Annotated in this window: 38 protein-coding genes, 3 tRNA genes and 1 pseudogene; 19 read left to right on the top strand and 23 right to left on the bottom strand. The window is 63.4% G+C overall.

Going from position 1 to position 46454, the window contains the following annotated elements; genetic code table 11:
• Positions 1-70: 70 nt before the first annotated feature.
• From plsY to B2J89_RS05985, 7 genes are all read right to left on the bottom strand, one after another.
• Positions 71-745, bottom strand: coding sequence for a glycerol-3-phosphate 1-O-acyltransferase PlsY (gene plsY, locus B2J89_RS06015; protein ID WP_169168311.1), 675 nt, complete (start codon positions 743-745; stop codon positions 71-73).
• A gap of 81 nt (positions 746-826) precedes the next feature.
• Positions 827-1330: an aminoacyl-tRNA deacylase gene (locus tag B2J89_RS06010; RefSeq protein WP_169168310.1), complete on the bottom strand. Its 504-nt coding sequence runs from the start codon at positions 1328-1330 to the stop codon at positions 827-829.
• A gap of 71 nt (positions 1331-1401) precedes the next feature.
• Positions 1402-2463 carry an aldo/keto reductase gene (locus B2J89_RS06005; RefSeq protein ID WP_169168309.1) on the bottom strand — a complete coding sequence of 354 codons (1062 nt, stop codon included), beginning with the start codon at positions 2461-2463 and terminating at the stop codon, positions 1402-1404.
• Between the two features lie 226 nt (positions 2464-2689).
• Entirely contained in the window at positions 2690-3574 is an 885-nt protein-coding gene (locus tag B2J89_RS06000) for a LysR family transcriptional regulator (RefSeq protein ID WP_169168308.1), read from the bottom strand.
• A gap of 29 nt (positions 3575-3603) precedes the next feature.
• Complete coding sequence (locus tag B2J89_RS05995) at positions 3604-4689, bottom strand: ABC transporter ATP-binding protein (RefSeq protein ID WP_173025246.1); 1086 nt, start codon at positions 4687-4689, stop codon at positions 3604-3606.
• 28 nt (positions 4690-4717) lie between these two features.
• Positions 4718-6463 (bottom strand): iron ABC transporter permease, encoded by a 1746-nt coding sequence (locus tag B2J89_RS05990; protein WP_206042551.1) that lies wholly within the window; start codon positions 6461-6463, stop codon positions 4718-4720.
• A 94-nt stretch (positions 6464-6557) separates the two neighbouring features.
• Complete coding sequence (locus B2J89_RS05985) at positions 6558-7904, bottom strand: ABC transporter substrate-binding protein (RefSeq protein ID WP_169168306.1); 1347 nt, start codon at positions 7902-7904, stop codon at positions 6558-6560.
• A gap of 193 nt (positions 7905-8097) precedes the next feature.
• Here B2J89_RS05985 and B2J89_RS05980 point away from each other — a divergent pair, with 193 nt between their 5' ends.
• The 10 genes from B2J89_RS05980 (at position 8098) to B2J89_RS05935 (ending at position 23373) form a co-directional block, all read left to right on the top strand.
• Complete coding sequence (locus B2J89_RS05980; RefSeq protein WP_169168305.1) at positions 8098-9015, top strand: alpha/beta fold hydrolase; 918 nt, start codon at positions 8098-8100, stop codon at positions 9013-9015.
• A 193-nt stretch (positions 9016-9208) separates the two neighbouring features.
• A protein-coding gene (gene prfB / locus B2J89_RS05975; RefSeq protein ID WP_169168304.1) for a peptide chain release factor 2 occupies positions 9209-10313 on the top strand; the annotation gives its coding sequence in 2 pieces (ribosomal slippage) (positions 9209-9289 and positions 9291-10313; 1104 coding nt in all).
• A gap of 17 nt (positions 10314-10330) precedes the next feature.
• A complete protein-coding gene (gene pepN, locus B2J89_RS05970; protein ID WP_169168321.1) occupies positions 10331-13045 on the top strand; it encodes an aminopeptidase N in 2715 nt (904 codons plus the stop codon).
• 18 nt (positions 13046-13063) lie between these two features.
• Positions 13064-14071 (top strand): class 1 fructose-bisphosphatase, encoded by a 1008-nt coding sequence (locus B2J89_RS05965; RefSeq protein WP_169168303.1) that lies wholly within the window; start codon positions 13064-13066, stop codon positions 14069-14071.
• An 11-nt stretch (positions 14072-14082) separates the two neighbouring features.
• Positions 14083-14158, top strand: a tRNA-Thr gene (locus B2J89_RS05960).
• Positions 14159-14272: 114 nt separating this feature from the next.
• Positions 14273-15625: a tyrosine-type recombinase/integrase gene (locus tag B2J89_RS05955; RefSeq protein ID WP_169168302.1), complete on the top strand. Its 1353-nt coding sequence runs from the start codon at positions 14273-14275 to the stop codon at positions 15623-15625.
• 498 nt (positions 15626-16123) lie between these two features.
• Positions 16124-19801: an Eco57I restriction-modification methylase domain-containing protein gene (locus B2J89_RS05950; protein ID WP_169168301.1), complete on the top strand. Its 3678-nt coding sequence runs from the start codon at positions 16124-16126 to the stop codon at positions 19799-19801.
• Between the two features lie 829 nt (positions 19802-20630).
• Entirely contained in the window at positions 20631-21263 is a 633-nt protein-coding gene (locus B2J89_RS05945) for a recombinase family protein (RefSeq protein WP_169168300.1), read from the top strand.
• 188 nt (positions 21264-21451) lie between these two features.
• Positions 21452-21649: a hypothetical protein gene (locus B2J89_RS05940; protein WP_169168299.1), complete on the top strand. Its 198-nt coding sequence runs from the start codon at positions 21452-21454 to the stop codon at positions 21647-21649.
• Positions 21646-23373, top strand: coding sequence for a DEAD/DEAH box helicase (locus tag B2J89_RS05935; RefSeq protein WP_169168298.1), 1728 nt, complete (start codon positions 21646-21648; stop codon positions 23371-23373). Before B2J89_RS05940 ends, B2J89_RS05935 begins: the two co-directional genes overlap by 4 nt.
• Positions 23374-23896: 523 nt before the next feature.
• Here the strand turns inward: B2J89_RS05935 and B2J89_RS05930 are convergent.
• The 3 genes from B2J89_RS05930 to B2J89_RS05920 all read right to left on the bottom strand — a co-directional run bounded on the left by B2J89_RS05930 (position 23897) and on the right by B2J89_RS05920 (position 26403).
• Positions 23897-24811 (bottom strand): hypothetical protein, encoded by a 915-nt coding sequence (locus B2J89_RS05930; RefSeq protein ID WP_169168297.1) that lies wholly within the window; start codon positions 24809-24811, stop codon positions 23897-23899.
• The gene (locus B2J89_RS05925; RefSeq protein ID WP_169168296.1) at positions 24808-25278 is read right to left on the bottom strand and encodes a hypothetical protein; all 471 of its coding nucleotides are present in this window, start codon (positions 25276-25278) and stop codon (positions 24808-24810) included. The genes B2J89_RS05930 and B2J89_RS05925 overlap by 4 nt, the downstream gene beginning before the upstream one ends.
• 699 nt (positions 25279-25977) lie before the next feature.
• Positions 25978-26403 carry a hypothetical protein gene (locus B2J89_RS05920; protein WP_169168295.1) on the bottom strand — a complete coding sequence of 142 codons (426 nt, stop codon included), beginning with the start codon at positions 26401-26403 and terminating at the stop codon, positions 25978-25980.
• A gap of 304 nt (positions 26404-26707) precedes the next feature.
• On the opposite strand from B2J89_RS05920, the gene B2J89_RS05915 reads away from it, so the two are divergent.
• Positions 26708-26998 carry a hypothetical protein gene (locus B2J89_RS05915; protein WP_169168294.1) on the top strand — a complete coding sequence of 97 codons (291 nt, stop codon included), beginning with the start codon at positions 26708-26710 and terminating at the stop codon, positions 26996-26998.
• Positions 26999-27376: 378 nt separating this feature from the next.
• Positions 27377-27733, top strand: coding sequence for a single-stranded DNA-binding protein (locus B2J89_RS05910; RefSeq protein WP_169168293.1), 357 nt, complete (start codon positions 27377-27379; stop codon positions 27731-27733).
• 497 nt (positions 27734-28230) lie between these two features.
• Here the strand turns inward: B2J89_RS05910 and B2J89_RS05905 are convergent, their stop codons facing one another.
• Together B2J89_RS05905 and B2J89_RS05900 are read right to left on the bottom strand one after the other, a co-directional pair.
• Positions 28231-29340, bottom strand: coding sequence for an NADH:flavin oxidoreductase/NADH oxidase (locus tag B2J89_RS05905; RefSeq protein WP_169168292.1), 1110 nt, complete (start codon positions 29338-29340; stop codon positions 28231-28233).
• An 83-nt stretch (positions 29341-29423) separates the two neighbouring features.
• Positions 29424-30212, bottom strand: coding sequence for an SDR family NAD(P)-dependent oxidoreductase (locus tag B2J89_RS05900; RefSeq protein ID WP_169168320.1), 789 nt, complete (start codon positions 30210-30212; stop codon positions 29424-29426).
• Positions 30213-30320: 108 nt separating this feature from the next.
• Between B2J89_RS05900 and B2J89_RS05895 the strand changes: the two genes are divergently transcribed.
• From B2J89_RS05895 to B2J89_RS05880, 4 genes are all read left to right on the top strand, one after another.
• Positions 30321-31211, top strand: coding sequence for a LysR family transcriptional regulator (locus tag B2J89_RS05895; RefSeq protein ID WP_169168291.1), 891 nt, complete (start codon positions 30321-30323; stop codon positions 31209-31211).
• Between the two features lie 28 nt (positions 31212-31239).
• On the top strand, positions 31240-31392 hold the full coding sequence (locus tag B2J89_RS05890; protein WP_169168290.1) for a hypothetical protein: 153 nt from the start codon (positions 31240-31242) through the stop codon (positions 31390-31392).
• A gap of 180 nt (positions 31393-31572) precedes the next feature.
• Positions 31573-31755: a dodecin gene (locus tag B2J89_RS05885; protein ID WP_240964758.1), complete on the top strand. Its 183-nt coding sequence runs from the start codon at positions 31573-31575 to the stop codon at positions 31753-31755.
• Between the two features lie 220 nt (positions 31756-31975).
• Positions 31976-32227: an integrase gene (locus tag B2J89_RS05880; protein ID WP_205763724.1), complete on the top strand. Its 252-nt coding sequence runs from the start codon at positions 31976-31978 to the stop codon at positions 32225-32227.
• Positions 32228-32301: 74 nt separating this feature from the next.
• Here the strand turns inward: B2J89_RS05880 and B2J89_RS05875 are convergent.
• From B2J89_RS05875 to B2J89_RS05830, 10 genes and pseudogenes are all read right to left on the bottom strand, one after another.
• Positions 32302-32377, bottom strand: a tRNA-His gene (locus B2J89_RS05875).
• Between the two features lie 49 nt (positions 32378-32426).
• The gene (locus tag B2J89_RS05870) at positions 32427-34352 is read right to left on the bottom strand and encodes a SurA N-terminal domain-containing protein (RefSeq protein WP_169168287.1); all 1926 of its coding nucleotides are present in this window, start codon (positions 34350-34352) and stop codon (positions 32427-32429) included.
• Positions 34353-34412: 60 nt separating this feature from the next.
• Positions 34413-34488: transfer RNA gene (locus B2J89_RS05865), tRNA-Val, on the bottom strand.
• 15 nt (positions 34489-34503) lie between these two features.
• Positions 34504-34776, bottom strand: a complete 273-nt coding sequence (locus B2J89_RS05860) for an HU family DNA-binding protein (RefSeq protein ID WP_024815362.1) — start codon at positions 34774-34776, stop codon at positions 34504-34506.
• Between the two features lie 503 nt (positions 34777-35279).
• Positions 35280-35718, bottom strand: a pseudogene (locus tag B2J89_RS22700) (isocitrate/isopropylmalate family dehydrogenase); the annotation flags it as partial.
• A gap of 67 nt (positions 35719-35785) precedes the next feature.
• Positions 35786-36355: a CDP-diacylglycerol--glycerol-3-phosphate 3-phosphatidyltransferase gene (gene pgsA / locus B2J89_RS05850; RefSeq protein WP_169168285.1), complete on the bottom strand. Its 570-nt coding sequence runs from the start codon at positions 36353-36355 to the stop codon at positions 35786-35788.
• 44 nt (positions 36356-36399) lie between these two features.
• A complete protein-coding gene (gene uvrC, locus B2J89_RS05845; RefSeq protein WP_169168284.1) occupies positions 36400-38364 on the bottom strand; it encodes an excinuclease ABC subunit UvrC in 1965 nt (654 codons plus the stop codon).
• Between the two features lie 126 nt (positions 38365-38490).
• Complete coding sequence (locus B2J89_RS05840; RefSeq protein WP_169168283.1) at positions 38491-39486, bottom strand: tripartite tricarboxylate transporter substrate binding protein; 996 nt, start codon at positions 39484-39486, stop codon at positions 38491-38493.
• 28 nt (positions 39487-39514) lie between these two features.
• On the bottom strand, positions 39515-40501 hold the full coding sequence (locus B2J89_RS05835; protein WP_169168282.1) for a hydroxymethylglutaryl-CoA lyase: 987 nt from the start codon (positions 40499-40501) through the stop codon (positions 39515-39517).
• Positions 40498-41724 carry a CaiB/BaiF CoA-transferase family protein gene (locus B2J89_RS05830; RefSeq protein ID WP_169168281.1) on the bottom strand — a complete coding sequence of 409 codons (1227 nt, stop codon included), beginning with the start codon at positions 41722-41724 and terminating at the stop codon, positions 40498-40500. The genes B2J89_RS05835 and B2J89_RS05830 overlap by 4 nt, the downstream gene beginning before the upstream one ends.
• 145 nt (positions 41725-41869) lie before the next feature.
• Between B2J89_RS05830 and B2J89_RS05825 the strand changes: the two genes are divergently transcribed.
• The 3 genes from B2J89_RS05825 (at position 41870) to efp (ending at position 44597) form a co-directional block, all read left to right on the top strand.
• On the top strand, positions 41870-42769 hold the full coding sequence (locus tag B2J89_RS05825; protein ID WP_169168319.1) for a LysR family transcriptional regulator: 900 nt from the start codon (positions 41870-41872) through the stop codon (positions 42767-42769).
• Positions 42766-43902: an elongation factor P maturation arginine rhamnosyltransferase EarP gene (gene earP / locus B2J89_RS05820; protein ID WP_169168280.1), complete on the top strand. Its 1137-nt coding sequence runs from the start codon at positions 42766-42768 to the stop codon at positions 43900-43902. The genes B2J89_RS05825 and earP overlap by 4 nt, the downstream gene beginning before the upstream one ends.
• Positions 43903-44042: 140 nt before the next feature.
• On the top strand, positions 44043-44597 hold the full coding sequence (gene efp / locus B2J89_RS05815; protein WP_169168279.1) for an elongation factor P: 555 nt from the start codon (positions 44043-44045) through the stop codon (positions 44595-44597).
• Between the two features lie 77 nt (positions 44598-44674).
• On the opposite strand, the gene B2J89_RS05810 is transcribed toward efp, so the two are convergent.
• Positions 44675-46454: NADPH-dependent 2,4-dienoyl-CoA reductase (locus B2J89_RS05810; protein WP_240964753.1), on the bottom strand; the 1780-nt coding region annotated here is incomplete at its 5' end.

Genomic DNA, 46454 nt, shown 5'->3' with positions numbered 1-46454 from the left:
CTCGTCAACTTCTTCTCAAAAAGCCTGCCGGACACAATGCCCGGCAGGCTTTTTTATGGGCGCCCCGGCCTCAGTGGCGGCCACGGGGCTTCTTGGGATCTGCAGCGTCCCCGCTTTTGGCTTTGCCCTGCCCCAGGCGCGATTCCGTGCCTTGGATCAGCCGTCCGATATTTTCTCTGTGGCGCCAGGCCAGCAGGGCCGACATGGCGACGATGGCCGCGGCGATGCTGCGCTCGGCGTCCCAGACCACGCCGCCGCCGAGCAGGTAGAACATCGGCGCAAACACCGCTGATGCGAGCGAGGCCAGCGACGAATAGCGCAAGAAGAACGCCACAATCACCCAGGTGGCCAGCGTGGCCAGCCCCAGCCAGCCGCTGAAGCCCAGCAGCACGCCCAGCGCCGTGGCCACGCCCTTGCCGCCCTGGAAGCGGAAGAACACCGGCCACAGGTGGCCGAGGAAGGCCGCGAGCCCGACCAAGGCCTGCGTGCCCTCTTCGAGCCCGTACGGCGCGCCGAACCAGCGCACCAGCACCACCGGCAGCCAGCCCTTGGCCGCGTCGAGCAGCAAGGTCACCACGGCGGCCGCCTTGCTGCCCGATCGCAGCACGTTGGTGGCGCCGGGGTTCTTGCTGCCGAAGGTGCGCGGGTCGCTCAGGCCCATGGCCCGGCTCACGATCACGGCAAACGACAGCGAGCCGAGCAAATAGGCGGCAATGACCGCCAGGGCGGAATAAACGATGGGCACGGGTGACTCTCCTTGTTTTTTGATTCGGGCAGCGGCTGCCGCTGCAGCGCGGCGCCATTCTGCCAGCCGGCCCGGCCTGCGCTAGTCGGCCAGGGCACAGGCCACGGGCTTGGCGCCCAGCAGCTGCACGCAGACCTGCGGGTCGATCTGCACCAGATAGCCGCGCCGCCCGCCGTTGATGGCGATGCGCGGCAGCGCCAGGATGCTCTCTTCGATGTACACCGGCATGGCGCGGCGCGTGCCAAACGGCGAGGTGCCGCCCACCAGGTACCCGCTGTGGCGGTTCGCCACCTCGGGCGTGCAGGGCTCGACGCTCTTGGCGCCGATCTGGCGCGCCAGGTTCTTGGTCGACACCTTGCGGTTGCCGTGCATCAGCATCAGCAGCGGCTTGGCGTCCTGGTCCTGCATGACCAGGGTCTTGACGACGCAGAACGGGTCCAGGCCCAGCACCTCGGCGCTGTGCAGCGCGCCGCCGTGCTCCAGGTATTCATACGGGTGGCCGGTGAAATCCACCCGGTGCGCCTTGAGCAGTTGCGTCGCGGGCGTCTCGCTCACATGCCCGGCCTTGGGGTCTTTTTTTGCCATGTTCTTAAAAAGGATAGCTGCCAGCGCAGGCGGGGCCTGCGCTGGAGGCCGATGGGACCGCTGTGGGCGGCTCAGATCGCCGGGTCATGCATCTCCGCGCGGAGCGCGTCGATGGCCGCCAGCAGGTCAGGCGCCAGCGTAGTGCCCCAGGCGTCGAGGTCTTCGTCGAGCTGTGCCAGCGAGGTCACGCCGATGATGGTGCTGGCCACCTGCCACTTGGTGTAGCAGAACGCCAGGGCCATCTGCGTCGGCGTGAGGCCGTGTTCGCGTGCCAGCGCGTTGTAGCGGCGCGCGGCCGCCAGCGCCTCGGGCCGGCCCCAGCGCTGCTTGCGCACCGATTCGTAGCGCGCCATGCGTGCACCCTTCGGCGCATCCGGGCCGGTGGTGCCGCTGGCGTCGAACTTGCCCGTGAGCAGGCCGAAGGCCAGCGGCGAATAGGCGAGCAGCGACACGCCCAGGCGGTGGCAGGTCTCGTCGAGCGCGTTCTCGTAACTGCGGTTGAGCAGGCAGTACGGGTTTTGCACCGAGGCGACGCGCGGCAGGCCATGCTGCTCGGCCAGGCGCACGAACTCGTGCACGCCGTAGGGCGTCTCGTTCGACAGGCCGATGGCGCGGACCTTGCCCGCCTTGACCAGCCCCGCCAGCGCGTCGAGCTGGTCGTGGATCGGCGTTTGCGAAGTCTCCTTGGCAGGGTCGTAGTACTTGGCGCCGAAGGCCGGCACATGGCGCTCGGGCCAGTGGATCTGGTAGAGGTCGATCACCTCGGTCTGCAGCCGGCGCAGGCTGGCGTCGCACGAGGCGACGATGTCGGCCGCTGTCATGCCGCTGCCTTCGCGGATCCACGGCATGCCGCGCGACGGCCCGGCCACCTTACTCGCGACCACCAGCTTCTGGCGTGCGCCAGGGTTCTTGGCAAACCAGTTGCCGATGATGGTCTCGGTCGCGCCATAGGTCTCGGCACGGGCGGGCACGGCGTACATCTCGGCCGTGTCGATGAAGTTCACGCCGCGTTCGAGCGCGCGCGCCAGGATGGCGTGGGCATCGGCTTCGCTCACCTGTTCACCAAAAGTCATGGTGCCCAGGCAGATGGGGGTGACGTGCAGGTCGCTCTGTCCGAGCCGGGTGGTGTGCATGCTGAGGTTGCCTCCGTTTTGAAGCGGGCCAGTTTACGGGCGCAGGCGCATTCCTGCCGGCGCCCGCGCCGCTTGGCAGACCGGCGGGGTGGATTGATTGCTATCGAAAGGAGAGCTGCAGGCGCAGACCCCTTCTACACTTCATACACCAAATCGCCCCGAAACCCAACAAATTCCAGCGCTGACTGCTCATGTTTCCGTAGCACAGCGCGGCGCCCGCGGCGCCTCAGGGCGCCAGGCCCCACACCGTGCGCAGCGCCGACAGCGTGGCCACGGTGGCCGGGTCGTGCTCGGCGGCGCGCGGGTAGATGAAGCTCAGCAGCGCACCCACGCGGGCATGCGGCCAGATCACGATCTCGCCGCGCTCGCTGGCCGGCAGCGCCACGTCCTCGCGCAGCAGCGACAGGCCGACACCGGCGCGCACCAGGCTTTGCGGCAGCGACACCTCGTCCGACTCGATCACCTGGCGCGGCGTAAAGCCCTGGCGCGCAAACAGGTCCTTGAGCAGAGTTTGCACATGGTGCTGCACGGGCGCGCCGATCCAGGGCATGGCGGCAATGTCGCGCCAGCCCGCATGCAGCAGCTTCTGGCGAAAGCTGAACGGCCCGGCGATGCGGTACTGCAGCGTCTGCAGCGCCAGGCCCGCCACCTCGCGCGGAATGTGCGGGCCGATGTAGAACGCGCCCTGCAGCGCGCCGGCCGCCACCTGCTCGCGCAGCGCCTCGGCCGGGGCGTTGCGCGTCCGGATGTCCAGCAGCGGCAGGCTGCGCACCAGCGTGCCCAGCAGCGAGCCCAGGCGCAGCGAATCGGGGTCGGCCACGGTGCCCAGCGTCAGCGTGCCGGTCACCTCGCCCTGCAGGTCGCGCGCCTTGCCCAGCAGGTGGCCGGCGGCCGTGAGCACCTGCTCGGCCTCGGGCAGCAGCGCCTCGCCCGCGCGCGTGAGGCTGATGCGCCCGGGGCGCCGGTCGAACAGCGCCACCCCGAGCTCTTCCTCCAGCGCCTTGATCTGCGCGCTGATGGCCGGCTGCGTCAGGTGCAGCGCCTCGGCCGTGCGCGTGATGTGGCCGAGCTGGGCGGCGGTGACGAAGGCACGTAGCTGGTAGATCTCCATGGGGGCGCAGCGTAACGCGGACGGGCGGCTCAGCTGCCCAGAAAGCGCACCTGCGTCGGCTCGATGCCCAGCTGCACCTGCGCGCCCGGCGGAAACATCGCCAGGCCCGCGTAGTGCGGCTGGTCGGTGATCAGCGCCAGCTCGCCCACGCGCACGCGGTAGCGCGAGAACTCGCCCAGGAATTCGGCGCTCTCGACCTGGCCGTCGAGCCACAGGCGCGAGGCATCGACCTGCTCGTCGCGCACGCAGATGTGGACCTGGTGCGGGCGAAACGCCAGCGCCGCCGCACCGACGGCGGGCGCTTCCTGCGGGCGCGGCAGGCGCAGCGTGCCCAGGCCCTGCACGTCGAAGCTCACGGTCTCGCCGCTCACGGCCGTGACGCGGCCTTCGAGCACGTTGGCGGTGCCGACGAAGCCGGCCACGAAGCGGTTGTGCGGAAAGTCGTAGAGCCCGGCCGCCGAGCCGATCTGCTGCAGGATGCCCTTGTCGAGCACGGCCATGCGGTCGGCCGTGGTCATGGCCTCTTCCTGGTCGTGCGTGACGAAGATGGTCGTCAGGCCCAGCTTGCGCTGCAGGTTCTTGAGCTCCTCGCGCATCTGCACGCGCAGCTGCTTGTCGAGGTTGGACAGCGGCTCGTCGAGCAGCAGCAGCTTGGGCTCGATGACCACGGTGCGCGCCAGCGCCACGCGCTGCTGCTGGCCGCCCGAGAGCTGGCCAGGGCGGCGCTTGGCGTACTGCGACAGGCCGACGAGCTCGAGCACGGCGCCGACCTTGCGGCGGATCGCATCGCGGCTCTCGCGCCGCTCGACCAGGCCGAAGGCGACGTTGTCCCAGACGGTCATGTGCGGCCACAGCGCGTAGTTCTGGAACACCATGCCGATGTTGCGCGCGTGCGGCGGCGTGCCGGTGATGTCCTGGCCATCGACCAGCAGCTCGCCGCGCTGGTGCTGGTTGAAGCCGGCAATCAGCCGCAGCAGCGTCGACTTGCCCGAGCCCGAGGGCCCGAGCAGCGCGAAGAATTCGCCCGGCTCGATTGTCAAAGTGACGTCGCGCAGCACTTCGGTCGTGCCATAGCTCAGGCTGATGTGGCGGGCTTCGAGGGAGACTTGGTTCAGTTGCATGGGAAGACCTTTGTGTCCTTGGTCAGGCCTGCGCGGCCTGCACCGTGGCGCGCGAGCGCTCGACGAAGCGGTGCGAAAAATACGTGCCCAGGCCGACCACGACCACGGCCAGCACGCCGAGCGCGGCGCCCGGCCCGCGGCCCGAGATGCTTTGCATGTAGAGGTAGATGCCATAGCTCATCGGCGCCTGGCTCTGCGCCGAGGCCAGCAGGATGGTGGCCGACAGTTCGACGGCGGCCGTGATGAAACTCGTGACGAAGCCGGCCAGGATGCCGCCCGCCATCAGCGGCACCATCACGCGCCGGATGGTGCTGGCGCGCGTGGCGCCCAGGCTCTGCGCGGCCTCTTCGAGCGAGACATGCACCTGCTGCAGCGCCGCCATGCACGAGCGCAGCGCGTACGGCAGGCGCCGCACCGCATAGGCCAGCATGATCAGCACCGCCGTGGTGACGACCGGCGTGTCGGTGAACGGCAGGTTCACGCCCTTGAACATGCGCAGGTAGCCAATCGCCAGCACCAGGCCCGGAATGGCCAGCGCGGCCGACGCCAGGTAGTCGAGCCACTGGCGCGCCGGCAGCGTGGTGCGCAGGATCAGGTAGGCGATCGCGGTGCCGATGACGACGTCCAGGCCCGCCGAGGTCAGGCAGTACAAAAGCGTGTTGCCGATCATTCCGCCCGCGTCGGTGAACACCGTGGCGTAGTGCTCGAGCGTGTAGGCGTCGGGCAGCACCGAGAAGCTCCAGACCTTGGAAAAAGACATCAGCAGGATGCCGATGTGCGGCGCCAGCGTGATGAGCAGCACGAAGCCGATCCAGCCATAGGCCAGCAGCGACTCCCAGCCCGAGAGGCGGCGCTTTTGCAGCGCGCTGCCGCCCTTTTGCAGCGTCGCGTAGTCCTTGCCCTTCATCACGCGCGCGGCCATCCACAGCGCCAGGATCGAGAACACGATCATGATCACGCTGATGACGTAGCCCAGCGGGTCGTCGATGCCCACGGACGTGATGCGCAGGTAGGCCTGCGGCGCGAGCATGTTGGTCACGCCCATCACCAGCGGCGTGCCCAAGTCGTCGAACACCTTGACAAAGACCAGCGCCGCGCCTGCGAGATACCCGGGCATCGCGAGCGGAAAGATCACGCGCCGGAACAGCCGCCAGCCGCGCGCGCCCAGGTTCAGCGCCGACTCCTCCATCGCGCCGTCGATGTTGCGCATCGCCGCGACCAGGTTCAGCAGGATGAACGGGAAGTAGTGGATGCTCTCGACAAAAGTCACGCCGACGAGCCCGTCCATGATCGGCACCGTGAAGCCGAAGGCGTCGTTCAAGAGCAGGTTCACCGAGCCGTTGCGGCCGAAGATCAGCTGCAGCGCCACCGCGCCGACGAACGGCGGCATGATCAGCGGCAGCACGCCCAGCGTCTGGATCAGCAGCGCGCCGCGGAACTCGAAGCGCACCGTGAGGTAGGCCAGCGGCACCGCGATCAGGCTGGCAAAGAACACGCTGGCCAGCGACACGCACAGGCTGTTGAAGAACGACTCGCGGAACACGTCTTGCGCGAAGAAATTGCCGAAGTGCCCGAGCGTGAGGCCGCCGGTCTCGTTGATGAACGCGGTGTAGACCACCAGGCCCACCGGCACGACCAGGAACAGCAGCAGAAACGCCAGGATCAGCGCGAAGGCCAGCCACGGCCCGGCACTGGCGGCCAGGCGCCACGGGCGCGGCGCCGCGGTGGGGCGCCCCGGCAGGCGGGGCTCCGAAAGAACAGCAGTCATGGGTCAGGCTTTCATCAAGGCGCACTCGGCCGCGCCGAGCCACGCCACAGCGGTCGGCCACGGCAGCGCAGGGCGAGGCCAGTGGCCGGCGGACTTACTTGGCCAGCGCGCGCGCGTCGCTGGCGAGCTTGGTGGCGCGCTCGTAGTTGTCGCGCGCCTTGGTGGCCCAGAGCTGCTCGAGCCCAGTGAGCTGCTTGGAGACCGCCACGTCGCGCCGGTTCTTGCGGAACAGCTCCAGGAACTCCTCGTTCTTGACGTTGTCCGCGCCGACCAGCGGCGCATAGGCCACATCGCGCGCCTGGCGCACCAGGGCGCTGCCCTGGGCATTGGGCTTGGCCTTGAGGGCTTTCTCCGCGTCCTGGATGGCCTTGGTCGCGGCCTGCAGCTCCTTCAGGCGGAAGGTCACCATCTGGTCGAACAGGCTGGTGACGACCTGGTAGCGCGCTTCGGACAGGTTGGCGTCGAACTGCACCTTGGCGCGCTTGGCCACGTCCTGCGGCACGGGGTAGCCCGCAGGCGCCTTGAGCAGGTTGTACGGCAGGATCGGCAGGCGGCTGATCTTCGGGTCGAACAGCAGCTGCTGGCCCGCCGCCGACATGCTGAAGGCCATGAACTTCTTGGCCTCGTCGGGGTTCTTGCCGCCGGCGATCAGGCCGATGTTGGCCGGAACCACGGCCGTCATGCTGGGGTAGGCGAAGTCGACCGGGTAGCCCGAGTACTTGCCCGCCAGGCCGAAGAAGTCGATCACGATGCCGATGCCGTACTGGCCGTTGTTCACGCCGTCGGGCACGGCAAAGCTGCGGTCGGTCACGGCGGCGGCATTGCCCATCATGGCCAGCAGCTGCGACCAGCCCTTGTCCCAGCCCTCGCCCTGCAGGATGGTCTCGACGGTGAGCTGCGTGGTGCCCGAGCGCGAGGGCGACGAGATCGCGATGTGGCCGAAGTATTCGGGGCGCGTCAGGTCGCTCCACTCCTTGGGGGCGGCGAGCTTGTGGGCCTGCAGGTAGCGGGTGTTCCACATGATCCCGTAGCCGGCCAGCGCCTGGCCGTAGTACAGGCCGTGCGGGTCGTTGAGCGGGTAGTTGCCGATCTTGGCCGGCGCACTCTTGTTCACGGTCTCGGGCGCGGGGGCCAGCAGCTTGTTGCGCGCGAGCACCTCGAAGGCGTCGGGCGCCGAAGCCCACATCACGTCGGGCCGCTGGCCCTCGGCGAGTTCGCGCACGTAGGCGATCGCCGCCGTGGTGTTCTTGTTCAGGATCTCGAGCTTGACGCCGGGGTTCTGCGCTTCGAAGGCCTTCTGGTACGCGGTCGTGAGCTCCTTGGGGAACGAGGTCAGCACCGTCACGGTGCCGGCCTGGGCGCCTGGCAGCACGCCGAACGCGCCCCACAGACCGGCGACCACGGCCCCGAGGAATACCCGGCTTCTTCTGCGTTGTTGCATGGCTGTCTCCTGGTGTTGTATGGCAGATGCGGCCGACTCTAGGGCGGCTGCGCGGCAAAGACCAATCATTGTTCGTGATGGAGCGCATCAGCGACAGGAGCGCGCGGGTTATCCCTGACGCAGGGCGCCGCGCGCTGCGCCTTGTCCCTGCCTTGACTGACGGGGCGCGCCGCAAGCCGAAATAATCCGTGCCATGTACCAAGCCACACGCCCTTCCCGCTCCGAATTTGTTCCGATCCGCTCGCTGCGCTACCACGTCCGGCGCTGGGGCACGCCCCAGACGGGCGCGGCGCCGCTGGTGCTGGTGCACGGCTGGATGGACGTGGGCGCGTCGTACCAGTTCGTGGTCGATGCGCTCTCGCCGGCGTTTGCCGCAGGGCGGGAGATCATCGCGCCCGACTGGCGTGGTTTCGGCCTGACCGAGCCGCCGGCGGGCACCGACCACTATGTCTTTGCCGACTACCTGGCCGACCTGGACCAGCTGCTGGACCATTGCGCGCCCAGCCAGGCCATCGACCTGGTGGGCCACAGCATGGGCGGCAACGTCGCCATGATGTACGCCGGCGTGCGCCCCGAGCGCGTGCGCCGGCTGGTCAACCTCGAGGGCTTTGGCATGCCGGCCACGCAGCCGTCGAAGGCGCCGCAGCGCTACGCGCAGTGGATGGACGAGCTCAAGAGCCTGCAGCGCGGCGAACTGGCGCTCAAGGGCTACGACAGCGCCACCGGCGTGGCGCAGCGCCTCATGAAAACCAACCCGCGCCTGCGCGCCGACAAGGCCGCGTGGCTGGCGCAGCACTGGGCGCGGCCCAACGCGCAGGGGCTCTGGGACATCCTCGGCGACCCGGCGCACAAGGTCACCAGCGCGCAGCTCTACCGCGTGGACGAGGCGCTGGCCCTCTACCGCGCCATCACCGCGCCCACGCTGGCCATCGAGGCCAGCGACGACAGCCTGGGCCAGTGGTGGAAACACAGGTACACGCTGGCCGAGTACCACGAGCGCCTGGAGTCCGTGCCCGACTGCCGCTGCGCCGTGGTGCAGGACGCCGGCCACATGCTGCACCACGACCAGCCGCAGGCCGTGGCCGCGCTGATCGAGGACTTTCTGCGCTGACCTTCAGCCAAATCTGCCTCCAGCTCTTTGTGCACCGGCGCTCATAGCTATTATTTTTAATATGTGCGCTGCGCGCGCCCGCCGGCAGCCGGCCTGCGGGCGGCGCTTTGGCGCAGATCAGGGGCTTGGCGGCCACCACGTCGGGTCCATGAGAAAATCGCGGTCTATTTCACCGAACACACAGGACAGCACCATGGACGCAGAACACATCAACCAGATCGGCAACACCCTCATCGACCTGTCCGAGCGCACGCAAGAGTTACGGGGGTATCTTTGACTACGATGCCAAATTTGAACGCCTGCGCACGGTAAACGCCTCGCTCGAAGACCCGGCCGTCTGGAACGACCCGAAGAAGGCCCAGGACCTGGGCAAGGAAAAGAAGTCGCTCGATAACGTGGTGCTCACGCTCGAGCGCCTGACGCGCGAGCTGGCCGACAACACCGAACTCTACGAGATGAGCGTGGAGGAAGGCAACGACGCCGACCTGATGGCCATCGCCGCGGAAGCCGCCAAGCTGCAGCCCGAGATCGAAGAACTCGAGTTCCGCCGCATGTTCCGCCACGAGGCCGACCCGCTCAGCTGCTTCCTCGACATCCAGGCCGGTGCCGGCGGCACCGAAGCCTGCGACTGGGCCGGCATGCTGCTGCGCCAGTACCTGCGCTACGCCGAGCGCAAGGGCTTCAAGACCAGCGTCGACGATGAAACCCCGGGCGACGTCGCCGGCATCAAGGGCGCGACGATCCACATCGAGGGCGAGTACGCCTATGGCCTGCTGCGCACCGAAACCGGCGTGCACCGCCTGGTGCGCAAGAGCCCGTTCGACAGCTCGGGCGGTCGCCACACGAGCTTTGCCAGCGTGTTCGTCTACCCCGAGATCGACGACTCGATCCAGATCGACATCAACCCGTCGGACGTGCGCACCGACACCTACCGCGCCTCGGGCGCGGGCGGCCAGCACATCAACAAGACCGACTCCGCGGTGCGCCTCACGCACATCCCCACCGGCATCGTGGTGCAGTGCCAGGACGGCCGCAGCCAGCATGGCAACCGCGACATCGCCTGGCAGCGCCTGCGCTCCAAGCTCTACGACTTCGAGATGCGCAAACGCCAGGAAGAGGCCCAAAAGCTCGAGGACACCAAGACCGACGTCGGCTGGGGCCACCAGATCCGCTCGTACGTGCTCGACAACAGCCGCATCAAAGACCTGCGCACGAACGTCGAAATCTCCGCCACGCAGAAAGTGCTGGACGGCGATCTCGACGCCTTCATCGAAGCCTCGCTCAAGCAAGGCGTATAAGGAGAACCATGTTGCCAATGCGTGACGGACAGGCGCCAGCCACCGCGATCCTGCGGAGCGACTACCAGGCACCGGCCTGGTGGATCGACACCGTGGACCTGGCGTTCGACCTCGATCCTGCCAAAACGCGGGTGCTCAACAAGATGCGCCTGCGCCGCAACCCGGAGGTGCCCGCGCAAGCGTTGCGCCTGGACGGGGAAGACCTCAATCTCTCGCGCGTGCTGGTCAACGGCGCGGGCACCTCGTTCAAGATGGACGCAGGCCAGCTGGTGCTCGAGAACCTGCCCGAGGGCGACGCGCCGTTCGACCTGGAGATCTTCACCACCTGCTGCCCGGACAAGAACACGCAGCTGTCGGGCCTGTACGTCAGCCAGGGTACGTTCTTCACGCAGTGCGAGGCCGAAGGGTTTCGCCGCATCACCTACTTCCTCGACCGTCCCGACGTCATGGCCAGCTACAGCGTGGTGCTGCGCGCCGACAAGGCGCAGTACCCGGTGCTGCTGTCCAACGGCAACCTGGTCGAGCACGGCGACCTGGAAGGCGGGCGCCACTTTGCCAAGTGGGTCGACCCGCACAAGAAGCCCAGCTACCTGTTCGCGCTGGTCGCGGGCACGCTGGTGGCGCGCCAGCAGCGCATCACCTCGCGTGCCGGAAACGAGCATCTTCTAGAGGTCTACGTGCGCCCCGGCGACCTGGGCAAGACCGAACACGCGATGAACTCGCTGATGGCCAGCGTCGCCTGGGACGAGGCGCGCTTTGGCCTGTCGCTTGATCTGGAGCGCTTCATGATCGTCGCCACCAGCGACTTCAACATGGGCGCGATGGAAAACAAGGGCCTGAACATCTTCAACACGAAGTACGTGCTGGCGAGTGAATCCACCGCGACCGACACCGACTTCGCCAACATTGAGAGCGTGGTCGGGCACGAGTACTTCCACAACTGGACCGGCAACCGCATCACCTGCCGCGACTGGTTCCAGCTGAGCCTGAAGGAGGGCCTGACGGTCTTCCGCGATCAGGAGTTCAGCATGGACATGGCCGGCAGCCCGTCGGCCCGCGCCGTCAAGCGCATCGAAGACGTGCGCGTGCTGCGCACCGCCCAGTTCCCCGAGGACGCCGGCCCCATGGCGCACCCGGTGCGCCCCGACAGCTACGTCGAAATCAACAACTTCTACACCGTCACGATCTACGAGAAGGGTGCGGAAGTGGTGCGCATGATGCACACGCTTGTCGGGCGCGAAGGCTTTGCGCGCGGCATGAAGCTGTACTTCGAGCGCCACGACGGCCAGGCCGTGACCTGCGACGATTTCGCGGCCGCGATTGCCGACGCCAACCCGGCGAGCGACCTGGCGCGCCTGCTGCCGCAGTTCAAGCGCTGGTACAGCCAGGCCGGCACGCCGCGCGTGCGCGCCACGGGCCGGTACGACGCCGCGGCACGCACCTACACGCTCACACTGGCGCAAAGCTGCGCGCCCACGCCGGGCCAGCCGGTGAAGGAGCCGTTTGTCATCCCGGTCGAACTCGGCCTGCTGGCGCAGGACGGCAGCACCCTGCCCCTGCAACTGGCCGGCGAAGACGCTGCGGGCGCCACCTCGCGCACCGTCGTGCTGTCCGAACCGAGCCAGACGCTGGTCTTCACCCACATCGACAGCGCCCCGGTGCCCTCGCTGCTGCGCCACTTCAGCGCGCCGGTGGTCCTCGACGTGGACTACAGCGATGCCGATCTGCTGGCGCTGCTGGCACACGACGCCGACGCCTTCAACCGCTGGGAGGCCGGCCAGCGCCTGGTGCTGCGCTGCGCTATCAATGCCATAGCTGCCAGCGCAGACCCCATCATCGCTGCAGGCATTTTTGACCAAAAATTCCTGACCGAGTCGGTGCTGCAGGCACTGCGCAGCGTGCTGCGCGACCCGGCCCTGGACGCCGCCTATAAGGAGCTGGTGCTGACGCTGCCGTCGGAAACCTACCTCGCCGAGCAGCTCGACGTGGTCGATCCGCAGCGCGTGCACGCCGTGCGCGAAGCCATGCGCGCACAGCTGGCGCTGGCGCTGCACAGCGACTGGCAATGGGCCTACGAGCAGCACCACAGCAACGGCGCCTACCGGCCCGATGCCGTGTCTGCGGGCCGGCGCGCACTCACCGGCATGGCCCTGTCCATGCTGTGCCTGGCCGCCCAGCACAGCGGCGATGCCGTCTGGCCCGGCAAGGCGCTGCAGCGCTTCAAGGACGCGGGCAACATGACCGACCGCATCAACGCCCTCAGCGCCCTCGTCGGCAGCGGCCACGCGCTGGCCGCGCCGGCGCTCGCGCGCTTTCATGCGCTGTTCAAGGACGAGCCGCTGGTGCTCGACAAATGGTTTGCGCTGCAGGCTGGCAGCCCCGACCGCGGCGGCAACGTGCTGCCCCTGGTCAAGCAGCTGCTGCAGCACCCGGACTTCTCGCTCAAGAACCCGAACCGCGCGCGCAGCGTGATCTTCAGCTACTGCAGCGGCAACCCCGGCGCCTTCCACCGCGCCGATGCGGCTGGCTATGTGTTCTGGTGCGAGCGCGTCTGCGAGCTCGACGCCATCAACCCGCAGGTGGCAGCCCGGCTGGCGCGCGCCCTCGACCGCTGGCAAAAGCTGGCAGAGCCGTGGCGCACCGCCGCGCACGAGGCCATCGCCCGCGTGGCGGCACGCGAAGGCCTCAGCAACGACGTGCGCGAAGTCGTCACGCGCGCGCTGGCCCCATGAATTGAACCGAAAGAACCCATGGCACAAAGAATCTCCCTCACCCGCTACCTCGTCGAACAGCAGCGCATCGACGGTCTCATCCCGGCCCAGCTGCGCCTGCTGCTCGAAGTGGTCGCGCGCGCCTGCAAGGGCATCAGCCAGGCCGTCAACAAGGGCGCGCTGGGCGGCGTGCTCGGCACCGCAGAGAGCGAAAACATCCAGGGCGAAATCCAGAAGAAGCTCGACATCATCGCCAACGAGGTGCTGATCGAGGCCAACGAATGGGGCGGCCACCTCGCCGCCATGGCGTCGGAAGAAATGGACGGCATCTATGTCGTGCCCAACCGCTATCCGCAGGGCGAATACCTGCTGCTGTTCGACCCCCTCGATGGCTCGAGCAACATCGACGTCAACGTCAGCATCGGCACCATCTTCAGCGTGCTCAAAAAGCCCGAAGGCGACCGCGGCGTCGAGGCCGGCGACTTCCTGCAGGCCGGCCACCAGCAGGTCGCTGCCGGCTACTGCGTGTATGGCCCGCAGACCACGCTGGTGCTCACGGTGGGCGACGGCGTGGCCATGTTCACGCTCGACCGCGAACAGGGCTCGTTCGTGCTCACGCAAGAGAACGTGCGCATTCCCGAAGACACGAAGGAATTCGCCATCAACATGAGCAACATGCGCCACTGGGACGCTCCCATCAAGCGCTATGTCGACGAATGCCTGCAAGGCGTCGAAGGCCCGCGCGGCAAGGACTTCAACATGCGCTGGATCGCCAGCATGGTGGCCGACGTGCACCGCATCCTCACGCGCGGCGGCATCTTCATGTACCCCTGGGACAAGCGCGAACCGAACAAGCCCGGCAAGCTGCGCCTGATGTACGAAGCCAACCCCATGGGCTGGATCGTCGAGCAGGCCGGCGGCGCCGCGACCAATGGCAAGCAGCGCATCCTCGACATCGAGCCCACCCAGCTGCACGAACGCGTCAGCGTCATTTTGGGTTCAAAAAATGAGGTCGAGCGCGTGACGGACTATCATTCGACGCTATAATTTGAGACTTCGCCGGTGTAGCTCAGTCGGTAGAGCAGCTCATTCGTAATGAGAAGGTCGGGTGTTCGATTCATCTCTCCGGCACCATCTAAAAGTCCCGCAACCCGCATGAACAGTGGGTTTGCGGCGATTTCCAAGGGTTTCCTGTGGTAGAACCTGTGGTAGTTCTACACAATGCGCCTCTCCCTTGGCCCCCTGCAAGTGACGATCAAGTACACGTACCCTCGTGGCAAGACCACGATCTATCAACGGGCAGTGCCGACGGACTTACGTCCCCGCTATCCCGGTGCCACCATCAAGCGTGACCTGAAGACCACCAACCCCATCAAGGTTGCCCGGCTGGTCGAGAACTTGAACCGAAGTATTGAAGCAGAGTGGGAAGGTCTCCGCGCTGCGCCTGAGTCGTCCCCTGAGTCCCTCAAAGCCCACGCTGATGAGGCTCTTCGTTCATGGGGTCTCGCTCCCCACCCCGCTGAAAACGTGCCTGAGGCAATCTCACTGCTGGACGACTACGTGGACGATAAGCGTGCAGCCTATGCCCAGACAGCAGCGAGGGTGCTTGGGGAGGACGAGGAGCGCGTATACCGTGAAGCGTCCGCCCGTGAGTTCCTCACGCCGGTAGAGATTGAAGCTCTGCAGCGCCTCCACGGCAAACCCGAAGCCAGTGCCACCATCACTTACGCGCTGGACGTTCACCTCGACACCAACCGTAAACGGGACGACCTGAAGTTCACGACTTATGCCCGTCGAGCTTTTGCATCGCTGGTGGCTGTCACGGGCGATAAGGCCATCACGAATTTCACCCGAGCTGATGCCCGCAAGTTCATTGCCAAGGGCCTGGAAGACTCGCTGAACACCGCCACCATTCGCCGCCGCATCAACTCGTTTCGGGCCGTCTGGAGTTCATATCGTCGCGAGTGTGATCCACAGCTACCCAATCCCTTTGAAGGTCTCGCCATCCCCGGTGAGGGCCTGGACAAGAAGGCCCGAGTGCCATTCACGACCGACGAACTGAAGGTCTTGATTTCAGCGTGTCAGGCCAAGGATGATGACCTTCGCTGGATACTTGCTATGCTGGCTGACACGGGGGCACGTCTGGCTGAAGTGGTCGGCCTCACTCTCAGTGACATCGTGCTTGATCGGGATGTCCCCCACATCATCATTCAGCCCCACGCCTGGCGCTCTCTGAAGAACGCTGCGAGCGCCCGAGTGGTGCCACTGGTGGGGGCTTCGTTCTGGGCGGCGAAGCGGGTGAAGGAAACAGCGACCCATGATCAGGTGTTCGCTTTCCCCAGGTACACGACAGATACTGAGTGCAAGGCGACGAACGCATCTGGCACCATTGCCTCATGGATACGCCGGTTGCCTCTTGAGCACACCGCCCATGACCTTCGCCACACGATGGCCGATAGGCTGAAGGCCATCCAATGCCCGAAGGACATTCGATACGCGATAGACGGACATGCAGCCCAGGACGTAGGGGACACCTACGGGACTGGATATGGCCTCAAAGTCAAGGCTGAGTGGCTTGAAAAAGTGGTTCTGGCTCAATAGTACGTTGGCCCGGAAAGGGCGCGATGGCAAGACAGTGGCCTGACCAAGCCCTCAAATTTCCCGTAGAGCTATTGCTCCGGTTTCAAGCCTGAGCCGCAATTCAGTGCGCCCATGCCGCTGTCCGCGCCACAGCAGCGCTTGCGGCCCTTTACGTCCCGGCCTGTGCTCACAACTCCGGTCATTCGTTCGGATTGCAGCCGGTGACCGAATCACCGGTTGTAGGGAGTTGCAGGGCAAAGCCGTTGGCAAGAGGCTCTAGGCTTCGCGAGCAACGCTTGCGTCTAGCTCGGAGTTGCGTGTGCGGCCCACTCAAACCTCCTGGGAGGTCGAGCCGTCTCCTACGACAGAGTTTTCCGTAGCTCTAAGCAAGTCCGCCAGTCTCGGCTCCACCGCGCCGTGATCATTCGTGCATGCAGTTCGCATACTTGTGGAGAGTGGCGGCTGCATCAGCGAGTTCCTCGCTTAACATGGCTACATAGGATACAAGAGAACACACCCATGACGGAAATATCGGTCAAACAGGCATTGAATAAGGCGTTTTTGAAGACAAAACCCCCACGTTCTTATGTGGAAGTTTTTAAGAATCAGCTAATACGGTTGCTCGACAACGTTAATGTCCACGAGTCGGAAGAGCATCACAAGAATCTGATTTCCGATTTTCTGCGCAAGATCGGTTACGACGGCAAGCACTCCATAAACACCAAAGCTCGGACCGATCTCGTTATTCACAACGGTCGGCAATCCACGTCAGCCGCTGGGGTCATCATTGAAACGAAAAAGCCGACCAACAAGTCCGAAATGCCGCAACGCTGTCAACTAAACACAAAGGCCTTGCAGGAACTGCTTCTCTACTATTTGCGCGAACGAGTTGTATTAAAAAATCTGGAAATTAGAAATCTCGCTATAACAAATGCGTGCGAATGGTTTATTTTTGATGCCCAAGTTTTTGAAAGGCTTTTTGCACAAGATAAGGAACTAACAAGAAAGTTCAACGATTTTGAACAGGGGCGACTATCAGGAACAACGACGGAATTTTTCTATAAACAGATAGCTTCTCCCGCAATTCAAAAGGTTGCGTTTGAGATTGTTTTTACGTATGTTGACCTCCGCGACTATGAGGCTTATGCTCGGGATTCTGATGCCGGAAATGACCGCAAGCTAATAGAACTACTAAAAGTTTTTTCTCCCGAACACTTATTAAAACTTCCATTTCAAAACGATAGCAATAGCCTTGATAAAGGATTCTACAGTGAATTGCTCCATCTTATTGGTTTGGAAGAGGTAAAGGATAAGGGGAGGAAAATAATTCGCAGGAAGTTGCCAGGCAAACGCAATGCTGGGGCACTAATAGAAAACGCCATCACGCAAGTGGATGCGCTCGATAAACTAAATAGAATAAATAATCTGGAATCTTACGGCTCCGATAAAGAGGAGCAGCTGTTAAATGTTGGGCTTGAGCTTTGCATTACGTGGATTAATCGCATCATTTTTCTAAAACTTCTTGAAGCACAGTTGGTTGCTTTCAATGGCGGAAACAAGGATCACGCTTTTCTCCATTCTCAGCGGGTGAGATCTTACGATGACCTAAATGCCCTTTTTTTTCGGGTGCTAGCTAGACATTGGGACAAGCGGGATGATGAGGCCAAGCTACAGTTTGGTCAGATCCCGTATTTAAATAGTTCGCTATTTGAGCCTACAGCCCTGGAGCACGAGACACTTCTTATCAGCAATCTTTCTGAGAGTCGGGATATACAGATATTATCAACCACTGTACTCAAAAGCGAATCTGGGAAACGCAGGGTTGGAAAGTTGGACGCGCTGACATATTTGCTTCTCTTTCTTGATGCTTACGACTTTGCAAGCACGGGGGCGGAAGCTATTCAGGAAGACGAAAAATCTCTGATTAGTGCATCAGTCTTAGGGCTGATTTTTGAGAAAATAAACAACTATCAGCATGGTGCGTTCTTCACGCCGGGCTTCGTGACTATGTACATGGCGCATGGGGCAGTCCGAACGGCTGTCCTCAATCGATTCAATAAGTTGAAAGGTTGGACATGTGCAAACTTCCGGGAGCTTTATGACAAGATCGAGGATCGGCAGGAAGCCAATAACATAATTAACGAACTTCGGATTTGTGACCCAGCCGTAGGCTCAGGGCACTTTCTGGTATCCGTCCTCAATGAACTCATAGCGGTTAAATCGGAGTTGCGGATTTTGACCGATGTCACTGGCGCACGACTGAAGGAATATCGTATTGAAGTATCGAACGATGAACTTGTGATTCTCGATGAGGATGGCGATTTATTTGAGTACAAACGTCATAGTGCGGAAAGCCAGCGCGTACAAGAGGCGATTTTCCATGAAAAAGCTCGGCTCATAGAGAATTGCCTATTCGGGGTCGATATTAATCCGAATTCTGCAAAAATCTGCCGATTACGTTTGTGGATCGAGCTACTAAAATCCGCCTACTACAAGTCGGATGACGAGCTCGAAACGCTTCCAAATATCGACATCAATATCAAAGCTGGAAACTCGCTAATTGCGCGGTACCCGCTGAATGCGGATCTGAGGAACGCCCTCAAGAAAAGCAAGCGAAGTACGGCGGACTATCAGGCCGCTGTTGTCAAATACAGAACTGCTACCAGCAAGGACGAAAAGTTCGAGATGGAAAGACTCATTTCGGAAATTAAATCAAGCTACCAGCAAGAAATTCACAGCAATGACTCCAAAGTTGTTAGGCACCGAAATGCTTCGGAAGAGCTTGAGACGTTAGCCCGGCAAAAGACGCTCTTCGGACTGACCCTGGCAGCCAAGAAACGACGCGAACATACGGTGAGTCGGTTAACAACCGAGGTAGAGCGTTTAGGTGCGGAGATTGAGGCGATTCGAAACAGCCGAATGTTCCGCAATGCGTTTGAATGGAGATTCGAATTCCCAGAAGCGTTGAATTCCCAGGGAGCTTTTCATGGATTTGATTTAATCATTGGCAACCCGCCATATGGCGTTTCCATACAAGGCGAAGAACGGAAGCACTTAGTAGCTCGCTTGGGCAAGGTGCCGGATTTTGAGATTTACTATTGGTTCATAAATCGGGCGCAGCAGTTGCTTGCTAATGGCGGAATTCTGTCATTCATCGTGCCCAATACGATTCTTTTTAATCTGGGTGCGGCTGCATATCGCTTGGAGCTATTTAATTATTGGGCACTGGACGAGATTTTAGACTGCACAAACTTCAGCATTTTTGCAGAGGCAACAGTCCGGAATGTGATCCTTACTGGTAGACGACAGGCCGGTACAACGTTAACTTATCGTCCAACAGCTGATGCGACATCCTTCCCGGAATTGGTGCTCTGTGAGCGGGAGAGTATTTCACAAGAGCAAGCTGCTTCAAACAATTTAAATTGGGGCTTGCTGTTCCGACTACCAAAGGAAACCATAGACCTTATTATTAAAATACGGTCGGACATGTCGCCGCTCAGAACCTATTTTCCAGAAATCAGTCAAGGCCTCATTGCCTACGATCGCTACCAAGGTCAGGATGAGCACACGATCAAGAATCGGGTGTTTCATTCGACAATTAAGCACAGTCCAGAATGGAAGCAGTGGCTCTGGGGTAGCGACGTGACACGGTTTCACGTGTCGTGGAATCGCCAGGAATTCATCAAGTATGGAGCTGGCATTGCGAACCCTCGAAATCCGAAGTTCTTCGTAGGCCGTCGACTACTTGTTCGTGAGATCAGTAATCCGCGTATTTTTGCGGCGATCACAAGTGCAGAGTTTTACAACGACCCTGCCATCCTTATCGTAAAGGACAACTCAACAAGTCCTATATCGTTGGAATGCGTGGCTGCAATCCTGAATTCAAAGCTTGCAACTTTTTTCCACTTTAATTCTTCGCCTAAAGCGTCTAAGGGAGCGTTCCCTAAGATTCTTATTCACGATATCGAAACATTCCCATTGCCTCACTCCATTAATGCAAATACATCTTTGGAACTTGTTTCAGTCGCAAGGCGGCTGGAAGCCAATGCTGCTTCCCAGTTAGTGGACAAAGCTACAGAGGAAAGACTCGACGCACTAGTTTATAAACTCTATGGCCTGAGCCAACAAGAAGTTGAGCTCGTGGAGAAGTGGTTTGCGAAATCCGAAGAGTCTGCCGTGCGACTGCTGGCCGCCTGAAGCAGTTCCAGAATTGAGTCAGTTGGACTTCCGCCCCTGGCCGTATGCGGTCCATCCCTGAGTACTCGCATAAAAAATATGAGGAGTGTTCCCGAAGTGCGGGCCCATGTATTGCCCCCACTAGGGGGTACTGCTGTAGGTTGTGGTCGTGGCATATTTGCCCTTTTCGACTCCGTCTTTGAAGCTACCGCTCACGTCTGGCAACAGCTACAAACGACTCTGACGCACCTCGCGCACGGGGAGAGTCCTCACGCTGGCATCCATGATTCGCAGGATGGACTGGGGTGCTTCCTGCGTACCCTTGCCAACGCAGCCACTGAGGCCCCTGGGGGGACTCTGAAGCACCTCGCCTACATTCGCCTAAGTGAGGCTGCTTGGACGCCCAGGGTCATTCCCTCACGCCTTCCCGGGTGCCAGCCCAGCATGGATTCTCTCAATAAGCAAGTCACGCTCGTACTCGGCGAGATTTGCACCGCATTTTTTCGAGGGGCCACCCAGATAGTGGCGGCGGCAGATTCCCCCCGGTGCCCCCTCTCGGCGCATTCGCGTTGCGCCCGAAGTTTGGAGAAGCGCACCACAACACAAAGATCAAAGTAAGAGCCCGAGGGTCGCAAGGCACTCGTGCCGAGCACTCGCTCTGGGCTTACCACAGCCACGGCACCCCTTGTACCCGGTGTCATGCAAGGTACACCCCAGCTGGGCAGATCAGGGTTGACACTTTCCCGGCTGCTTCGCGTCAGGTTGAAATGGCATGCCCATCAACTTGACACAAATTGCATGTGGTCTTAGACTTCAATCTGACAGATCAACAAAGAGGGATGGCCAGATCATGAACAGCACCAGCACCACCCACCGCACAGCGAAATACCCCACGGGGCAACACGTGGGATACGTCCGAGTATCCACCACCGATCAGAACACCCAGCGCCAGCTCGAAGGCGTGGTCCTCGACAAGGTATTCACCGACAAGGCCAGCGGCAAGGACCGCCAGCGTCCCCAGCTTGGGGCGTGCCTGTCGCACCTACGGGAAGGAGACACGTTGCACGTCCATTCCATGGATCGCCTCGCACGGAACCTCGATGACCTGCGCAAGATCGTTGATGAGTTGACAGCCCGAGGCGTGGCCGTGGCGTTCTCCAAGGAAGGGATGACCTTCGAGCCAGTGACCGAAGGCATGGAGCGCGGCAAGGCCGATATGGCCCGCTTGATGCTCTCGATCATGGGAGCGGTGGCCGAGTTCGAGCGGTCCATGATCCTGGAGAGGCAGCGGGAGGGTATCGCCATTGCCAAGGCCGAGGGCCGGTACAAGGGCGCCAAGCCCAAGCTGACAGAAGCACAGGCGCAGGAACTCAAACAGCGGGCAGCACAGGGGGTATCGAAGTCTGCCCTCGCCAAGGACTACGGGGTCAGCCGGGAGACGGTGTACACGTACCTCCGGGAAGGTCCGCAGAAGGCTCTCTGAGCGCCTCCGCAAACAATCTGCAGGGCCTCTGCAGAAGGACGCATCTACGGGCGCTCGAGCAGCCTTCCTGGCGATGGTCGATTTCTACACAGCTACGGAGAGAAACACCAACACCAACGTTGGCCGTTCTCGAATGCCTCCACTGGGTTTTCCGGCCGGAGGCTTTTTCAACTGTAGAAGGAAATCCCATGCCCAATCCGATCGGTGTCATCCGCACCGTCACCATCCCCGTCCCCCTGTTCACCCACCTGAAGAACTGCCAGCGCCACATCCAGCAGACCGAAGGACGCAAGCTGACAAACAGCCATACGCTTGCCGTCATCCTGCGCCAGCACCGTGACATCGTGGGGCCGGCCTTGCAACGCACTGCGCAGGTCTCACCATGAAGGCGCTTTACGCAGTCTCCGCATCCGTGGGATCGGGCAAGACAAAGGCCGCTGTCGAGTACCTGGCACGGCCAGAGACCAGCACCCAGGACTTCATCTACGTCGCTCCCACCATCCGGCTGCTCAACCAAACCGAGGGTCAGCTGCGGTCGCTGCTGGAGACGCAGGAGGCGATCCGCAACGTTCACCTGATCCACTCCGAAGCGCGTGATGGCGAGAGCGGCTCGGCCGCAACGGAGGCGCTGCAGGTGATCAATGCACGTCCCGCTGGTCTGGGCCGGGTGGTGTTCCTCACGACCAAGACGTTTCTGCGGATCGTGTCCCAGATCGGTGACCCGACCCGGTGGGCCTTGATCCTCGACGAAGCTTTTGCGCCCGTCACGTTCATTTCCTACCACCTTGGGCCACGCCCAGAAGAGGGGCTGGACTATTTCCGCGAGATGTTCCGCATCGACACGCAGGACAACCACCGGGTAGTGCCCGTGACGGGTCGAGATGGCTTGGTCACGGACATCGCCTCGGGAAATCTCGATCAATGCGGGCAGAAGTACCTGGGCCAAAGTGCGCTGGCGCAAGAGGTCAGCAACCCCGCCATGCGGTGTGAGTTGGTCGTGACACCAACGACGAGGATCGTCTCGGACCTCTTTGCCGAGACTGCGGAAGCAGACCCAGCCGTGAAGCTCACTTGCTCGGAGCTGCTGTTCGCGTCCTACCTGACCCCCGAGTACTTCGGAGACTTCCGCGAGGTGATCTTGCTGTCGGCGCTGTTCGAGCACACGGTGCTGTACCACCTGTGGACGCGCAGCTTCGGGGTGAGGTTCGTCCCGCACCCGTGGTTCGATTCGGGGAGGCTCAGGGATGTCCACGTCGAGCAAGGGCCAATGATCGCGGTCGGCCACCTGCTGCACCAAGAGGACCGGGCCAGCAAGCACAACCTCCTGGCAAACCGCCATACAGGTGCCCCCGGTGAGCGCATGAAGGGCGCCCGTGTCGTGGACGGTCTCGTGCAGACAGCGGCGGAGTTCTTCAAGGGATCACAGTTCCTGCTGCAAACCAACAACGGCGCTGGGTACGGCCCAGGTGGAGCGAGCGTTCCCGACAACGCACAAGCGATACCCGTGGTCAGCCATGGCCTGAACGACTTCATGGATTCCGACAACGTGGTGGCCCTGGCCGTGACCAACCCCAACCCCCAGCAGCTCGAGTGGGTGCAGACAAGGACGGGCCTGACCAAGGACGAAGTGCTTCGGGCGCACCGCATCCACACGGTGTACCAAGCGATCGGACGGACCTCGGTGCGCTCGCTCGAACGGGCCACGGCGAGGAAGGTCTTCTTGGTCGCTGGATACGACGACGCCAAGCTCTTGCATCGGCTGTTCCGGGGATCAAGGTGGCTCGGACAGGTCGGTGATCAACCCTCCTTGAGGGCCGTGCGCGAGGCCAAGGCAGAGCCAGGAGTGATACGCAAGATGACAGACACCATCATCAGCTACCTGGATGCTCTTCCGTCTGACGTGACAGCGATTCCTTCTCGGTCCGTGAAGACACAAGTAGCTCCCGAGCTTTCCTCCAGCACCTGGACCGAGGCGTCGAGTCGGGTGAGTGCAGCGAGTGTCACGTGGCGCAAAGACGGTCACAACTTCCGTCAGGTGCTATTCACGGACCACTTCAAAGCGTTGTCAGGCCATGAGCAGTGTGCTGAAACTACCACGATGTACCAATAAGCTTATAGGTTGTTCGTGTGAGATTCGGTCCCTAGCAGGTACTCCATCCAGGTCGGCTCTTCAGATGAGGGTTGACCTGGACTGACGTAAACACCCTGTTGTGGGCGCGTCCGAGGGTCTCGTGTAGATGTCCGGTGCTCTGTGAATTCGTTGTTGGACTGGCGCACGCTTAGGGAGCGGGCTTGTGACCGACCTCAAAGGCGATCAGGCTGCTATCAGCCCATTGCTGTCGGTCGAGCGTCCACTGCCTATGTCTTTTATGCCGCGGTTGCGGTCGGTCTACATTTGCTTCATACGTATCCTATCGGCCACAGTACGGTCATGGCCGCCGACATTTGCATGGCACCACGTCCTAGGCGAACCGCAGAAGTTGCCGGCCGTCACCATTTCATCAGCCTGATGCGCGCCGCGGACGTCAGTTGCTTAGACCCGCGATCTGGCATCATTGCGGTTACACGTACTCTCAAGAGCCATGTGGCGCAGGGCTGAATTGAAGGGCTGTCGAAAAATTCTTCTATGACGATTAGGCCAATGCTGGCTTCGCCCAATCGTAGATTTCTTGAGCCAATTCCGCAGGTGAGGGGAGGCTCACCACGCGGAAGCCATCTCGCTCGAGCTTCCACTCGTAGTCGTGAATCACGCTTTCAATGTGCTTGTATTCCTTGGGCTCGATTGCAGTGGGCTCCGGCAGCAGCAGGAACAGTCCGATGTCTTCGAGCTTTCGGATGCGGGAATAGGTGGTCAGGTCACGACTCGACTTGAGCAGGTTCATCTCTACGCTTTGAGCCGTTTTGTAGACGGCGGAAGTAACGCTGCCACAGCCCTTTGGCGTCTCCAAGTTCAAATCGAGGAAGTGTTTTCCACCTTCGAAGTCCAACAGCACACCTTGGCTCTGCTGAGTTGCGATGCGATCAAAATCCATCTGTGCGATTCGCTTGAGTTCGGTGTTCACCAGTTCTCGAGCTCGCGGCGTGTCAATCGACTCGAAGCGATCGGCGGACTTCTTTTGCGTAGGCGCCATGACGATGACCTCGTTGAAGAGGCGTTCGACGGTCGCCTCACGGTCGGCCCCCGACGTAAAGCGCGGCACTTCGAGCATTAGGCAGTCCGTATCGAAGGCCACTTCAGGGATGGCAGTCTTGTCCTGCACTGCCCGACGGAGCGTTGACTCGGCAGAGGCTAGAAGCTCGCGGATCGACTTCTGTGGAAACGTGTCGCGGTACAGGCAGTCGAATTTCTTGAAATCATCGAGAAGCTTGAAATGCAGTCGGTCGCCCGGCGACTGTACGATGACGCCGATCGAAAAGCGCTGTGGGACAAAGACGTCCGGCTGAAGCTCCAATGTCGTCCAAGCTCCAGAGAAGGCGGGTTTGGGCGTGGTCACTGCGATGCGACTTAGGTGCGCAGCGTCGCCGAAAGATATGGCTGTGTTGATCATGCGATCACCTTCAATAGGCTGGTCATCCAGCCGGGCTGGGAGCGGTGGGAAAGTGAGGTCGAGATCGTTTGGCTTAGTTGAGCCGCGGCGGCTGGAGGGGTAACGATCTTTGCAACGAGAGCATCGAGGTCGCGTTGTACTGCGGCCAAGGCCGCTGCGTGACCGTTCGCCGCATTGGCCATGTCGACTTGGAATCGCTTGTAATCGACGCCGGTTAATGTCTTTCCCGCCTCGGACGTAAGGCAGCGCTCTGCCCAAGTTGTGCCGAATGGCACCCATAGCAAGTCGTGCAGCAGTGTCTCGTGGTCGATCGCTACATAGCCGCCCTTCGGTGACCTGATTACGTTGCCGAAGTTGCGATCCCGCAGGTCTGTCCACTTATCGAACGCCGCAATTTTGCGAGCGTCTTGGCTCCTGAACAGGTTCTTTTTGGCTATGAAGAACGCCCATTTGTGGACCTGCTTCAAGGACTTTCCCCCGACAACTTCGCTGCACCACGCTGGACAGAATGTAGCTCCATCCAATGCTGGAGGCAGGGTAACGCTTTTGCGTAGTTCGGTAAGGGGAACTATTAGGATGGCGCCGAAGTGAGGGCAGGGAACGCCACTGGCGCGCGCCAGCGTCCAGCCTAGTGCCTCGCATAACAGGGCTGGTCCGGATGGAAGCAGCTTGACGAAGCAGTCGCGCAGTCGACCGGATGGGTCTGCGATCTTCGCCAGATGTGTGGTCGGGTTTAATCCGCCGCTGGCTGGTACTCCACGGAATTCGCACCAGGCGCTCGAATCGAGAATCGGGACCGTTGTCGGCGGCGTTGTTGGTGCGCTCGTTGTTGGTATTGTCATTTTTTTGCCTCCCCTGAACTGCGGAGAATATCCCAACGATCACGGGTATGCGACGCCACATGCTCTGGCCGTCCAAAACAGGCCCCAAGGTCGAACGTTCGGTCGCGGAGTTCAGTCGGAATTCAAGAAGCCCGGTGACCCGGGGGAGGCTACAGACATCTGGTGTTAACGCCAGCCTACAGGATGATGCGGTCGGCCAGGCAAACTCACCGGCCGACAGAGCTTGTCCGCGACTGCCATCGCTTTCCGTGGTCGCCTGACCCAGTTGACCGGAGTTAGCCCAACACAGAGATACATGCATCCGCTTGGGATGCCTGCTCACAATCACTGCGGGTACCGTATTTTCTCGATAGCCTCCTTCATGGGTGCCAGCGAATGCCCTCCCGAGTACAGCCCGTAAGTGATGCGCGGCTTCTCGTGGCCCACGATGTCCGCCGTAAGGTTCTCCGAGACGCCAGCGCTTTCAAGCTGGGTCACCACCGTCTTCCTGATTGAGTGGAAAACCTTCCTGTCGGAGAACCCAAGCGTCTGCTTGAGTGTCCCAAAACGCTTGCCGCTGGCATTGGAGCGGTCCCCGTACTTGTTGAAGGTCAAGCCGGATAGGAGGTAGCCGTCCTTGCTGTGCGCTGCGCTGAACACCTTCAGCCGCTTCACGACCTCGACCAGCTCCGAATGGCCAGGTACCTGCCAAATCCCTGCAGCCGTTTTGCTGTCGGTAATGGAGAACGCATTGTCGGTGCAGCCGGCCACCTTGAGCGCACACAGCTCTCGATGCGCGCGCCCGAATATAAGCCGAGCTTGATGAGGTCGGCCAGTTCATGGTCTTCCTGGGGCAAACAGAAGAGGCAGCACTGGTGAGGTCCATCGGGGTGAAGCTTGACTGGCAAACCTGCTGGGTAATTCAAGCAAGGGTTCGTGATGCGCTGGAGTCCAAAGCCACCGCCCTCCAGAAAGCTTAGCCCGGAAACGGCGGCGCCTATCGAATTTTTGATTTCTACACAGCTACGAACAGAGAAACGCTGTTCCCTTTCTTTCCTCACACCGAGCAAATCACATGAACACCAATACCACCCTAGATTCCATCTTCCCCATCGTCAGCTACGACCTGCTGAACGACATCAACCAATATCCCGATGACAAACGCGCGGCGAAACTCAGCCACGAAGAACTCGAGTGTCACCTAGCCACCATTCTTGGCACGTCCCGCGTGCTTTACGTAGAGCGTGACACCGACCCCCTTACTGGCGAGGAAACTAGGTACTACGTGCTGCCAAAAGAAATAGCTATCTTCGTGGCATCGGCCTTCAGCACCTACACCGCTTACGACCTGTCTCGCTTCGACTGAGTGGTGATTCAGCCTCAACTGGGCCAACTACGCACGGCTGTGCCCCTCTTCCAGCTTTACCGCTGGGGGAGGGCATAGTGAAAATAATAATTATTCTCATTGCAATGGGCATCTGTCGTATTTGGAGTCTCACAAGCCAGTATCTACGGGACCACGTGTGGTAGAATTCAAGGTATTTCTGTAACAACGCCGCAGAAAAATCCTTATAAATCAACAAGTTAGAATAGAGTCGTTGATGTGTGAAAGCATCTCTCCGGCACCAACAAAGCAAGATAAGCCCCGCTATCCAATCCGGTAGCGGGGCTTATTTTTTGCGCTACAAGGCAATGCACGAGCCAGAACAATGAACTAAACAGCTTGGCAGGCAAGGAATACAACGTGATTGATGGACTGATTGGCGGCAAGCTGTACGGCACGCCCGAAAAACGCCTGGGCAAGGCAGGCAAACCGTTTGCCATGGCCAAGGTGCGCGCAACCGCCGGCGACGGCGAAACACCGCTGTTTGTCAACGTGATCGCATTTGACGGCGCCGCCTGCGCGGCCTTGCTGGCGCTCAGCGATGGTGACTCCGTCACCCTTGCGGGCAGTCTGACCCCCAAGGTCTGGAGCGACAAACAGGGCGTGGTGCGCCCATCGCTCGACATGGTGGCGCACCAAGTGCTGACGGCGTACCACGTCCAACACAAACGCGCAGCAATGCAGTCTCCCGAGCCGCGCGAGCCTCTGGACCCCTGACCACACAACGCGCCCGGTGCGAAGCCCCAGCACCGCCCACGTCATGGCCTTTGCAGACTGGCTCAACCCCTTGGTGGTTTGGATCTACCGCTGTGCTGCACATGCACAGCGGAACCTGGCCGACGATGCCGCGATCCTGGCGCTGATTTTTTGCTGAGCTTGCGCTGCGTCCTTGGCGCAGGTTGTTGTGCCATTGACAAACAAACCGCCCGATTCAGCAGGCTTCTAATAAAAAAACCCGCTATCTCGAGAGAGCGTTTGCATCGCCCCGGCTTTCCTGGACATTTTTTTAAGCCATTGGCAGCAGCGTGTCGTTCAACCCCGCTGGCCGACAAGTTCCCTGCGCTGTTTCAGCGCCAGCCAGCCCTCGTGCGTGGCTGACCTTGCCCGAAGGGGGCGACCCATCCAATGCTGACTTGGCACGGTCTCGCAATCACACTGCCGACCAGGACTCTATGGGACCATCGCGGCGAACGATGGAATGTCCGTTTTTGACACTAGCGAACGCGCGGGCCGCTATAGCGCTCAAGCCAGTGCGCATAAGGCGGCGGCAGCATCCAGTCGGGTTGCTTGACCCCCAGGGCTTTGGCCATTTCACGCGGATAATGGGGATTGGCCAGGTGGGCGCGTCCGATCATGACCAGGTCCATCTGGCCACTGGCCAAGACGCGCTCGGCCGTTTGGGGATCGTCCATGCCCCAGCCCGACGCAACCGGCAGACCCGCCTCGCGGCGCACCCGCTCGGCGACCGGCGCCAGGAAAGATGGAGTGCCCCAGGGCACCTGCACCTCAGGGATTACAAAGTTGATGCTGACGTTCAGCAGGTCAAGCCCCCCCTCGCGCAGTCGGCGCACCAGGGCAATGGAATCCGCCAGCGTCGCTTCGTCCCGACCGTCGTATTCGATAACACCCAGGCGCGCAGTGAGCGGCAGCCGCTCCGGCCAGACCTGTCGCACGGCCTCCAGGGTCTCGACCAGGAAGCGCCCCCGGTTTTCTGCATTGCCGCCGTAGCCATCCGTGCGCTGGTTGCTGTGCGCGGAAAAGAAACTCTGCGCCAGGTAGCCATGTGCGAAGTGCAGCTCCAACCATTGGAATCCGGCGTCACGAGCGCGGCGCGCCGCAGCGACGAAGTCGGCCTTGACGCGCTCGATGTCGGCCAGCGTCATTTCCTGCGGCACACGCGACAGGCCGCCACCAAACGCGATGGCCGATGGCGCGATGGGCTGCCAGCCACGCGGGTCCCCTGCTGCGATGTGGTCGTCGCCTTCCCAAGGTCGGTTGGCACTGGCCTTGCGCCCGGCGTGGCCGATCTGAATCCCCGGCACGGCTCCGGCGGCGCGGATACCCGCAGCGATGCGGGCAAGGCCCTCAGCCTGCGCGTCACTCCAGAGGCCCATACAGGCCGGAGTGATGCGTCCTTCAGGCGACACGCCAGTGGCCTCTACGATGACCAGGCCGGCGCCGCCACGGGCGATTGCCGGGTAATGCACCTGGTGCCATTCGGTGGTGAAGCCTTCGAGGGCGCTGTACTGGCACATCGGCGGCACGGCAATGCGATTGCGCAGCCGCACATCCTTGAGTTGGAATGGGGTGAAAAGTGTGCTCATGGGTGGTGCTCGAAAATATGAGATCAGTGACTGACAGGCGGACGCGCAACAGGGCTTGGCCTTTCATGGCTGGCCTGGCTTGCTCAAATACTGTCGACGATGCCGCCCTCGACCCTCAGGGCCGCCCCGGTGGTCGCCGATGACAGCGGCGAAGCCACATAGGCCACCATGTTGGCGACTTCTTCCAGCTGCGCTGCGCGGCCGATGATCGAGGAGGGGCGATGCTGCTTCACGAAGGCCACGCCCGCTTGCTCCAGGGTCTGGCCCGCGGGTGCCGAGGCCATCAACATCTTTGCCGCCCCCTCGGACAAGGTCGGTCCGGGCAGTACGCTGTTGACCGTCACGCCGGTGCCGGCGGCCATTTTGGCCAGGCCCCGTGCCAGCCCCAGCATGGCGGTCTTGCTCATGCCGTAGTGCACCATGTCGGCAGGGATGTTCAGTGCCGACTCCGACGCAATGAACACCACACGGCCCCAATTGCGCGCCAGCATCTGAGGCATATAAGCGCGCGACAGGCGCACACCGGACATGATGTTCACGTCCCAGTACCGCTGCCACTCGGCGTCGTCGATGTCAAAGAAAGCCTTGGTGCCATAGATGCCCAGATTGTTGACCAGAATGTCGCAGTGCGGCACGTGCGCGACGAGGTGTTCACACCCTCGGGCGGTGGCCAGATCAGCGGCGACGCCCTGCACGGTGGCACCGGACGCATGGGCCTTGATGGCGCCCACGGCCTGATCGACTGCGGAGTGGCTGCGGCCATTGACGACTACCGCAGCTCCCGCCTGGGTCAGCGATTTGGCAATGGCCAGGCCAATGCCGTCGGTGGAGCCGGTGATGACGGCAGTCTTGCCGTTCAGATCGATGTTCAGCATGGTGTCACACAGTGAAGGGTTGCAATGCCTTCACTGTAGTTTTTTGGGTATTGTTAAATCAATACTTTCAAAATGCATAGATTGCAAACCACCGGTTTTGAATCTATGGACAAATTCACCAGCATGGCGGTCTTCGTGAAAGCGGTGGAATGCGGCTCTTTTGCAGCGGCGGCGGAAGCGCTGAGCTTGTCGGCCCCCATGGTGGGGAAGCATGTGCAGCAACTGGAGAAGGCGCTGGGAGTCACCCTGCTCAACCGCAGCACTCGCCGCCATAGCCTGACTGAGGTCGGGCGGAACTACTACGAGCGCTGCAAAATCGTGCTGGCTGAAATGGAAATGGCCGATGCGATCGCGCAGGAAAGCCGCCTGCTAGCGCGGGGACACCTGCGCATCAGCGCCTCCATCAATTACGGCACGCACTGCCTGGTACCGGTGCTGTCTGGCTACCGCGCCGGCCACCCGGAGGTCACGCTGGGGCTGGAGCTGAGCGACAGCGTGGTCGATGTGATTGCTGAAGGCTATGACGCCGTGTTTCGTGTCGGTACTTTGCCGGACTCTGGCCTTCTCGCACGCCCTTTAGCACCGTACCGCATGCTGGCCTGTGCCGCACCGAGCTACCTGGCCGCGCACGGTACACCCACCACTCCCAAGGACCTGGCGCAGCACCAGTGCCTGGGATTTACCCATTGGTCGCCACGTGAGGTCTGGTATTTCGACGGGGCTGCTGGCCGAGAAGCGGTCCCGGTCCACGGTGCCTTGTCGGCAAACGTCGGACAGGCCCTGCGCGTAGCGGCGCTAAGCGGCATGGGCATCATCATGCAGCCAGCTGTGCTGGTGACAGATGATGTGGAAGCTGGCCGGCTGGTACCGGTGCTGCCGGGCTATGCCCCCCCCACGCTGCCGGTGCATCTGGTGACGGCGCCGGGGCGACTGCGCACGCAGAAATTGCAGAGCTTTGTAGACTACGTTGTCAATGTCCTAGGGAGGGAGGCCTGAGGCAGGGTTCGGACGTAGAAATCATTGCATGCAAATTGACCTCAGAGCTCCATTTCTCCTCGTCTTTTATCCGGCGGCCACGATCATGGATTCTGATCCAGCGGTGGTCCAGCGCGTTTGGCGCCATGATGAAATGAGAAAGATCGACATCGCTGCGATCGAAGCGGCTCGCCTCGGCTGACACTACCGATACCACAAATCCCAATTGCCGCAGCCGCAACTGAGCGTCCGCTTGTGTTGCTCCGAATTGAGCGCTTTGGGTGGGATGCGACCATACTGTGTGTACCGTTCGTCCTCGTTCCAAGGTCGGCCCAATCGGCCGACCGTCAGGAGGTGCCATGTCCACGCACGTTACAAGACCCTGGAGCTCACTGGCTCCTCGCCGTCCGGCATAGAAGATGCCGTCAACACAGCCATTGCCGAGGCCAGCGAGACTGTGCGCAATATGCAGTGGTTTGAGGTGGTGGACACGCGCGGTCACATTCACGAGGGCAAGATCGCCCACTGGCAGGTCACGGTAAAGGTCGGATTCACGCTCGAGTAAGAGGGGATGAGATTGTAGGCTGCGGTGAGTTCACCGTGGACCTCTCGCCATCGTCCTGCAGCGCAAGACACAGCGGCCAGTGCAGTTCAAAGTCACTGAGGCGGCGTGTGGATCGATCGCGATGGCCAGCTCCGTCCGCGTCCACGAGCCCAGAGCTAGTTTTACTTACAGCAGGAAACTCTCAAGCCATCGGCTGTATGTTGGCACATTGACTGCCTCTATGTCTTCCCAACACGCGATAACAACCCATACACGGCACGGGGTTAAAGACGCTATGGCAGCGCTGCGTGCTGCAGGCCATCAAGGAAAGATGTTGTCGAAAGACGACAGGTTCACCTTCCACGACCTGCGCGCCTACTGCGCCACGATGCACAAACAGGCCCATGGCCACCTACCTGATCTGCACAAAAATGCAGCAGTGACGGCCATGGTTTATGACCGAAACAAGGAGGTGGAGCGCGAAGCTCTTTAGGGCGAATATTCCCACCGTGGGAATAAAAACAGAAAAGCGCTGCAACTTTGATAGCTGCAGCGCTTTTGTTTACTTGGGGTGGCTGATGGGGCTCGAACCCACGACAACAGGAATCACAATCCTGGACTCTACCAACTGAGCTACAGCCACCGTAGCTTTGTATTATAGCGTGAAAAACTGGACTCCACGCTCATTCCACTCATCTTTCAGCGATATCTGCAGTGGCCGTGGGACGCGGCACCTTGATTTGCGCCTTGAAGCGGTCCTTGAGCATCTCGTAATAAGCCATGCCCTCCGCACCTGCCCACCACTGTTCGTACTGCTGCAGATGCTGGGCAGCCCGTTGTGCATCGACGGTCTCGGTCGGCAGCACGCGGCCCAACTTGGCGATCACATAGCCTTGCGCCCCCAGGCTGACACCCGTCCAGGCAGGCAATGTGTCGGCCTTGGTGCTCAGGACCGCATCCACCAGAGCGCGGGGCTGGTTCTGGGGTTGGTCACGGCCCACGACCAGAGGCGCCGAGAGTCCGGTCGCGCTGTCGGGCTTGGCCACCCAGGCGGCCAGCTTGGCTTCGCCTTGCTTGCGCGCCAATTCTGCCGATGTGTCACCGATGTACAGCTGCCTGACGCGCGCCTGCACCTCTTGCAACGGCAGCGTGCGTGCCGGGCTGTATTGCGTCACACGCCCCGCCACCATCTGGTTGGGTGCAATTTCCACGGCTTCGGTGTTGCGCTTGTGCTCCAGCGAGTCTGCGGAGAAAAGCGCCTCCAGAAACTTCGCGTTGGCCAGAGGTCCTGTGGCACCGGGCGCAGGCGTGCGTGTCACGTTCTGGGCCGTCTGCAATTTGAGTTTGAGCTTGTCCACCACCGGCTGCAGCGTGTCCGACTGTTCGTAGGCAGCATTGGCAAACGCCTCGGCCACTTCGGCAAACTTGCGCTGCGCCTGCTGCTGCTTGAGCTCAACCTCCATCGAAGGACGCAGTTCCTCGAAGCTCGGCTGGCGCGGCGCCTTGATGTCGGTCAGCAGGATGATGTGGTAGCCAAAATCGCTTTCCACCAGGTCACTGATCTCGCCCTTTTTCAGGGCAAAGGCCGCGTCCTCGAACGGCTTGACCATGGCGCCGCGCGCGAAGAAGTTCAGGTCGCCGCCCTGGGCTGCAGAGCCCGAATCTTCGGACGATTTCTTCGCCACGTCGGCAAAGCTGGCAGGGGCCTTGCGCACCTGCTCCAGCAGCGCCGTGGCGCGTGCCTTGGCTTTTTCGCGCTCGGCGGCCGGTGCGTCCTTGGGCGCAGCGATGAGGATGTGGCTGGCGCGGCGCTCTTCCTTGCCTGCCAGGCGGGCGACGTTTTCCTTGTAGTAGGTGCGCAGATCGTCTTCGTTGAGTGTGATGCCGGCACGAACACTGTCGAGGTCCAGCACCACATACTCCACCGCGGCCTGTTCTGGCTGCTGGAACAGCGCCGGGTGTGCCTTGTAGTAGGCCTCCAGGTCTGCCTCGCTGGGCTTCACCTGGGCCGCGAAATCGGCGGGATCGAAACGAACGACCTGGATTTCGCGGCGCTGGAACAAGGCATCGAGTGACACATTGGCCTGCGCCTGCGTGGCAAAGGCCGTGCCCATGACGCCACCCAAGACCTGGTTGACCGCCAGATCCCGGCGCACCGTGGCCTCAAAGCCTTCGGGTGTCATGCCCTGCGCGCCGACAAGGGCACGGTAGGCTTCGACGTCGAGCGTGCCGTCCGCGCGCTTGAGGGCGGAAATCTGCGGGATTTCTTGCAGGCTGCGCGCCAGGCGCGCATCGCTGGTGGCAAGGTGCATCTTCTGGGCCGCCACTTGCAGCACCCGATCTCGCACCATGCGCTCCAGGGTGGCATAACGCGCCTGCGGCGAATCCAGAAGCCTGGCGTCCAGCGTCGGCTGCTGCGCACGGACCCTGTCCGACTCCACCCGGTGGGCATTGTCCCAGTCGGCCTGCGTGATGTCGTGGCCATCGACCCGCGCCACCACGGGGCTGCCGCCCGAAAAGTAGTTTCGGTCGATACCGACGAGCACGAACGACGGAACGATCAACAAGAACAGCAAGAACATCGTGATCTTGGAGTGCTTGCGGATGGATTCAAACATGGTCAATCTTTCAATGACAAAAAAACAAAAGGCGAACTCACGTTCGCCTTTGTTCGGTGATGGTGGGTCCTGACGGTCTCGAACCGCCGACCTACTCCGTGTAAAGGAGCCGCTCTACCAACTGAGCTAAGGACCCCACCGCAATTGCCTGTCAGTTCAGGGCATCTTTCAATGCCTTGCCTGGACGGAACTTCGGAACTTTAGCAGCCTTGATCTTAATCGCAGCGCCAGTGCGGGGATTGCGGCCGGTGCGCGCTGCACGCTTGCCCACGGCAAAAGTGCCGAAACCAACGAGCGACACCGTACCGCCTTTTTTCAGGGTCTTCTTGACCGCTTCAATCGTGGACTCCAGGGCGCGCGCAGCGGCAGCTTTGGAGATGTCGGCATTGGTCGCAATGTGCTCAATCAGTTCGGTTTTGTTCACAAAAAGCCTCTCGATATAAGAGTTAATGGAATGTCGCATGGCTATCGGCGGTTCACGCACCAGGCCCTTTTGAAAGGGCTTTGCAAGGCAAGTGAGAGGTGGGCGTGCACCGCGGTCACGGTGACGTCCGATTAGAGCCATCGACATTCGAGGTGTCAATATAGTGCGCCGTTTGGGACAGCGACGGAATGGATTCTAGTCGCAAAAGCACCGCCCAGCGGGGCTTGCGGGAGGTTTTGTCGGGCGCTGGCCCCAAACACTTTCCCCGATTGACACGCACACCCAGCTAAGTCCCACGACCGCATCTGAGGCTTGGCCACTGGCCCGACCCAGATCCTGAGTCGTCGCCGCGCCGCCCATATCGGGGGCGCGGCCCGCGGTTGCGCGGCATCAGAACGGTTTCAATGGCCGGCAACATCATCGCGTTGTGCGCGGCACGGTGACTCTGAGCAAGTCGAGCACCAGCGCGCCGCCCCAGGACTTCCCATCGGGTTGGCGATGCCGCGCCCGCCGATGTCGGTGTCATCGCGCACGATTGGCATGTCGTTTCCGCCGGGCAGACGGGCGCTGCCGTCACGCCGCACCCGGGCGCGGGGATACGGGGATGCCGGGCATGAGGCGCGCCGGACGCAGTTCACGCACGGGTCGAACTCGCATCGGAACAGCCGCAGCGGGCCTCACAGCGAGGCATGGTCGGGAATTTTCGGCCCAGCCGACGGCGCCGGAGTCGACAGCTGCGTGGCCGCCGATCTGCGCCTTCCGCGCGTCGGGCAGTATCTTGCCGTGGCGTTCGCAACAGTCCCAGATGGAGCCGTCCGCGTGGTCGAACTGCAGTGCGATGCCGGGCTCGCGCGCGGCCTCGTCCAGAACGCGCAGCCCCTCGGGCACAGCTTGCCTGCCAATGCCGTCACCGGCTGTGACGGCAATCCGATGCGCCAGGATTTACCCCTGAATTAACAGCTTCCAGCGCTGCGTGCATGCGCGCCAAAGGCGTGCTTGGGTGAAATGGTTACTTCTTGACGCGCGCACGTATCTCGGGCACGGCTTTCTGCAGGTAATAGACCATGGACCACACCGTGAGCACGGCGGCCAGCCAGATCAGCCAGGTGCCCCACACGCCGGCGTCGATCAGTCCAAACAGCCGACCGTCGAACAGCAAGAACGGGATGGCCACCATTTGCACGGTGGTCTTGAGCTTGCCCAGCATGTGCACCGCGACGCTTTTGGCCGCGCCAATCTGGGCCATCCATTCACGCAGCGCGGAAATCGCGATCTCGCGCCCGATGATGATCAGCGCCACGAACACATCGGCGCGCTGCAGGTGCACCAGCACCAGCAGCGAGGCGCAGACCAGGAATTTGTCGGCCACCGGGTCGAGGAAGGCGCCGAACGATGAGGTCTGGTTGAGCTTGCGTGCCAGGAAGCCATCGAGCCAGTCGGTGGCGGCAAAGAGCACGAACATCACGGTGGCGATGAGGTTTTGCAGCTCGGGCGCCATGGGCGTGTAGAACACCCCCACGATCAAAGGTATCGCGACGATGCGCGTCCAGGTCATGATGGTGGGAATGGTCCAGAACATGGCCGCGATTGTGTCATGCCAAGCGCAGCCTCCGGCCGCGCGCATCAGCGCAGCGCGCGGTAGATCGCCTCGGCCAAATCGTGCGAGATGCCTTCCACCGTCGCCAGGTCTTCGACACTGGCCGAGGCCACGCCGCGCACGCCGCCGAAGCGCTGCAGCAGGCGCGCGCGCTTCTTCGGCCCCACGCCGGCGATCTCTTCGAGTTGGCCACCGCCCACGCGCACCTTGGCGCGCTGCGCGCGCATGCCAGTGATGGCGAAGCGGTGCGCCTCGTCGCGGATCTGCGCCACCAGCATCAGCGCGGCCGAGTCCTTGCCCAAGTAGACCTTTTCGCGCCCGTCGGCAAACACCAGCTCCTCGAGGCCCACCTTGCGGCCCTCGCCCTTTTCGACGCCGACGATGCGCGACAGGTCCAGGCCCAGCGCAGTGAACACTTCGCGCGCCATGCTGACCTGGCCCTTGCCGCCATCGACCAGCACCAGGTCGGGCAGGCGCGCCTGGCCCGGTGCCGGTTCGGCGCCGCCGGCCTCGCGTTGCGCCTCGGCCACCTTGCTGTAGCGGCGCGTGAGCACCTGGCGCATGGCAGCGTAGTCGTCGCCGCCGGTGATGCCTTCGATCCTGTACCGGCGGTATTCGCTGCTCTGCATCTTGTGCTGCGCAAACACCACGCACGACGCCTGCGTGGCCTCGCCGGCGGTGTGCGAGATGTCGAAGCACTCGATGCGCAGCGCGTCGAGTGCTTCCTGCGGCAGGTCGAGCGCCTCGGCCAGGGCGCGCGTGCGCGCCTGCTGCGAGCCCTCCTCGGAGAGCAGGCGCGCGAGCTGCAGGCCGGCGTTCTGCTGCGCCATGTCGAGCCAGGCGCGGCGCTGCCCGCGCGGCTGGTGCACGGCGTGCACGCGCACGCCGCTTTGCTCGCCCAAGGCGTCGAGCAGCGCGCGGTCCACGGGCTCGCTGGTGACCAGCGTGGGCGGCACCGGCACGGCGATGTAGTGCTGGGCGATGAAGGCTTCGAGCACCTGCGCCTCCACGCTGCGCGCGGCCGCAGCCTCTGCCGCGTCCGTGCCGTCGTCCGGCCCCTCGGGATGGAACACGGCCGCGGCATCCTCGACATGCACCGGAAAGTACGCGCGGTCGCCCAGGTGGCGGCCGCCGCGCACCATGGCCAGGTTGACGCAGGCGCGCCCGCCGCGCACCTGCACGGCCAGGATGTCCACGTCCTTGTCCGAGGCGGTTTCGATCGACTGCTGATGCAGCACGCGCGAGAGCGCCGTGATCTGGTTGCGCAGCTCGGCCGCCTGCTCGAATTCGAGCCGGTCCGAGTGCGCCATCATGCGCGCCTCGATCTGCTGCAGCAGCGCCTGCGTCTCGCCACGCAGCAGCGCTTCGGCGTGTGCCACGTCCTGCGCGTAGGCCTCGCGCGAAATCAGGCCCACGCAGGGCGCGGTGCAGCGCTTGATCTGGTAGAGCAGGCAGGGCCGCGTGCGGTTGGCAAACACCGTGTCCTCGCAGGTGCGCAGGCGAAACACCTTCTGCAGCAGCAGGATGGTTTCCTTCACGGCCCAGGCGCTCGGGTAGGGGCCGAAGTAGCGGTGCCGCTTGTCGATGCCGCCGCGGTAATAGGCCAGGCGCGGATAGGCCTGCCCCGGCGCATCGCCCGTGCCGTCCCGGGCGGCCACGCCGGTGATCTTCAGGTACGGGTAGCTCTTGTCGTCGCGAAACAGGATGTTGTAGCGCGGCTGCAGCGACTTGATGAGGTTGTTTTCGAGCAGCAGCGCCTCGGCCTCGGAGCGCACAACGGTGGTCTCCATGCGCGCGATCTTGCCGACCATGTGGCCGGTGCGCGTGCCACCGTGGCTCTTCTGGAAATAGCTGGACACGCGCCGCTTGAGGTTGAGCGCCTTGCCCACATACAAGAGCGCGCCCTGGGCGTCGAAATAGCGGTACACGCCTGGCAGCGGCGGCAGCGCGGCCACCTGTGCCAGGAGTTCGTCGGAATGCACGTCGGACATGGTGCGTATTGTGGCCGCGTGCTCGCAGCCCACGCGCGGACCAAGCCCATCAGCTATTGAATCAATAGCTGCAAGCGCTTGTGTGGCAAGCGCTGCAGGCTTAAAAGACCCGAAATCCCGGCCGCATCAGTCGGCTTCGATCTTCGACGCCTTGACCACCGTGGTCCAGCGCGCCAAGTCGGACTTGACCTTGTCGCCCAGTTGTTGCGGGTTCTGGTAGTGGGCCGTGGCGCCCTGCTCCTGGACCTTTTGCTTGAACGCCGGCTGGTTCACCACCTTGCCGATGTCGGCGGTGAGCTTGTCGATCACCGGCTTGGGCGTGGCCGCCGGCGCGAACACGGCAAACCACGAGGTCGCATCGACCTGCGGGTAACCGGCCTCGGCCGTGGTCGGCACCTCGGGCAGGCTGGGCAGGCGCTCCTTGCTGGTGACGGCCAGCACGCGCAGCTTGCCCGACTGGATGTGCGGCATGAAGGGCGGCGCCGTGCCGAAGGTCAGGTCCACCTGGCCACCCAGCAGATCCTGCAGGGCCGGGCCGGTGCCCTTGTAGGGCACGTGCATCATCTTCACGCCCGCCTGTTGCTCGAGCATGGCGCCGGTGACGTGCTGCAGCGAGCCATTGCCCGACGAGGCATAGTTGAGCTTGCCCGGGTGCGCCTTGGCGTAGGCCACGAGCTCGGCCATGGTCTTGATTGGCAGGTCGGCGCGCAGCACGATGATCTGCGGCGCCGAGATCACATTGGCCACGGGCACAAAGTCTTTTTGCTCCCAGGGCGGGGTCTGCTTGCTGACGATCGGCGAAATCACGTGGTAGCCCGAGTACTGCATCAGCAGCGTGTAGCCGTCGGGCTCGGCGCGCTTGACGACCGAAGCCGCGATGTTGCCGTTGCCGCCGCCCTTGTTGTCGGCCACCACCGACTGGCCGATCACGGGGCCGAGCGCCTGCGCCAGCATGCGCGCCGACAGGTCGGTGGTGCCGCCCGCGGCCGTGGGCACCACCATGGTGATGGGCTTGGCCGGATAGGCCGCCGGCTGCGCCCAGGCGCCGCTGCTGGCCAGGGCCGCGCCGCCGCCGAGCACCGCGAACATCAGGGTGTTGAATTGTTTTCGGGTGGTTTTCATGGTTTGTCTCCTGGTTAAGGTCAAAAAATCAGGTCGCGCTGCGCGCCAGCGCGCGCTCGCGGATCTCGGCAAAGCCCGCGGGCACGGCGTGCAGGTCCAGGCGCCGGCCGGCTTTGACGATCTGGCTCGGAATGTCGTGGCCGATGAGGGCCGGCAGCCGCGCCGCCGCGGCGATCACCAGAGCCTCGTCCAGCCCGGTGTCAAAGTCCATCAGCGCCAGCGCATGGGCCACCTCCTCGGTGCACACGTTGCCGGTGGCACCGGGCGCATAGGGGCAGCCGCCGAGGCCGCCCAGCGAGGTGTCGAACAGCGTCGCGCCGGCATCGATCGCAGCCAGCACATTGGCCAGGCCCATGCCGCGTGTGTTGTGGAAATGCAGGGTGAAGCGCACTTCGGGCCAGCGCTCGCGCGCCGCCGCCGTGAGCGCGGCCACCTGCGCGGGGTAGGCCATGCCCGTGGTGTCGCACAGGGTGACACCGGTCACGCCCAGGTCCACGAAACGCTGGACCCAGGCAAACACCTCGCTCTGCGCAACGTCGCCCTCCATCGGGCAGCCGAACACGCACGACAGCGAAATATTGAGCGCCACCGGCGCGCCCTGCGCGGCGGCCACCACCTGCGCCAGCGCCGCGAACGACTGCTCGCGCGTCATGCGCAGGTTCGCCAGGTTGTGCGTGGCGCTGGTCGACATGACGAGGTTGAGCTCATCGGTGCGCGCCTCGATCGCGCGCTCGGCGCCGCGCACATTGGGCACCAGCGCGCTGTAGACCGTGCCCGGCCGGCGCTCGATCTCGCGCATCACGATTTCCGCATCGCGCAGCGCGGGGATGGCGCTGGGCGAGACAAAGGCCGTGACCTCGATCTTCGACAAGCCGGCCTGCGACAGCGCGTTCACGAGCGCAATCTTGTCGGACGTGGGCACGAAGGTCTGCTCCATCTGCAGGCCGTCGCGCGTTCCCACTTCCTGCAGGTGGATGCGCCGCCGCGCCCCCTGCCACACCGTGCTTGCGGTCATGCCACCACCCCCTTTTCGCGCAACAGCGCAATCTGTGCGGGCGTGAGCCCGGCTTCCTGGAGCACCGCATCGGTGTCGTCGCCCAGGTGCGGCGCGCTGCTGCGGATGCGGCCCGGCGTGGCCGAGAGCTTGGGCACGATGCCCGGCACCTCGATGAGGTGGCCGTCGCGCGTGGTCTGCTGCAGCAGCATGCCGCGGGCGCGGTAGTGCGGGTCCTCGGCAATGTCCTTGGCCGTGTAGACCTTGCCTGCGGGCACGCGCGCGGCACCGAGCGCGTCCAGCACCTGCTGCACCGTGCGCGGCGCGCTCCAGGCGCCGATGGCGGCGTCGAGCTCTGCCACGCGGGCCACGCGGCCAGCGTTGTCGGCCAGGTCGGCGGCAGCGCCCAGGTCGGGGCGGCCAATGGCCTCCATCAGGCGTTTGAAGATGCTGTCGCCGTTGCCGGCGATCAGCACCCAGCCGTCACTGCACGGGTAGGCGTTGGACGGCGCGATGCCCGGCAGCGCGCTGCCCGCGGCCTCGCGCACCGCGCCAAAGGCGCTGTACTCGGGGATCAGGCTCTCCATCACGTTGAACACCGCCTCGTGCAGCGCCACGTCGATCACCTGGCCCTGCCCGCCGTTGACCCTGCGGTGGTAGAGCGCCGTGAGCACGCCGATGGTGCCGTGCAGCGCCGCCAGCGTGTCGCCGATCGACACACCCACGCGCACCGGCACGCGGCCCGGCTCGCCCGTGAGGTGGCGCAGGCCGCCCATGGCCTCGCCGATGGCACCAAAGCCTGGCAGGTCGCGGTAGGGGCCGGTCTGGCCGTAGCCCGAGATGCGCAGCATCACCAGGCCCGGGTTGAGCTGGTGCAGCGCCTCGGGCGACATGCCCCAGGCTTCGAGCGTGCCGGGGCGGAAGTTCTCGATCAGCACATCGGCCTCGGCGATCAGCTGGCGCGCGATGTCCTGGCCCTCGGGCTGGCGCAGGTCCAGCGCCAGCGAGCGCTTGTTGCGCGACTGCACCTGCCACCAGACGGAGGTGCCGTCCTGGATCAGCCGCCAGTTGCGCAGCGGGTCGCCCCCGCCCGGGGCCTCGATCTTGACCACGTCGGCGCCGAACTCGCCCAGCGTCTTGCCGCAAAAAGGGCCGGCGATGAGCTGGCCCATCTCGACCACGCGCACGCCCTGCAGCGCCGATGGCGCCACGGCGCCCGCACCTGCCTGTGGCTGGGAATCCATGGAATGTGTCTCCTGTCATGCTGGGGCGCCGCACGGGCCCCGGTTCGTCTGGCGGGGCATGTTGCCGGCATCGCCGCCAAACGCAAAACGCTGTTGCACGACGCTGCCATCGCAAACCGGCATGGCCAGCCGCTACCATGCGCGCATGAAACTCGACCCGCTCTCCCTGCGCCTGTTCGTCGCGGTGATGGAAGAAAGCACCATCGCCCGCGCCAGCGCGCGCGAGCACATCGCCGCCTCGGCGGCCAGCCGGCGCCTGTCCGAACTCGAAGGCGCCCTGCGCGTGGAGCTGTTCACGCGCAGCAACCGGGGTGTGGAGCCGACGGCCGCAGCCTACGCACTGCTGAACCTCGCGCGCGGCGTGCTCAACGACATGGACGGCATCGCCAGCCAGATGCGCGACTACGCCTCGGGCACGCGCGGCCATGTGCGCGTGGTGGCCAACATCTCGGCCATCACGCAGTTCCTGCCCAGCGAGCTGCAAAGCTTTCTCGCGCGCCACCCGCAGGTGGACGTGCGCCTGCAGGAGCAGATCAGCAGCGCCATTGCCCACTCGGTGGCCGAGAATGCCGCCGACGTCGGCATCCTCAACGACGGCAGCTACGGCGAGCGCGTCACCCTGCTGCCCTACCGCAGCGATGAGCTGGTGCTGGTCGTGCCGGCGCAGCATGCGCTGGCGCGGCGCAAGGCGGTGCGCCTGGCCGAGGTGCTGCACCACGACTTTGTCGGCATGCACCCGGGCAGCGCCATCAACCACCAGCTCATGCGCGCCGCCGGCGAAGCCGTGCTGCCGCTCAAGCTGCGCATCCAGGTCACGGGCTACGACGCGCTGTGCCTGATGGTGGCCTGCGGCCTGGGCATCGGCGTGATGCCGCGCGGCAGCGCGCAGCTGTACCGGGGCGCACTCGCCGTGCGCACGGTGACGCTGGCCGAGCCCTGGGCGCACCGCCAACTGGCGCTGTGCGTGCGCTCGTGCGAGTCGCTCTCGAGCGTGGCCCGCCTGCTGGTCGAACACCTGCGCGCACCGGCCGGAGCCGCGCCATGAACGCGGCCGCACCGCTGCGCTGGGACATCTTCTGCCAGGTCATCGACAACTATGGCGACATTGGCGTGTGCTGGCGCCTGGCCGCCGACCTGGCCGGCCGCGGGCAGCGCGTGCGGCTGTGGGTCGACAACGCCAGCGCCCTGGCCTGGATGGCACCCGGCGGCGCGCCCGGCGTGCAGGTCATGCCGTGGCCCACGCAGGCGCCGGCCGGCGGGCTCGGCGACGTGGTGGTCGAGGCGTTTGGCTGCGAGATCGCGCCCGCGGTGGTCGCCGCCATCGCGCAGCGGGCGCAAGCTCCCGGCGCGCCACCGGTGTGGATCAACCTCGAATACCTATCGGCCGAGGGCTACGTCGAGCGCTGCCACGCGCTGCCCTCGCCGGTGCTCAGCGGGCCGGGCGCCGGCCTGGTCAAGCATTTTTTCTACCCCGGCTTCACGGCCGGCACGGGCGGCCTGCTGCGCGAGCCCGACCTGGCCGAGCGCCAGGCCCGCTTTGACCGCAGCGCCTGGCGCGCGCAGCACGGCCTGGCCCCCGCGGCGCTGGCGGTGTCGCTGTTCTGCTATGAGCCGGCCGCCCTGCCCGCCTTGCTGGCGCTGCTGGCGCAAACCGAGGCTGAGACGGAGCAGCCCGTGCATCTGCTGACCACGCCGGGGCGCGCGGCGGCCGCGGTGCGCGCTCTGGTGGGCAGCGGTGAAGCAGATGAAAATATCCATGGAATCGGCCTCCAGCCCAATACCATCAAGCGCGAGAAGCTATCGATTTCATACCTTCCCAGTGTGCCGCAGGCGCAGTTCGACCAGCTGCTGTGGGGCTGCGACCTCAACTTCGTGCGCGGCGAGGATTCGCTGGTGCGCGCGCTCTGGGCCGGCCGGCCCTTCGTCTGGCAGATCTACCCGCAAAGCGACCTCGCGCACCAGGGCAAGCTGCACGCCTTTCTCGATTGGCTGCAGGCACCGCCCTCGCTGCGCTGCTTCCATGTGGTCTGGAACGGCCTGGACAGCGGTGCGCTGCCGGCGCTCGACCCCGCCACGCTGGCGCAGTGGGCCGCCTGCACGCAGGCCGCGCGGGCACGTTTGCTGACCCAGGACAACCTGGTGACCCTGCTGCTGGGCTTTGTCGCCAAAAAACGTTAAAATCCAAGGCTTTGCGCCCCACAGGTCCGGCACGCACGTGCCCCTCTGGGCGCATCACCGCCGCGGAACATGCGCCGGCACGGGTGGCCCGCCAGGCCACTGGCCGGCACATTGAGCGGCCTCACCACAGGCAACATGCTATGAAAATCGCTCAAGAAATCCGCGCCGGCAACGTCATCATGCACGGCAAGGACCCCATGGTCGTCCTCAAGACCGAATACTCGCGCGGCGGCCGCAACTCCGCCACCGTGCGCATGAAGCTCAAGAGCCTGATCGCCAACTTCAACACCGAAGTGGTGTTCAAGGCCGACGACAAGATGGACCAGATCGTGCTCGACAAGAAAGAGTGCACCTACTCCTACTTTGCCGACCCCATGTATGTCTGCATGGACACCGAGTACAACCAGTACGAAGTCGAAGCCGAAAACATGGGCGACGCCCTGAACTACCTCGAAGACGGCATGGCCGTCGAAGTGGTGTTCTACGACGGCAAGGCCATCTCGGTCGAACTGCCCACCAGCGTCGAGCGCGAAATCACCTGGACCGAGCCGGCCGTCAAGGGCGACACGTCCGGCAAGGTGCTCAAGCCCGCCAAGATCGCCACCGGCTTTGAAGTGCCGGTGCCGCTGTTCGTTTCGCAAGGCGACAAGATCGAAATCGACACCCGCACGGGCGAGTACCGCAAGCGCGTCTAACACCGCTTTACGGCCCCGCAAAAAAGGCTTCCCTCGGGAAGCCTTTTTCGTTCGCGGCCGCAGCCGAGCCTGCGCCCCTACAGGCGCGCCGCCAGCCGCGCCGCCTGGTCGATCGCACGCTTGGCGTCGAGATCGCCGGCTGCGAGCGCGCCGCCGACCAGGTGCACGCTGCGGCCCTGCGCCTGCAGGGCGTCGGCCAGATCGCGCAGCGGCACCTGGCCCGCGCACAGCACCACGCTGTCGCAGGCGATCCAGGTCGGGTCTTCGCGTTCCTCGCCGTAGGACACCAGCAGCCCTTCGTCGGCGATGCGCTCGTAGTTCACGCCGCCCACCATCTCCACCAGCTTCCTCTTCAGCGTGGTGCGGTGGATCCAGCCCGTGGTCTTGCCCAGGCCCGCGCCCAGCTTGCCCTTTTTGCGCTGCAGCAGCGTGACCTGGCGCGCGGGCGGCGTGGCCTGCGGGCCAGCGCTCGCCAAGCCGCCGCGCGCCAGCGCCGGGTCGGTGACGCCCCACTCGGCCTGCCAGGCCGGCAGGTCGAGCGTGGTCGAATGGCCGCCCTGGACCAGGAATTCGGCGACGTCGAAGCCGATGCCGCCCGCGCCGATGACGGCCACGCGCTCGCCCACGGGTTGGCCATGGCCCAGCACATTGATGTAGCTGAGCACCTTGGGGTGCTCCTGGCCGGGAATGTGCGGGTCGCGCGGGCTCACGCCGGTGGCCACGACGACTTCGTCGAAGCCCGCGAGGTCGGCCGCCTGCACGCGCTGGTTCAGGTGCAGGGCGACGCCCGTGTCCTGCACGCGCATGGCCAGGTAGCGCAGCATTTCGTGGAACTCTTCCTTGCCCGGCACCACCTTGGCCAGGTTGAGCTGGCCGCCGATCTCGGGTGCCGCGTCGAACAGGTGGACCTCGTGCCCGCGCTCGGCCGCCACCGTGGCCGCCGTCAGGCCCGCGGGACCGGCACCGACCACGGCGATGCGCTTGCGCCCCGCTGCCGTTGGGATCGGGCGGTAGACCAGCTCGGTCTCGTGGCAGGCGCGCGGGTTCACCAGGCAACTGCTGACCCGGTTCTGGAACACCTGGTCCAGGCAGGCCTGGTTGCAGGCGATGCAGGTGTTGATGCGGTCGGCGCGGCCCTGAATCGCTTTCTTCACGAAGGCCGGGTCGGCCAGCAGCGGCCGCGCCATCGACACCAAGTCGGCGCAGCCGTCGGCGAGCACCTGCTCGGCCACTTCGGGCGTGTTGATGCGGTTCGAGGCGACCAGCGGCGTGGCGATGCCGGCCGCCGCAAACTCGGCCTTCATCTTCTGCGTGACCCAGGAGAACGCGGCGCGCGGCACGCTGGTGGCGATGGTGGGGATGCGCGCCTCGTGCCATCCAATGCCGGTGTTGACGATGCTCGCGCCGCCCCGGGCCATGGCCTTGCCCAGCGTGACGATCTCGTCCCAGGCACTGCCGCCGGGCACCAGGTCGATCATCGAGAGGCGGTAGATGAGGATGAAGTCCGGCCCCACGGCCTCGCGCGTGCGCGCCAGGATTTCGAGCGGCAGGCGCATGCGGTGGCTGTAGTCGCCACCCCAGTCGTCCGTGCGCAGGTTGGTGGCCTGCGAGAGGAACTGGTTGATCAGGTAACCCTCGGAGCCCATGATCTCGACGCCGTCGTAGCCCGCCTCGCGCGCCTTGGCGGCGCAGTTCACAAACGCCCGGATCTGCCGCTCCACGCCACGGCTGGAGAGCGCGAACGGCGTGAACGGCGAAATCGGCGACTGCAGGCGCGAGGGCGCCACGGCCAGCGGGTGGTAGGCGTAGCGCCCCGTGTGCAGGATCTGCAGCGCGATCTTGCCGCCGGCCGCGTGC

This window comes from Acidovorax sp. SRB_24, from assembly GCF_012931925.1.
The sequence above is the reverse complement of the archived record's forward strand: the minus strand, read 5'-3'. Positions and strand labels throughout refer to the sequence as shown.

Excerpts from the sequence above, each read along its gene's own strand:
- B2J89_RS06010 (WP_169168310.1), bottom strand. The coding sequence starts at position 1,330 with ATGGCAAAAAAAGACCCCAAGGCCGGGCATGTGAGCGAGACGCCCGCG.
- B2J89_RS06005 (WP_169168309.1), bottom strand. The coding sequence starts at position 2,463 with ATGCACACCACCCGGCTCGGACAGAGCGACCTGCACGTCACCCCCATC.
- B2J89_RS06000 (WP_169168308.1), bottom strand. The coding sequence starts at position 3,574 with ATGGAGATCTACCAGCTACGTGCCTTCGTCACCGCCGCCCAGCTCGGC.
- B2J89_RS05990 (WP_206042551.1), bottom strand. The coding sequence starts at position 6,463 with ATGACTGCTGTTCTTTCGGAGCCCCGCCTGCCGGGGCGCCCCACCGCG.
- B2J89_RS05985 (WP_169168306.1), bottom strand. The coding sequence starts at position 7,904 with ATGCAACAACGCAGAAGAAGCCGGGTATTCCTCGGGGCCGTGGTCGCC.
- B2J89_RS05980 (WP_169168305.1), top strand. The coding sequence starts at position 8,098 with ATGTACCAAGCCACACGCCCTTCCCGCTCCGAATTTGTTCCGATCCGC.
- pepN (WP_169168321.1), top strand. The coding sequence starts at position 10,331 with ATGCGTGACGGACAGGCGCCAGCCACCGCGATCCTGCGGAGCGACTAC.
- B2J89_RS05965 (WP_169168303.1), top strand. The coding sequence starts at position 13,064 with ATGGCACAAAGAATCTCCCTCACCCGCTACCTCGTCGAACAGCAGCGC.
- B2J89_RS05950 (WP_169168301.1), top strand. The coding sequence starts at position 16,124 with ATGACGGAAATATCGGTCAAACAGGCATTGAATAAGGCGTTTTTGAAG.
- B2J89_RS05945 (WP_169168300.1), top strand. The coding sequence starts at position 20,631 with ATGAACAGCACCAGCACCACCCACCGCACAGCGAAATACCCCACGGGG.
- B2J89_RS05940 (WP_169168299.1), top strand. The coding sequence starts at position 21,452 with ATGCCCAATCCGATCGGTGTCATCCGCACCGTCACCATCCCCGTCCCC.
- B2J89_RS05935 (WP_169168298.1), top strand. The coding sequence starts at position 21,646 with ATGAAGGCGCTTTACGCAGTCTCCGCATCCGTGGGATCGGGCAAGACA.
- B2J89_RS05930 (WP_169168297.1), bottom strand. The coding sequence starts at position 24,811 with ATGATCAACACAGCCATATCTTTCGGCGACGCTGCGCACCTAAGTCGC.
- B2J89_RS05915 (WP_169168294.1), top strand. The coding sequence starts at position 26,708 with ATGAACACCAATACCACCCTAGATTCCATCTTCCCCATCGTCAGCTAC.
- B2J89_RS05905 (WP_169168292.1), bottom strand. The coding sequence starts at position 29,340 with ATGAGCACACTTTTCACCCCATTCCAACTCAAGGATGTGCGGCTGCGC.
- B2J89_RS05895 (WP_169168291.1), top strand. The coding sequence starts at position 30,321 with ATGGACAAATTCACCAGCATGGCGGTCTTCGTGAAAGCGGTGGAATGC.
- B2J89_RS05890 (WP_169168290.1), top strand. The coding sequence starts at position 31,240 with ATGCAAATTGACCTCAGAGCTCCATTTCTCCTCGTCTTTTATCCGGCG.
- B2J89_RS05880 (WP_205763724.1), top strand. The coding sequence starts at position 31,976 with ATGTCTTCCCAACACGCGATAACAACCCATACACGGCACGGGGTTAAA.
- B2J89_RS05870 (WP_169168287.1), bottom strand. The coding sequence starts at position 34,352 with ATGTTTGAATCCATCCGCAAGCACTCCAAGATCACGATGTTCTTGCTG.
- pgsA (WP_169168285.1), bottom strand. The coding sequence starts at position 36,355 with ATGTTCTGGACCATTCCCACCATCATGACCTGGACGCGCATCGTCGCG.
- uvrC (WP_169168284.1), bottom strand. The coding sequence starts at position 38,364 with ATGTCCGACGTGCATTCCGACGAACTCCTGGCACAGGTGGCCGCGCTG.
- B2J89_RS05840 (WP_169168283.1), bottom strand. The coding sequence starts at position 39,486 with ATGAAAACCACCCGAAAACAATTCAACACCCTGATGTTCGCGGTGCTC.
- B2J89_RS05835 (WP_169168282.1), bottom strand. The coding sequence starts at position 40,501 with ATGACCGCAAGCACGGTGTGGCAGGGGGCGCGGCGGCGCATCCACCTG.
- B2J89_RS05830 (WP_169168281.1), bottom strand. The coding sequence starts at position 41,724 with ATGGATTCCCAGCCACAGGCAGGTGCGGGCGCCGTGGCGCCATCGGCG.
- B2J89_RS05825 (WP_169168319.1), top strand. The coding sequence starts at position 41,870 with ATGAAACTCGACCCGCTCTCCCTGCGCCTGTTCGTCGCGGTGATGGAA.
- earP (WP_169168280.1), top strand. The coding sequence starts at position 42,766 with ATGAACGCGGCCGCACCGCTGCGCTGGGACATCTTCTGCCAGGTCATC.
- efp (WP_169168279.1), top strand. The coding sequence starts at position 44,043 with ATGAAAATCGCTCAAGAAATCCGCGCCGGCAACGTCATCATGCACGGC.